We start from the raw sequence: 55844 nt of genomic DNA, 5'->3' as shown, positions 1-55844 counted from the left end.
GCGCTGGAGGATCGAGTGGACCTCCGTCAGTCCGCCTTCCGCGGTCTGCACGACCGAGATGCCGTCCTGGGCGTTGCGTGCGGCCACCGTGAGTCCGCCGACCTGCGAGCGCAGGCCCTCGGAGATCGCGAGACCCGCCGCGTCGTCAGCGGCACGGTTGATGCGAAGACCGCTGGAGAGCTTCTCGAGGCTCTTCGACAGGTCGTTCTGCGTGCTGTTGAGGTTGCGGTAGGTGTTGTTGGCCGCGAGGTTGGTGTTGATCTGCATACCCATGGTGTTCTCCTCCGTGACTGGGTGTTGTTCGTCGGCCCATCCGTGGGCTGACACCGGCTACTGTCGACCGGCTCACGACGCGCGTTAGTGCGACGTCGAAAGTTCTCGGGGCGGTTCAGACCGCCGTGCTGAAGCCCTGGGGCTCGGGGTCGCGCAGGGCGCGGGCGATGCCGACGGCCGCGTTCGTCGCGACGCGCGACAGGTAGGCGCTGCGCCGGGCGGGCGCGGTCTTCGACACGGGTTCGAACCCGGCGTCGGGGTCGTCGGCGTAGTGCGCGGCGAGTCCGTCGCGCAGCAGACGGACGGCCTCGGTGCGCTGCTGCGAGACGGCGCTGTGGGTGATGCCGAGCTCGTCGGCGATCTCGGTGACGGTGCGGTCGCCGAAGTAGACGCCCTCGATGATCAGGCGCATGCGCTCGGGGAGGGCCTCGACGGCGGCCCGCAGGTAGCGGCTGCGCTCGTCGACGAGCAGGTCGTCGCCCGGCAGCGGCAGGTCGCTCGAGAGGTGGTCGGCGATCGTGTCGTCGAGGGTCGAGACCGTGCGGCCGGCGTCGCTCAGCGCGGACTGCGCCGCCTGACGGTCGACCCCGAGGGCCGAGGCGAGCTCGTCGACCGACGGGCGCCTCCCCAGCGACGCGGTCAGCGCCTCCTGGGTGGCCAGGGTCTCCTTGATGCGCTTGCGGGTGCCGCGGCTGGCCCAGTCTCCCGAGCGCATGTCGTCGGCGAAGGCCCCGACGATGCGGGTGCGGGCGTAGGCGCCGAACGGGATCCCGAGGGTCGGGTCGAAGGCGTCGGCCGCCTGCACGAGCGCGATCGCGCCGACGCCGGCGAGGTCGTCGCGCGACAGGTGCGTGGCGCGGGCGCAGACCTCGGAGACGAGGTAGCCGACGAGCGGCAGGTTCTCGACCACCAGGGCGTTGCGTTCGGTGCGGTTCATCGCTTGCTCCCAGCAAGAGGGTCCGTCAGGACAGGTGTGGATCGCGGGCGCGACGAACAGCCCTCTGATCAGGGCTGATGTCGAGACGCACGGTCTGAGCTGCGGGTAAGCGACTGGTGCGGTCGAGACGCGTGTCGGACGCGTCGAGACGGGGGTTCGTGCTTCGGGGTGTCGGGGTCGTGCGGGGGTCGTGCGGGGGTCGTGCGGGGGTCGTGCGGGTGCGTGGTCGGTCTTCGGGGTGACCGGTCGGGCTGGTCGACGACCGTCCCTGCACCGGCAACGCTATCGGCGTCCACTCAGCCTGCGGGGCGCCTGTGTGACCCCAGTCAGGGGGAACAGGTGTCGCGTCTGTGGAGGACAGCACCCGTACCCCCTCCCCCGCAGTGGGGTGCCGGAGCGACTTCCGGTCGACCCCGGCCACCCGCTATGCGATCGGATCCGTCGACCGTCTGGCGCGCCTCGCTAACGGCGGCGGGGGTGGCGTCGATAGTCCTCCTCGTAGGGGACGTCACCGCTCCCCCGCCGAGATCATCGACACCCGACCGAGGAGACCCCATGGGCGCGAACGAACTGTCCGCGCTGCTCTGGCGTGAACGCGAGCTGCTCGAGCTGCTCACCTTCAAGCTGGAGGAGGAGCAGCTGCTGCTGACCGCCGGTCGCACCCGCTGGATCGATCACGCCACGCGCGAGGTCGAGCAGGTGCTCGACCGGCTGCGGACCGCCGGGCTGGAGCGCAGCGTCGAGGTCTCCTCCGTCGCCCAGCAGTGGGGGACGGACGAGGAGGCGCCCCTCCGTGACATCATCGCCGCGGCTCCCGCAGGCCCCTGGGGCGAGATCTTCACCGCCCACCTCCGGGCGATGACCGACCTCACCGCCCGCATCGCGCAGCTGCGCGACGAGAACGAGCGCTTCCTCCGCGCCGCGGCCCGCGCCACCCAGGAGACCCTGGCCGCGACGACCGACGACGCGACCGCCGCAGCGGGCGCCATCTACGACGCGACCGGCTCGACCGCCGCCACCGCCGCCGGGCGCCGGGTCGGCACCCCGGGCGGGACCACCGCCTCCGGCGGGCACCTCTTCGACGGGAGCCTCTGAGCATGGGCAGCACCTTCGGCGGCCTGAACACGGCCTACACCGGTCTCGTGGCGGCCCGCACGGGTCTCGACGTGACCGGTCAGAACATCGCCAACGTCAACACCGACGGCTACACCCGTCAGCGCATCACGACCTCGTCGATCGAGTCGCCGGCCCGGGCCGGCATCTTCAGCGCCGGCGTCGTCGCCGGTCAGGGCGTCTCGATCGACGCCATCGCCCGACTCGGCAACCAGGTCGTCGACGGGCAGGTGCGGAGCGCGGCCGCGACCGCCGGGTACCAGTCGACCCGCGCCTCCGCGATCGCCACCCTCGAGGCGTCGCTCGGCGAGCCCTCGACGAACGGCATCTCGAGTCAGCTGAACGCGTTCTGGTCGGCCTGGGGCGACGTCGCCAACAACCCCGGCGACGCCGGGCCCGCCGCCGTGCTGATCGGTCAGGCCACCTCGCTGGCCGCCGCGCTCTCGGCCGGGCACCGTGCCGTCGACGAGCAGTGGGGCGGGTTGCGCACGCAGAGCGACGGACTCGCCGCCGAGCTCAACTCCGCCGCCTCGCAGGTCGCCGACCTCAACGCCCGCATCCGCACGAACACGCAGCTCGGAGTCGGCTCGAACGAGCTGATCGACGCCCGATCGCTGCTCACCGAGCGCATCGCGACGATCGCCGGCGGCACCGTCCGAGACGTGGGCGACGGCACGGTCGAGGTGCTGATCGGCGGCGACGCCCTGGTCAGCGGCACCTCGGCCCGCACGGTCGCCGTCACCGGCGGTTACAGCATGGCGACGGCGACGGCCGGTGTGGCCGTCGAGTGGGCCGACCGCTCCGGCCGGTCGATCCCGCTGACCGGCGGCAGCCTCGCCGGCACGGTCTCGCTGCTGCAGCCCGCCGCGGGCGGCGTCGGCGGCACGCTGGCCGAGGCCGCCGCCTCGTACGACGCCCTCGCCACCCAGCTCGCGACGCAGGTCAACGCCGTGCACCGGACGGGCTTCACCGCCGACGGCACGGACGGTCACGACTTCTTCGCCCTCACGCCCGGCGGCTCGCCCGCCCGCAGCCTCACGGTGCTGCCGACGGGGCCCGGCACGATCGCCTCGGGCGACGGCGCAGGAGGCGCGCACGACAACACGGTCGCCCTCGCCGTCGCCCAGATCGGCGTCGGAGCCGGCTCGCCCGACCGCACCTGGTCGGCCGTCGTCGCGACGATCGGTGCGACCGCGAAGAGCGAGTCGCAGCAGGCCGCGCTCACCGACCTCGCGGCGAGCTCGGCCAAGAACCGTCAGCTCTCGGGCGCAGGCGTCAGCCTCGACGAGGAGAACGTCAACCTGCTCTCGTACCAGCACGCCTACCAGGGGGCCGCCCGCGTCATGACCGCCATCGACGAGATGCTCGACACCCTCATCAACGGCATGGGCCGGGTCGGGAGGTAACGGACGATGATCAGCCGAGTGACCGATCAGATGAGCAGCCTGCGAGCGCAGCAGCACCTGATGTCGAGCAAGACCCGCGTCGCCGAGAGCCAGGACCGCGCGTCGAGCCTGCAGAGGATCGGCAGGCCCTCCGACGACCCGACCGGTGCCGCCGAGGCCATGCGCGTGAAGAACCTGCAGGCGGCCGCCGCCCAGCAGTCGCGCAACGCCGACGACGGCGACGGCTGGCTGTCGACCGCCGACGGCGCCCTCTCGGCGGCCGACTCGATCATGGCGAAGGTGCGGCAGCTCACCCTCCAGGGCGCCAACACCGGCGCCGCGGGGCCCGCCGCGCTCGAGGCGATCGCGATCGAGCTGGAGGGCCTGAAGAAGGACCTGCTCGGCACGGCCAACACCAGCTACAACGGCCGCAGCGTCTTCGCCGGCACCTCCGACGCCGGCGTCGCCTGGACGGACGACTACACCCACACCGGGTCCGAGGGCGGCACCGTCGTGCGTCGCGTCGGCCCCGAGACCACCGTCCGCGTCGACGCCGACGGCCGGGCGGCCTTCGGCACCGGCGACGACTCGGTGTTCCGCCTGATCGACGACATCGTGACCGACCTCCGCGGCGGGGTCAACGTCAGCGCTCACCTCGCCGAGATCGACACTCGCGTCGGCGACCTCCGCGGCGTACAGTCGTCGGTCGGAGCGAGCCACGCTCAGCTATTGAGAGCCAAGGACACCCTGATGGACACCAAGGTCGGACTCGAGGCCCAGCGATCCGGCATCGAGGACCTCGACCTCGGGCAGGCCGTGCTCGAACTCAAGCTCCAGGAGAACAGCTACCAGGCGGCGCTCGCCGTCACCGCCCGGGTCGTCCAGACCTCGCTGATGGACTTCCTCCGATGAGCGGCATCACGCGGACCCCGGTGCGCTTCGTCGCCCCGCCGTTCGGCCTCGAGCCGAAGGTCGACTTCGTGCTCGACGAGATCGAGGGCGCCGTCGGACTCTTCGCCCTCCGCGCCGTCGACGTCCTCGACGCCGCCGATGACGCCGCCGACGTGCGGCTGTTCGTGCTCGACGCGTCGGTGCACCTGACCGACTACTCGCCGGTCATCACCGACGAGCAGACGGCGCTGCTCGAGCTGACCGACGCGGACGACGCGATGCTCCTCGTCGTGGCGACCCCCGCCTCCTCGGGGATGACGGTGAACCTGCTGGCGCCCGTCGTCGTCAACCGGGTGACCGGGGCGGGTGCTCAGCTGATCCTCGAGGGTCAGGACTGGCCGCTCCGGGCGGAGCTCGGCCCCCGCTGACGAGGCCGCCGATCGGTGTCCTCCAGAGTGCGGACACCCGCGTCACGGTCCGTTAACGATGGAGCGATCGGGCCCTCCGGGGTGCTCGCCATGCTGTCTCATGGGGTGATGCACGAGGCGCGGAAGACCACCCCCCGGGGGCACCGCGCCGTCCGCCCGCGGGTGCTCGCCACAGGTCTCGCCCTCACCGCGGGTCTCCTGCTCGTGGCCGGCTGCACGAGCGAGGTGCCCACCGCCGGGCCCGCGCTCTCCGACGCCTCGTCGTCGTCGGCGCGTTCGAGCGGACCGGCCGACGTCGGGCCCTCGCCGGTGGCCGCCACGACGAGCACCGACGGGGTCACGATCGCCGACGACGCCGAGACGACCGACGTCGCCACCGGACTCGAGGCGCCCTGGTCGGTCGTCCGACTCGACAGCGGCTCGGCGCTCGTCAGCCTCCGCGACAGCGGCCGCGTGGTCGAGCTCACCGCCTCGGGCGAGCTGCGCGACGTGGCGCGGATCGAGGGCGTCGTGCACGAGGGCGAGGGCGGGCTGCTCGGTCTCGCGGTGCTCGGCGGGGCCCCGTCGTACCTCTACGCCTACCTGACCACCGCCGACGACAACCGCATCGTGCGCGCGCCCATCACGGGCACGGCCGGCTCGTACGGGCTGGGCGGCGTCGAGGAGGTGCTGACCGGCATCCCCAAGGCGTCGAACCACGACGGCGGGCGCCTGGCCTTCGGCCCCGACGGCATGCTCTACGCCACGACCGGCGACGCCTCCGACCCGACCGCCGCGCAGGACCCCGACTCGCTCGGCGGCAAGGTGCTGCGCCTCTCGCCGACCGGCGCCGTGCCGTCCGACAACCCGATGCCGGGCTCGCCGGTCTACACGCTGGGGCACCGCAACCCGCAGGGCATCGCGTGGGACGCCTTCGGGTCGCCGTGGGCCGCCGAATTCGGTCAGAACACCTACGACGAGCTGAACTCGCTGTCGCCGGGCTCGAACTACGGTTGGCCCGAGGTGGAGGGCCGCGGCGACGACGGCGACTTCCTCAACCCGGTGCTGCAGTGGTCGACCGACGACGCGAGCCCGAGCGGTCTCACGGCCGTGGGCTCGACGCTGTTCCTGGCGGGGCTCGGCGGCGAGCGGCTGTTCGAGATCCAGGTGCCGGCGACCTCGGCGGCGGTGCCCACCGAGCGGTTCACCGGCGACCGGTCGCTCGGCCGCATCCGCGACGTGCTGCCCGGGCCCGACGGCACCCTCTGGCTCGTGACGAGCAACACCGACGGCCGAGGCTCGCCCGGCGCGGACGACGACCGCATCGTCTCGGTGCCGCTGACCCGCGTGCCCTGACCCGCGCCTCCCCCCGCGCGCGCCCCGCGCGCGCCCCGCGCCCCGCGCCCGCTCCGCGTGCGCCACCCCGTCGAAGTGCCCCAAAACGTTGCTCTCGCGCCCCCGACCCCCCGCTTCGGGGCACCTCGTTCGCCACCGCCCCCGCGCCCGCGCCCGCCGCGCATCGAAGCGCCCCAAAACGTTGCTCCCCCGCCCCCGACCCCCCGCTTTGCGGCACCTCGTTCGCCACCGCCCCGCCCCGCGCCTCCCGCCGCGCATCGAAGCGCCCCAAAACGTTGCTCCCCCGCCTCCGGCCCCCCGCTTTGCGGCACTTCGTTCGGCAGCACTGCTCCCCGCGCATCCCGCGCCCCCGCGCCCGCGCCCGCCGCGCATCGAAGCGCCCCAAAACGTTGCTCCTCCGCCCCCGGCCCCCCGCTTTGCGGCACCTCGTTCGCCACCGCCGCGCCCGCGCCCGCGCCCCCCGCGCATCGAAGCGCCCCAAAACGTTGCTCCCCCGCCCCCGACCCCCCGCTTTGCGGCACCTCGTTCGCCACCGCCCCGCCCCGCGCCTCCCGCGCCCATCCCACCCGCGCTCCCCGCGCGTCGAAGTGCCCCGAAACGTTGCCCCCGCGGCCCCGATGCCCCGCTTCGAGGCACCTCGTCCACCAGCCCGGCGCAGCGCCGCCCCGCCCACCCCGCGCCACCGCTTCGAGGCACCTCGTCCACCACTGCGACGGCGGATGCGTCGCGAATCGGGGCGGCAAGCGGGTGAGCCTGCGCGCCGTGCGGTCCGTTCGCGGGGCGGGCGGTTACCCTCGTACACGATGAGCGAGCACGACCCCCACCTCGGATCCGCACCCGGCAGCGCCCGCCCCCAGAGCGTGCCCCCGGGCCTCGCCGCGCCTGCCGGCTCGAGGCTGGGCGGGGCCGGCGGCTTCGAGCCGATCAGCCTCCGCACGGCGGTCGACGTGCCCGCCGCCGAGGCCCGCCTCGGGGCGCTCGGGCAGAGCCGCAGCACCTCGGCCCTCGGCGAGCGCGCCGATCTGCTGAGGCTGCTCGGTCGTCTCGACGAGGCCCTGGCGATCGCCGAAGAGGCCTTCCGTCTCGCGCACTTCACCGGCGATCGGGCCGACTCGACGGCTGCGCGGATCCGTCGGGCGCACATCTTCCGTGAGCAGGGCAAGCTCGAGCGTGCGCTCAACGACCTGCACACGAGTCTCATCACGGCGTCGACCGAAGAGTGGCGCGAGCTCGAGGCCGCGGCCGCCGAGCTCGAGGGTTACACGCTGCTCGAGCCCGGCCGCCACGACGAGGCGCGGGCGAGTCTCGCCCACGCGCTGACCGCCTACTCGGCGAGCGGCGCCCCGCGCGATCGCGCGGTGGATCTGCAGAACGCCATCGACGACATCCTCCGGGCCTACCTCGCGCAGACCGACGGCCAGTCGGTCGAGCAGCTCGACGACCCCGCTTCCGGAGGCGCGGCCGAGGTCTTCGACGCCGGTCACGACGCTCCCCGCCCCGGCGACACGAACCCCACCGGCGGTCTGCCGTCCGAGTCGCTCGTCGACCCCGCGGCCGCCGCGCGGGCCGCCGCGACGCGCACCGACGACTCCGACGAACGTGCGGCCCGCCACGCCCGGCGCGACGAGGTGCCGCCCGCCCCCGAGAGCGACCGCCCGGTGCGAGCCGACACGAGCCTGTGGGGCAAGATCTCGAGCCTCGCCGCGAACGCCGCCGGTCACCGCGAGGGCGACCGGTTCCGTGACTCGTCCCCTCGGTCGGACCGCGGTGCGACCTCTGGCCGACCCGACGACGAGGACGCCGACACGACCCGACCCGGCGCGACCGGTGTCACCGGAGTCGTCGACGCCCTGCCCAAAGACGACCAGCCGTCGACCTGGCCGTTCCCGCCCCGGTGACCCGCGCCTCCTCGGCGTGCGCGGCACCTCGCGTGCTCGGCGTGACGGGCGTGCCTCGCGCGACCCGCGCCTCCTGATCCGCTCATGGCCGATCTCGATCGGGTGAGGCGCTGGGCCGACGCGCTGATCGCCCTGCATCTCGACCCCGCCGTCTGGAGCTTCGGCTTCGACAACGCCAAGACCCGCGCCGGCCTGTGCAACTACACGCAGAAGCGCATCACGGTGTCGAAGCACCTGGCCGGTCGGTACGACGACGACGAGATCCACCAGGTGCTGCTGCACGAGGTGGCGCACGCCCTCGCCGGGTCGAAGGCGGGGCACGGACCGCGCTGGAAGTCCGTCGCGACCGATCTCGGCTACATCGGCAGCCGTCTGCACGACGGGGCGATCGCGTCGGATCTCGCTCCGTGGGTGGGCCTCTGCTCGGCCGGGCACGAGCACTTCCGGTACCGCGAGCCGAAGCGCCCGCTGTCGTGCGGGCGCTGCTCGCGCAGGTACGACCCCGACCACCTCATCACCTGGACGAAGCGCGAGCCCTGAGCAGCGCGGCAGGGCAGGGCAGAGCGGGAGCCGAGGAGGCGCGTAACCGGTTAGAGTGGTTCGGTGCAGACCGGACAGTGGCTCAGATCAGACACCGACACCCGCTGGTTCTTCGACTCGGGCTCGCTCGGGCTCGACTTCGCCTACCTCGGAGGGTTCCGCGCCGGCTCGCGCTTCGGCCCCGAGTCCGGGCTCGCGCTGCCCGCCGACGGGTCGACCCCGTGGGACGGCCTGCTGCTGCCGCCCGACCTCGACGACTGGATCGGCGAGCGCTTCGAGGGGGTCGCCGGTGCCGCGGGCGATCGCGAGCTCGCCGACGCCCGGGGTCTGCGCGACGCGATCGCCCGACTCGCCGTGGCCGCAGCGGACGGCACCTCGACCGATCCGCAGGACGTCGACACGCTCAACCTCTTCGCCGCGCTGCCCGACGTGCCGCCGTCGCTCGAGGGTGGTCGGCGTCAGGCCGGCGCGGGGCGGCTCCGGCTGGGGCAGGCCATGGCATCGGTCGCCCGCGATGCGGTCGCGCTGTTCACGACCGTCGGGTTCGGCGGCGGGCCGGACTCGCGGATGCGGCGTTGCTCGAACGAGGCGTGCGGGCTGGTCTTCTACGACGAGTCGCGTGCCGGCAGCCGCCGCTGGTGCTCGATGCAGCGCTGCGGCAACCGCGCCAAGGTGCGAGCGCACCGCCAGCGCACCGCCGCCCACTGACCCCCGCCGCAGCGCCCGCCCGCTCGGCCGCCTCGCGCTGCACCCGCCTCGCCGCCTACACCCGCCTCGCGCTGCACCCGCCGCACCGCCAGCACCCCCGCACCGCTCCCCCTAAGACGCCAGCACCCCCGCGCCGCTCCCCCTAAGACGCCAGAAAGTGAACACGACGCCACGTATAAACCTGGCGTCGTGTCCATCTTTTGGCGTCGTGGCGCTGTGGCGACCTGGCGACGTGGCGTCGTGGCGCGTGGCGACCTGGCGTCGCGGCGACGAGTGCGGCCTGACGGGCCCGACCCGCGCCTCCTCGGGTCAGTCGACGATCTGCACGTCGTTGTAGAAGGCGACGTAGCCCGAGTAGTCCGAGCCGACGCGGTCGAACGACGACGGGATGGGGGTGGGGTAGCTCCAGGCGCGGTCCTTCAGCAGGGTGTCGCCCGATCGGACGCTGAAGTACTGGGTGTCGCCCTTCCACGGGCAGTGGTACTGGGTGGGGCTCTTCTCGAGCAGGCTCTCGTCGACGCTCGACGGCGGGAAGTACCAGTTGCCCTCGATCGAGACGAGCTCGTCTTTCGGGGCCTCGGCGACGACGGTTCCGTCGGTGAGCACTGCCTTCATGGTTCCTCCAGCGATTCGGGCGACGGGTGGTCGCGATGCGGCACAGGCTACGCCGCGCCCCCGACAGTCGGCACTGGCGCGGCCCAGGAGGCGCGGCGCAGCTCAGGAGGCGCGGGTCGCCGACACGAGGTCGGCCCGGCCGGTCGCGACGAGCTCTCCCGCCGAGGCCGACGCCGTGAGCAGGTGCGACGTCGCCCGCCGGAGCGACACCGCGGCGGCGCAGGCGACGGCCGCCTCGGGCGACGACGAGTCGATGCCGACCGCGGCGAGCGCGTCGACGACGGCTCCGGCGGCGAGCTGATCCTCGACCGCGGGGCGGAAGCCGTCGGGCTCGACGGCGCCGGCGGCGACGATCGCGACGACGGCGCGGTCGCCCCGGTCGGCCTGCCGCTCGAGCACGCGGCGGGCGACTCCGTCGGCGTCGGCGGGGGTCGTCACGAGCAGCAGCTCGACGGTCTCGGCCTGCACGGGCCCGTCGCCGCGCTCGGTGTCGTCGGCGCCCTCGATCCGGTCAGCCCCTTCGGACCCCTCGGCGACGGCATCGAGCACGGCGGCGACCGTCTCGTCGGTCGAGAGCAGCCCGTGCCCGTCGAGGGCGTCGACGACCACGACGAGGTGGGCGCCGGGTGCGATGCGGCCGGCTCCGGCGATGCCGTGGTCGAGCCTGACCTGGTACTTCTGCTGGCCGTGCGCGTTCATCCCTCCACAGTAGGTCGGGCGAGCGGGGCGGTGGCCGAGCATGACGCGCGATGACGGACCGCCGCGACCCGCGCCTCCTCGGCCCCTCCACCGGCGAGTCCCCTCCACAGGCGAGCCCACCCAGAGCCCCCGCGCCCGCGCCGCCCCTCCACAGGCGGCCCCCTCCACAGCCCGCAGGAGTTGGATCGACGCATGCACGTGCAGCTCAAGATCCGCCTCGCCTGCCCCGTCGACGTCGCGACCGACGCCCTCCGCGACCCCCGCGTGATGGTCGCCGTGACGACGCCCCTGGTGAAGTACCGCTCGGATGCGCCCGAGGGCTTCCCCGAGCGCTGGACGGAGGAGGCGCATCCCGTCTCGGCGAGCATCCTCGGCGTCCTGCCCCTCGGCAGCACGCACGTCGACCTCGACTGGCACGAGCGCGACGGGGCGTGGATCCAGCGCGACACCGGCACGGGCACGAGCGGCCAGTTCGCCCGGATGCGCATCAACCACCGGATGGCGGTCTCGCCCGACGGCCCGGACGGGACGCTGCTGCGCGACCGCATGGAATTCCACGCCGGCGCCCTCGGCCTGCTGCTCTGGCCCGGGCTCTGGGCGACCTGGCAGTGGCGCGCACTCCGCATGAAGGCGCTCGCGCCGACCTGGCGCGGGGCGCCGACGCACCCGAAGCACGCCTAGAAGGCGCTCGACGGGCGGGCGCCGGAGCATCGCGGACCTGAGAAGGAGGCGCGAGCAGTGTCGGAGGCGCTGCGTACGGTGGGTGACGTGACCGACCCCACCCGCGCCTCCTCGTCTTCTGCTGCATCCGACTCCGCGACCCCTGTGGCCGCGGCAGGGAGTGACGTGCCCGGGGCCTCGGTCCCCAGCGCGGCTCGGTCGGCGCTCGACATCGCGTCGTGGCGTCGGACCATCCACCGCCTGTACCGCGACGTGCGCGAGTCGGCCGATCTGGTCGAGGCGCACGACCTCTGGCGACGCACCCGCGACGAGCTGTTCACGACGCACCCGTCGACGCCGCTCCTGCCGGAGGACCGGCCCGGTTTCACGGGACTGCCGACCACTCCGTACGACCCGGCCTGGCGGTTCGAGGTCGTCGTCGAGCCGGTCGAGACGCGACGCATGGTCGTCGAGACGGGCACCGACGGCGATGTGCAGTTCGACCTCGTCGGGGTAGCGGATGTGCCCGGCGTCGGGAGGCTCGACGTGTGGAAGCTCGTGCAGTACGGTGGCGGCTTGTTCGTGCCGGTGAAGGATGCGCTGGCCGGCAAGCCGGGAGGGACGTACGGAGGCGGTCGGTACCTGATCGACTCGGTCAAGGGCGCCGACCTCGGCGCGGGCACCGAGCCCGGCACGATCGTGCTCGACTTCAACTTCGCCTACAACCCGAGCTGCGCCTACGACCCCGCCTGGGCCTGCCCCCTCGCCCAGCCGGGCAACACGGTCGCCGTGGAGATCCCCGTCGGCGAGCGCTACGGGACGGTGCGCTGAGGCGTCGTTCGAACGGAGGCTTGATGCTTCCGAAGTCGCCTGGCTGACGCTCAGGAGTGAAGAACGTCATCCCTGGTGGGGCTCGCTACCCCCCACTTGTATTACTACCAGTCGTTAGACATACTGCCTACCATGTTCACTGCAGATGACGTACACCTGCGGAGAGACCCACTGTCGGCAGACGCGAGACAACCGGTGGCTCGCGATCATCAATGCCGGGATGTGACCACAGCGAGACGCCATTGGAGGTTCTGGAGCACTCTCACACTGGGCGCTTTATACCCGCTAACACTCGCTGGTCTCTTTCGCAGCGCCGTCCTTGGGCCCACCCTCCTGACGTGCAGCATTCTCCTCGTCGTCACTATTCTCTGTCTTCACGCATGCGTGGACTCGCTCCAGTCGCGCAGATCGACTGCCAGACAGCCGCGCTTCTTCATGCGCGTTCTCCATGTGATCGTCGCTCTACTCGCGGTGTGCTACATCGCATTCCATGCTGTCTACATCGTGGCCGGGCCGAATTCGACTCGCGACTGGGTGACCGCATTCCTGACCATCGCCTACCTCTTACTGGCCATAGCTCCCGCGAGTATCAGCTTGATCGCCCTCGATATCGAGGCGCGTCCGTGCGTCTCACGTGAAAACCGGAGATTGATTCTCGGAATACTCGCCGGGGCACTCGTCGCCGTCACCGTCTTATCCGTGACGAGTTGGACTTGGCGCGGGGAGTACTGATGACCCCACCCGAGCTTCTCGATGCCGCTTCGACAAGGCTCGTCGATCTATTTCTAGGCAGCTCATGAGTCCGATTCTGATCACCAGGCTGCTCACCCTCTGCTCTGCACTCATCACATTCGCACTCATCGGGGCGCAGAGCCTCGTACTGTCGATCTGGGCTCTTGAGACAGTATGTGGAGGCGTCCGGCCTGTGCAATTGATCAGGATCGGTCTGGCGACGACCCTGACAGGTTTCATTCTGATAGGGAGCGGACGTTTCGTATCCCGACGTGATCAGAGCCAGAAGGCAGCCTCCGTCACAAGAGGCGTCCGCGCCGGTGCAATGCTGGGATTCGTATTCACCGCACTGCCTGCCTGGTTTCTCGTCTCGGCCATCTGGATACTAGGACTCTGGGGCTCCCAGCAGATGGCGACCATGATCCTGCAGACGACGATCACCCTGGCCGTGACATCGACAGCACTTCTCACCATCGCCCCCGTATGGGCTCAACTCGGGCCCCGAACAGGGTCGCGTCGAAGGTCTGCGGCACCGCATCGCTTCGGTCACACCCAATGGACCATGTTCGCCCTGATGCCCGTCTGCCTGCTCGCAGCATCGATGCTCGCCGAAGCCACCTTCGGGGCGCGCTGCCGTCCGTAGAGGACCCGCGCCTCCTCGGCACCCCCGTCGCGCTTTCCGTGCACCTCCGCTAGGCTGGGGTCACTTGCGAGTCGGCCTGACCGGCTCCCTGCGTCGTAGCACGCCCCTCCCCGCCTCTCCCGTCCTGGCACACACCCAGGCAGACCAGCAGGCGCGCGAAGCTCACTCTGCGGCGAAACGATCGTGCACACCTGCACCGTCGCCACATCTCGAGCCCGGCTACGACAGCCGTTCTCCCGGCACTGCCCCGCCTTCGCGCGAACACGTCAGCACGACGTCGTCGCCCGACACGGTGGTCACGCAGCCTGGCCCGGCTCGACACCGATGCCCCGAAAGGTGCACCACATGTCAACGAACACCCTCGACACCGAGAACACCACCCCCGACGGCTCGACCGTCGACGAGACGGCCGACACCGTCACCTTCAGCTCGCTCGGCGTCCCCGCCCCGATCGTCAAGTCGCTCACGGCAGAGGGCAAGACCACCGCCTTCCCGATCCAGGTCGACACCCTGCCCGACACCCTCGCCGGGCGCGACGTGCTCGGCCGCGGCAAGACCGGCTCGGGCAAGACCCTCGCGTTCTCCATCCCGATGGCCGCGCGCCTCGGCGGCAAGCTGGCCGGCGGTCAGCGTCGCGCCGGTCGCCCCCTCGGCCTGGTGCTCGCCCCCACCCGCGAGCTCGCCACGCAGATCGACGCCGTCCTGGCCCCGCTCGCCGCGGCCTACGGCATGCGCACCACCACCATCTTCGGCGGCGTCTCGCAGAACCGTCAGGTGCAGGCCCTCAAGGCCGGCGTCGACATCATCATCGCCTGCCCCGGCCGCCTCGAAGACCTCATGAAGCAGGGCTTCGTCAAGCTCGACGCCATCGAGATCACCGTGCTCGACGAGGCCGACCACATGGCCGACCTGGGGTTCCTGCCCGGTGTCACGCGCATCCTGAAGGCCACTCCGACCGACGGTCAGCGCCTGCTCTTCAGCGCGACCCTCGACAACGGCGTGGACAAGCTGGTCAAGCAGTTCCTCCACAACGAGGTGCTGCACTCCGTCGACGAGGCCAACTCGCCCGTCGCCAAGATGACCCACCACGTGTTCGAGACCCCCGACCTCGACAGCAAGAACGCCCTCGTGCAGACGCTGGCCGGCGGCAAGGGCCGTCGCATCCTCTTCATGCGCACCAAGCACCACGCCAAGAAGCTCGCCAAGAAGCTGACCGACGCCGGCATCCCCGCCGTCGACCTGCACGGCAACCTGTCGCAGCCGCAGCGCGACCGCAACCTCGCCGCCTTCCAAGACGGCAGCGCCCGCGTGCTCGTCGCCACCGACGTCGCCGCGCGCGGTGTGCACGTCGACGACATCGAGCTCGTCATCCACGTCGACCCGCCCACCGAGCACAAGGCGTACCTGCACCGCTCGGGCCGCACCGCCCGCGCCGGCGCCGAGGGCGACGTCGTCACCCTCGTCATCCCCAGCCAGAAGCGCGACGTCGCCCAGCTGATGAAGAAGGCCGACATCCGCCCGACCATCACCGCCGTCGTGCCGTCCTCGCCCGAGGTCGCCGCGCTGGTCGGCGAGGTCGCCGCGTACGTCAAGCCCGCCCCCCGTGCCGCCGTGCAGCAGCAGCAGGGTGGCGGCGGTCGCTCGCAGGGCGCCAACGCGCAGCGCAAGCGCGCCGCCCGTCAGGACTCGCAGGGCAACCCCATCGCCCGCCAGGACCGCTCGGGTCGCCCCGCGGCGGCATCGGCCGGCGGCTCGCGCGACGGACGCCAAGGAGGCGCGGGTCGCGGCTCCGAGACCGGTCGCGGTCGCGACGGCGCAGCCCGCTCGGGTGGCTCGCGTGACGGCGGACGCCAGGGTGCCGGCCGCGACGGCGGCGCGCGCCGCGACGCCGCCCCCCGCGGTGGCGCCTCGACCTTCTACTCGACCGAGTCCGGCCGTGGCGCCGTGACCCCGGTGCGCGACGGCGGCCGCGATGCCGGCCGCGACGAGACCCGTGGCACCCGCCAGACCGGACGCCGCGCCCAGAGCGACGGCGGCCAGAGCCGCACCAACGCCGTCCGCAACGACCAGGCCGACTTCGCGGCGTCGCAGGGCGGCCCCCGCGAAGGCGGGCAGCGCTCCGGCGGACGCCGCGCCTCCTCGGAGGGCGGTCGCCCCGGCTCGCTGAAGGTCGGCGGCCTCGTCGGCGGCAAGGCCCGCACCGGCGGCGGCCAGCGCGGCGGTCGCTGACCCGCGCCTCCTGACCCCAGGAACTCGCTGAGACCCTCGTGCGCGCACGGGGGTCTCAGCTGTTTCCTGGGGTCTCGGTCATCGGGCGTGCGTGCAGCGTGCGAGACCGGCAGCGGCGAGCCGGTCGAGCATCGGGCGCCCCTTCAGGGCCTCGTCCCAGATCCACCGGGCGAAGCCGCGCACCTCGGGCAGCGCACGGATCCGGTCTTCACGGATCTTCTCGTCGACCACGACCTGCTCGGGTGTGCGGCCCCTGCGTTCGGCCCGCCCCAGGTACTTGACGAGACCGTCGAACTCGCCGACCACCCCGCAGCACGGCCACCAGAAGTCGACCCTGCCGATGAGGCCGCGGGCGTCGCGGAACTCCCTCTGCAGCACCGGTCGCACCAGCCCCGCCTCGAACATGCCCGCGCGGCTGAGCGACTCCCCCGCCGACTCCGACAGCGGGTCGGCGAGGTCGAGAGCCAGTGACGCCACCCGGACGCCCCGCCGGTTCGCCCGGGCATCGAGGTGCGACCTCGCAGCCGAACGGCTGAACGCCCCCGACCGGAGTCCGTGGTCGATCACGACGAGTCCGCCGTGGAGATCGCGGGTGCGCACCACGTCGAGAGCGGCTCTGAGGGGGACGACCGAGGGCATGCCCCAGTTCTCCATCACGTCCGAGGCGTCGAGAGCGGCCGCGTGACGGACGAGGGTCGACGACGAGAGGGTCCGCGACCGTCGCCGATCGACGACGTGGACGCGCTCGGGCCAGCGCCCCAGCAGGGGGAAGCCGCTCAGGGCGAGGGCCGACTCGTGCGAGACCACCACGTCGGACGCCAGCCGACCGACCACGGCGCGGACCCGCAGCGCGTGCCGCTGGCGCTGATCGGCCGCGGTCCAGATCGCTGTCGGCAGGTAGGTGCCGGGGGCGAGCCGCACGAGTTCGCCGCAGGAGGCGCGGCGACGGAGGTCGTGGTCGTCGCGGCCGCCTCGGACCCACGTCGCACGGCGGATGAGGGAGTCGTCGGTGTTCGCCATGGGAGCGAGCCTGCCGGTCCGGCGCGACCCGCGCCTCCTGCAGCTCCGCGCCTGTGGATAGCGGCGCGAGACCCCAGGAAGTGGCTGAGACCCCAGGGCGCGAGCTGGGGTCTGAGCGGCTTCCTGGGGTCTGAGCGGATTCCTGGGGTCGCGGCGGCGGGTTACTGCAGGGCGCCGACGGAGGCGAGGGCGCTGCGCAGCAGAGCGCCGCGCCCGCCCTCCATCTCGGCGGCCACGTCATCGCTCGCCGCCTGGTGCGGCGTCAGCCACGTGAGTTCGAGGGCGTCCTGGCGCGGGTCGCAGGTGCCCGTGACCGGCACGACGTACGCGAGCGACACGGCGTGCTGACGCGCGTCGGTGTAGACCGACGACCCCGGCAGCGGGAAGTACTCGGCGACCTGGAACGGCACGGGCGACAGCGGCAGCTGCGGGAAAGCCATCGGCCCGAGGTCCTTCTCGAGGTGGCGGAAGAGCGCCGTGCGCAGGCTCTCGCCGTACATGACGCGGCCCGAGACGAGCATGCGCGACATCGAGCCCTCCGACGAGGCGCGCAGCAGTACGCCCACCTCGGTGACGACGCCCATGCCGTCGACCCGCACCGGCACCGCCTCGACGTACAGGATCGGCAGCCGCTGACGTATCTGGAAGAGCTCCTCCTCCGAGAGCCAGCCGGGATTGGGGTCAGGGGTCTGCACGGAGCTCATGGGGCATGTCTACCAACCCCGTGTGACGGTCGGGTGACGAAAACGCTACGGGCGAACACGACGACGGTGGCGCTGGATAGGCTCTGGCCATGGTGCAGATCGATCCCTCCGTGGTCACGTGGTCCGTCGACGAGTCCGAGCGCGACGGCCGGCCGCTGCTGGTGCTGCTGCACGGGGTCGGTTCGCACGAGGGCGATCTGATCGGGCTGGCCCCCTATCTGCCGCAGGCCTTCGCGATCGCCTCGCTGCGAGCGCCCCTCCCTCACGGCGACGGCTTCTCGTGGTACCCGCTCGCTCTGCCGGGCTCGCCCGACCCCGCGCCGGTCGACGAGGCGGCGACCGCCGTCCTCGACTGGCTCGACTCGCTGACCGGGTCGTACACGAGCGTCAGCCTGCTCGGCTTCTCGCAGGGCGGCTCGCTCTCGCTGCAGCTGCTGCGTCGCGCGCCCGAGCGCTTCACATTCGCGGCCGTGCTGGCCGGCTTCGTGGTCGCCGACCCCGCCTCGGCAGACGCCGACGCCGCCCTCGCGCGGGTGCGCCCCGCCGTCTTCTACGGTCGCGGCGACGCCGACCAGGTCATCCCGATCGACGCCGTGACCCGCACCGTCGAGTGGCTCGGCGAGCACGCCGACGCCGACGTCGAGGTCTACGCCGAGCTCGCCCACGGCGTCTCGCAAGACGAGCTCGACGACCTGAACGCGTTCATCTCGAGGGTCACGAACCCGGTCACCGCCGAGGGCACGCACGCGCCCGACAGCACCGACCTGGTCGTCTAGAGGGCGGCGGAGACATGGCCGACATCGTCGTCTCGGGCACCGTCACGCACCGTCATCACGCCGAGCGGGGGCTGCTCCGGCTGGCGGTCGAGCTCGAGGGCGACGACCGCGCGGCCGTCGTCGACGAGGGCATCGCGGTGCACAACCGGGTCACCGAGCAGGCGACGGTGCTGCGCCGGCAGGGTGCGGCCACCTGGTGGACGGCGCGCTCGGTGTCGGTCGGTCTCGTGACCGAGCCTGCCTCGCCCGACGGGAGCCGCGCCTCCTCGGTCCGGTATCGCACGCGGTCGACGATCGAGGTGCGGTTCCAGGACTTCGCCGCGCTGGCCGACTGGGTCGGCGAGCTCGCGCACGTCGAGGGCGTGTCGATCGACGGCATCGAGTGGTCGCTCGGTCACGCGCGTCGCGCCGAGGTCGAACAGGACGCCCGTCTCGCCGCGGTCGCCGACGCCGTGGCGCGCGCCTCCGACTACGCCGACGCGCTGGGCCTCGGCAGCCCCGTGCTGCAGGCCGTCTACGAGCCGGGGCTGCGACCGGGCGAAGGAGGCTCAGGAGGCGCGGGTCACCTCGGCTTCGGCTCGTCCCGTTCGCTGATGGCCGCCTCGATGCTCGACGACGGCGGTTCGGTGGTCTACGCCCTGCACCCCGCCGACATCGAGGTCACCGCGACGATCAGCGCCGACTTCACGGCCTGAGCCTCCTGCTCCACACCCCCTCGTACTCGAAGGGGACGAAGCCGACGGCCTCGTTGACGTCGAGCATGGGGCGGTTCTCCTCGGCGTTGAAGGTGAAGACGCCGGGGTGACCAGGTCGTTCGGCGGTGAGCAGGTCGGTCGTCGCGATCTTCAGCAGCCAGCCGAGTCGGTGGCCGCGGTGCTCGCGCAGCACGAGGGTGTCCTGCTGGAACGCCGGTCGCGACCGCTCGGCCGGCGCCTCGAGCTGACTGAACCCCGCCAGCCGCCCGGTCGGCACGTGCTCGACGACGGCGGTGAAACGCGTCCGCGGCCCGGCGAGCGCCTTCTCCTCGGCGTCGCGGAACCGCTCGGGAGTCCAGACGTCCTCCGGCTCGTCGACCCCGCCCGAGGGGGCGTCGGTGCTCATCCGCGTCTCGAGCGCGGCGAGGTCGTCGAGCCACCGCTCGGGTGAGCGTCCGACCCAGGTGTGCAGTCGGTAGTCGTCTCCGGCGGCGGCGCGGGCGCGGTCTCGGATGCCGGCCAGCGCCTCCTCGTCCACCGGCAACGCCAGGCGGCTGCAGCGCACCACCTGCCCGAGCACCCAGCCGGCGCCCTGCAGCAGCTGCACGGCCGCATCGCCTGCGCCGACCGATCCGGCACCGGTGGGGGGCAGGAGGCGCGGCTCGGCCTCGCCGGTCGACCGCACGTAGGCGATCGCCTGGGTCCGGCCCTCGCGGCGCGCGACCTCCTCGACGTGGGCGAGCAGCGCCGAGCCGATCCCCCGGCGCCGGTGCGAGGGGAGCACCATCACGTCGACGTAGGCGGTGCTCGCGCCGTCGCCGTCGAGTCGGCTCTCGTACGACCCGGTCGCGACGATGCGCCCGGCGTCGCGGACGACGTACCAGCGCATGTCCTTGTAGGCGTCGAGCCAGTTCGGCAGCTGCTCGTCGGGCAGCCAGGCCAAGTCGTCCGAGCCGATCGCGTCGGCGCGGATCGCGTTCTCGACGGCGACCGTCTCGACGAAGTCGGCGGCGTCGGGCGCGTCGATCGTCTGCGGGATGGTGATGCGCTCGATGACGATCGGTGCTCGGTCGATGGGCGTCGGGTCGGTCGGGTCGGCGGCTGGGGTCGGGTCGGTCGGGTCGGCGGCGGGCGTCGGGTCGGCGACCGGGGTCGGGTCGGCGGCGGGCGTCGGGTCGGTCGGGGTCATGTCGGGCCTTCCGGCCGCAGGTGCGTGCGGTCGATGCGCGCCGCCCCGTGGGCAGCCGACCAGACTAGCGGGTCCGGTGCGGCGTAGAACAGAGCGATGAGCGACACCCACGACTCCGACCCGCACAGCCGCGACGGCGACCGCGACGCCGACGCAGACGTCGCCACCGACCCGTTCGACCTCGCCCGCTTCGTCACCGCCCAGGAGGCGCACGGCACCTACGACCGCGCCCTCTCCGAGCTGCGCGACGGTCGCAAGACGAGCCACTGGATGTGGTTCGTGTTCCCGCAGATCGCGGGGCTGGGTCGCAGTGCGACGGCGCAGCACTACGCGATCGGGTCGATCGGAGAGGCCCGCGCGTACCTGGCGCACCCCCTGCTCGGGCCGCGGCTGTGCGAGAGCGTGGACGTGCTGCTCGCCCTGCCGACCTCCGACGCCGAGGCGGTGTTCGGCGGTGTCGACGCGCTGAAGGCGCGCTCGTCGCTGACCCTCTTCGCGCAGGCGGAGCCCGCCGAGTCGCGGTTCGGGCGCGCCCTGACGAAGTACTTCGGCGGAGAGCCCGACCAGGCGACCCTCGACCTCCTCTGACGCGCACGCCGCCGCGCCCCCGGCACGGATCGAGGAGGCGCGCGAGGGATAGCCTCGGAGCATGAGCGTTCTGATCGCGGGCTGCGGCGACCTGGGCACCGAGGCGGGTCTGCGGTTCGCCGCCGACGGCCACCGCGTGGTCGGACTCCGCCGCCGCGCCGACCTGCTGCCCGCCCGCATCGAGGGTCGCTCGGTCGACCTCCGTCGCGAGACACCCGTGGTCGACGACGACACCGAGGTCGTCGTCGTCGCTCTGGCGGCCGGCTCGCGCACGCCGGGCGAGTACCGCGCCACCTACGTCGACGGGCTGCGCCACGTGCTCGACGGGATCGCGGCGTCGGCGGCCGACCCGCGCCTCCTCGTCGTCTCGTCGACCGCGGTCTACGACGTCGCCGACGGCGGACTCGTGACGGAGGAGACCCCGGCGCGCGGCGGGACGCCGACCGCCGACGTGCTGCTCGAGGCCGAGCGGCTGCTGCGCGAACGGGCTCCCGAGGCGGTGCTGCTGCGGCTCGGCGGGGTCTACGGGCCCGGTCGCGAGCGACTGATCGAGCAGGTGCGCAGCGGTGCGGCCACGCTGTCCGACCAGCCTGGGGGGTCGCCGCACACGAACCGCATCCACCGCGACGACGCCGCCGCCGCGATCGTGCACCTGACGACGGCGGTCTCGCAGCCCGATGCCGTCTACCTCGGCGTCGACGACGAGTCCGTCCGGCTCGACGACGTGCTGCTGTTCCTCGCGGACGAGCTGGGGGTCGAGGCTCCCCCGAGCGCGCCTCCCACCGGGCGGCGGGCGGGCGGCGACAAGCGGCTCTCGAACGCTCGACTGCGGGCGACGGGGTTCTCGTTCGCGTACCCGACGTTCCGCGAGGGGTACCGGGCCGTGATCGCCGGCGAGGGCGCGCGGCACGCCTGACCCGGCGCGGCTGGTCCTCCTTCATGCGGCGCCCGTCGTCGAGTGGTCGGAAGATGCTCTTGCCGGCGCCCGGAAGAGCATCTTCCGACCACTCGATCGGCGCAGCCCGACGCGCGACCGAGCGCCAGGCGACCCCGGGTACGGTGGACGCGTGCTCCCCGACCACGACGTCCCTGCCGCCCGACGACGGATCCTCCCCGTCATCACCCTGCCGATGGGCGTGCGCCGTGTCGACCGCGCGGCCGCGAACCTGATCAACGGACGCGAGCGGCACCCCCGATCGGATCGGGCCTGGAAGCGCCTCTCGCACTCGGCCGACCACGGCACGCTCTGGCTGACGACCGCCGCCGTGCTGCTGCTCGTCGGCAACCGCCGGGCCGGTTCGCGCGGCGCGCTCTCGCTCGGGATGGCCAGCCTGATCGCCAACGCGGTCGGCAAGAACCTCGTCGGGGGTCCGCGGCCTCTGCTCGACGACGTGCCCATCGGCCGTCAGCTGCGTCGCCAGCCTCGGAGCGCCTCCTTCCCCTCCGGCCACACCGCCAGCGCGATCGCGTTCGTCACCGGGGTGGCGCTCGAGTCGCCCCGCACCGGTCTCGTGCTCGCTCCGCTGGCCGCCGCCGTGTCTTACTCGCGGCTGAAGGTCGGCGCGCACTGGCTGTCCGACGTGGTCGGCGGCGCGCTGCTCGGCGCCGGGGTCGCGGTCGCGGGACGGCTCGTGCTGCCCGTGCCGGCGCACCCCGTCGGCCCGGCCGCTCTGGCCGGCGAACCGATCGGACTGCCCGCGTCGTCGCGCGGCGAAGGCGTGCTCGTCGTCTCGAACGGGGCGTCGGGGGCTGCTCGTCGGCGAGACCCCGTGACCCTGCTGCGCAAGCGGCTTCCGGAGGCGCGGTACAGGTCGCTCGGCGACACCGACCTCGGCGAGATGGTCGCCGCCGAACTGCGGCGGCGGAATCCTCCGCGGGTGCTCGCGGTCGTCGGCGGCGACGGGACGGTCGAGACCGCCGCCCGCGTCGCGCTCGAGCACGATCTGCCGCTGCTCGTCGTGCCCGGCGGCACCTTCGATCACTTCTCCCGCGCGGTCGGCACGGACTCGGTCGAGACGGCCGTCGCCGCCCTCGCCGCCGGCACCGGTGCGCGGGTCGACGTCGCCGCGGTCGACGTCGACGGCGAGCCGCACCACCTCGCGATCAACGCCACGGCCCTCGGCGTCTACGCCGACTACCTCGCCGAGCGTGACCGACTCGAAGGGCGGCTGGGCAAGCGCGTGGCCGGGCTCGTGTCCGGGGTGCAGATCCTGCGACGGGGGCGCACGGTGACCTTCGAGCGGGACGGCGATGCGGTGAGCCGCGGTGGCGCCGGTGCGGCCAGCGTCGGTGCGACGGTCGATGGCGGCGCCGTGCGCCAGGGGGCCGCGCGCACGGCGTGGTCGGTCTTCGTCGGGGTCGGCCGCAACGACGACGACGTCGTCTCGCCCATGCGGCGCCGGGCCCTCGACGACGGCTCGCTCGAGGTCCGCACCCTGTCGTCCGGCTCGAGACTCGGCCGTATCGGGGCGCTGTCGTCGCTCGCGTTCGGCCCGAGGAGCACGGCGACCCTGCGCCTCCTCGGTCTTCTGCCCGAGAAGGAGGCGTTCTCGACCGAGGTCACCTCGCGGTTCGCGGTGACCGTCGCGGGGGCGCTCCGCCCGGCGATCGCGCACGACGGCGAAGGCGACACCTCGCTGCCCGACACCGCCGAGCGCGACGGGTACCGCTACGAGGTGCGCCTGCTGCCCCGGGCGTTGCGCGTGTACCGCCCCCGCGGCTAGCCCAGTAGAAACGGCCCCACACCCCGGAACCGGCCCCACACCCCGCGTTCTCGGGGTGTCACGCCGAATACGAGGTGTGACGGGACTGCCCGCACGGCCGGGCGGCGCTCAGCGGCGCACAGCCGTCTCGGGGTGTCACGCCGGATACGAGGTGTGACGGGGCCTGCCCGGCACGGCCGGGCGGCGCTCAGCGGCGCACGGCCGGGCGCGCTACCAGCGCGGGTGCACGGCCTCGCGGAAGTACTTCTCGTAGATGCGGACGACCTCGGAGTCGAGCCCCTCGTCGAGCGTGACATCGCCGGCCGCGGCGTTGGCGCGCGCCTGCTCGACGTTGCGGGCCCCGGGGATGACGGTGCTGACGCCGGGCTGGTCGACGATCCAGGCGAGGGCCGCCTGGGGCACGGTGACGCCCTCGGGCACCGACTCGGCGAACTCGCGAGCCGCGGCGACGCCCTGCTCGAAGTCGACGCCGCTGAAGGTCTCGCCCTGGTCGAAGGCCTCGCCGTTGCGGTTGTAGCTGCGGTGGTCGTTCTCGGCGAAGGTCGTCTCGGTCGTGTACTTGCCCGAGAGCAGACCGCTGGCCAGCGGGACGCGGGCGATGATGCCGACCCCCGCCTCCTCGGCTCGGGGCAGCACCTCGTCGAGCGGCTTCAGCCGGAACGCGTTGAGGATGATCTGCACGGTCGCGAGATTCGGGCGGGCGATGGCGGTGAGGGCCTGGGCCGTCTCCTCGACGCTGACGCCGTAGGCGGCGATCGCGCCGTTCGCGACCAGCTCGTCGAGCGCGTCGTACACGGCGTCGCTCTCGAAGACGGGCGTGGGCGGGCAGTGCAGCTGCACGAGGTCGAGGGTGTCGACGCCGAGGTTGCGGCGCGAGCGGTCGGTCCATTCGATGAAGTTCTGGCGGACGTAGTTGGCCGGCAGCTGGTCGAGACGGCGGCCCATCTTGGTCGCGACGGTGACGTCGACCTCGGGGTTCGCGGCGCGGAACCGGCCGATGATCTGCTCGCTGCGCCCGTCGCCGTAGACGTCGGCGGTGTCGAAGAAGGTGACCCCCGCCTCGACGGAGGCGCCCAGCACCTCGAGCGCGTCGCTCTCGGTGACGTCACCCCAGTCGGCTCCGAGCTGCCAGGTGCCGAGGCCGATGACGGATACTTCGCGGCCGGTGCGGCCGAGTGTGCGACTGTGCATGCGGCCAGCGTAGGCGGTGCCGCCGACACCGGGCCGAGGAGGCGCGGGTCGGCTCAGCGACGCCGGGTCGCCGCCCGGGCGAGTGCGAACGCGACCGCGATCAGCGCCACGGCGATGACGACGAAGGCCGCCCCCGCCACGACGTGCGCCTGCAGGATCCGCACCAGGCCGACGAGGAGGGCGAGCGCCGAGGCGAAGGCGAGCGCCTTGCTGACGGCCAGCTGCCCGCGGCGGAGAGCCGCGCCTCCTCGGCGGGTCATCCGCGACTCGTCGCTCGACGGCCGGGGCCGGCGGACGGGTCGATGCGGAACGCGGGGGGCATGCGACCACCGTAGCCGGGCCGCCGGCCGCGCCCCGCGACGGTCGGTCGAGGAGTCACGACCCGCCGCGAGGGAGTCGGGGCGCGCGGCGTGTCGTGACTCGTCGAGACCCCGAGGAGGCGCGTGAGACGGAATGTCAGTGGTCCGGAGCAAGATGGCACCGATGAACGACGTGCTCGACCGCTTCTCCCCCGCCACCCGCGAGTGGTTCCGCGGGGCGTTCGCCGCGCCGACCCGCGCGCAAGAGGGCGCCTGGGCGGCCATCAGCCAGGGCGACCACGCACTCGTCATCGCGCCCACGGGGTCGGGCAAGACCCTGGCGTCGTTCCTCTGGTCGATCGACTCGCTGGCGTCGACGCCCCCGCCCGAAGAGAAGCTGCACCGCACCCGCGTCCTCTACATCTCCCCTCTCAAGGCCCTCGGCGTCGACGTCGAGCGCAACCTCCGGTCGCCTCTGGTCGGCATCACGCAGACGGCCCGGCGACTCGGCACCGAGGCACCCGACATCACGGTCGGCGTCCGCTCGGGCGACACCAGCTCGAGCGATCGCGGGCGGCTGGCCCGCACCCCGACCGACATCCTCATCACGACACCCGAGTCGCTCTACCTGATGCTCACCTCGCAGGCGCGCGAGACGCTCAAGGGCGTGCAGACCGTCATCATCGACGAGGTCCACGCGGTCGCGTCGACCAAGCGGGGCGCCCACCTCGCCCTCTCGCTCGAGCGACTCGACGCCCTGCTCGACAAGCCGGCCCAGCGCATCGGCCTCAGCGCGACGGTGCGTCCGCCCGAAGAGGTCGCGAGGTTCCTGGCCGGCCCGGCGCCGGTCACCATCGTCAACCCCCGCGCCGACAAGAAGTTCGACCTGCGGGTCGTCGTGCCGGTCGACGACATGACCGAGCTCGGCACGGCCGCACCGCTCGAGGGCTCGGCGGCGGGCGCGGCGCCTCAGGGGTCGATCTGGCCGCACGTCGAAGAGGGCATCGTCGATCTGATCGCCGAGCACCGGTCGACCATCGTCTTCTCGAACTCGCGCCGACTGGCCGAGCGCCTCACCGCACGACTCAACGACATCTGGATCGAACGCCAGGGCGGCGACCTCGAGACCGCGGTGCGGGCCACCGAAGAGGCACGGGGCCAGCTGGTCGTGGCCGGCGGCGCTGCCGAGCTGACAGTGGGCGGCTCGGCGGGCGACGGTTCGGCAGGTCAGCGAACGGCAGGTGACGGCACGGATGCCGAGGTCGCCGAGGTGGACCCGTTCGCGCCCTCCCCTCCGACTCGCAACCCCGCCGTCGGCGGCGGGGCGCCCGCGCAGCTGATGGGCGGCTCGGGGCAGACCTCGGGCTCCGATCCGCTGCTCGCACGCGCCCACCACGGGTCGGTGTCGAAAGACCAGCGGGCGCTCATCGAAGACGACCTGAAGAGCGGTCGGCTGCGATGCGTGGTCGCGACCAGCTCGCTCGAGCTCGGCATCGACATGGGCGCCGTCGACCTCGTCATCCAGGTCGAGTCGCCGCCGTCGGTCGCGAGCGGTCTGCAGCGCGTCGGGCGCGCCGGGCACCAGGTCGGCGAGACGTCGCGGGGCGTGCTGTTCCCCAAGCACCGCGCCGACCTGATCCACTCCGCCGTCGCCGCAGAGCGCATGGTCGCCGGCCTGATCGAAGAGCTGCGCGTGCCGACCAACCCCCTCGACGTCCTCGCGCAGCAGACGGTCGCCGCCGTCGCGCTCGACGAGCTCGACGCCGACGAGTGGTTCGAGACGGTCCGGCGCAGCGCCCCCTTCGCGACTCTCCCCCGCTCGGCCTACGACGCGACGCTCGACCTGCTCAGTGGCAAGTACCCCTCCGACGAGTTCGCCGAGCTGCGCCCCCGCATCGTGTGGGATCGCGTGCACGGCACCCTCACCGGCCGACCGGGCGCCCAGCGTCTCGCCGTGACGAGCGGCGGCACCATCCCCGACCGGGGTCTCTTCGGCGTGTTCATGGTGGGCGAGAAGGCCGCGCGCGTCGGCGAGCTGGACGAGGAGATGGTCTACGAGTCGCGGGTCGGCGACGTCTTCGCCCTCGGTGCCACGAGCTGGCGCATCGAAGACATCACCCACGACCGCGTGCTCGTGTCGCCCGCCTACGGCCAGCCCGGTCGCGTCCCGTTCTGGAAGGGCGACGGCATCGGCCGCCCGGCCGAGCTCGGCAAGGCGATCGGCGGCTACATCCGCGAGCTCGCCAACTCGAGCGAGGCCGACGCGACGACGCGGGTCGCCGCCGGCGGACTCGACGAGCGCGCCGCCCGCAACCTCATCGCGTTCCTCACCGAGCAGAAGGCCGCCACCTCGTACGTGCCGACCGACACGACGCTCGTCGTCGAGCGGTTCCGCGACGAGCTCGGCGACTGGCGCCTCATCCTCCACTCGCCCTACGGCATGCAGGTGCACGCCCCGTGGGCCCTCGCCGTGTCGGCGCGCATCCGCGACCAGCTCGGGGTCGACGGCGGGGCGATGGCCGCCGACGACGGCATCGTCGTGCGGATCCCCGACACCGACGCCGAGCCTCCGGGGGCCGAGCTCTTCTCGTTCGAGCTCGACGATCTCGACGACATCGTCACCGAGGAGGTCGGCGGGTCGGCGCTGTTCTCGTCGAGGTTCCGCGAGTGCGCCGCCCGCGCCCTGCTGCTGCCGCGGTACAACCCCGGCAAGCGCTCACCGCTCTGGCAGCAGCGTCAGCGCTCGTCGCAGCTGCTCGACGTCGCCCGCAAGTACCCGTCGTTCCCGATCGTGCTCGAGGCGGTGCGCGAGGTGCTGCAAGACGTCTACGACCTCCCCGCGCTGATGAGCCTCACCCGCGACCTCGCCAGCCGCACCGTCCGCATCGTCGAGACCGAGACCGAGGTGCCCTCGCCCTTCGCGCGGTCGCTGCTCTTCGGCTACGTCGCCGCGTTCATGTACGAGGGCGACTCGCCCCTCGCCGAGCGCCGCGCCGCGGCCCTGTCGCTCGACTCGACGCTGCTGCAAGAGCTGCTCGGGCGCGCCGAGCTGCGCGAGCTGCTCGACGCCGACGTCATCGATCAGCACGAGCTCGAGCTGCAGCGACTCGCCCCCGACCGGCGCGCCCGCGACATCGAGGGCGTCGTCGATCTGCTGCGTCTGCTCGGCCCGCTCACCACCGACGAGATCATCGACCGCAGCTGGCTCGCGGCCACGCTCGTCGCCGGCGACGTCGCGGCCCGCGACGACGCGCACCGCTCCCTCGAGACGGCCCTGACCGATCTCGCCTGGTCGAACCGCGTGCTGCGCTTCACCCACTCGGGCGTCGTGCGCTGGGCGGGCATCGAAGACGCCTCGCGCCTCCGGGACGCCCTCGGGGTCGCCCTGCCGATCGGGGTGCCGACCGCGTTCGTCGAGCCCGTCGACGACCCCCTCGGCGATCTCGTCGGCCGGTACGCGCGCACCCACGGGCCCTTCACCTCGGCCATGGTCGCAGAGCGGCTCGGCCTCGGCGGCGCCGTCGTGCTCGACGCCCTCCGCAAGCTCGCGACGCAGCGCCGTGTCGTCGAGGGCGAGTTCCGACCGCGCCAGCAGGGCAGCGAGTGGTGCGATGCCGAGGTGCTACGGCGCCTCCGCGGCAAGTCGCTCGCCGCGCTGCGACACGAGGTCGAGCCGGTGGCGCCCGAGACGCTCGGCAGGTTCCTGCCCGCGTGGCAGCACGTCGCCACCGGGCTGAAGGGCTCGGGGCTGCGCGGGCTCGACGGGGTGCTGCAGGTCGTCGACCAGCTGAGCGGGGTCTCGCTGCCCGCCTCCGCGTGGGAGTCGCTGATCCTCCCCGCCCGCATCACCGACTACAGCCCGGCGATGCTCGACGAGCTCACCGCCACCGGCGACATCATCTGGTCGGGCACCGGCACCCTGCCCGGCAACGACGGCTGGGTCAGCCTGCACCTCGCCGACGGTGCGCAGGTCACCCTGCCCGAGCCGTCGGGTGCCGAGACCGACGACCTCCAGCGCGAGGTGCTGGCGGCGCTCGCGGGCGGCGGCGCCTACTTCTTCCGTCAGCTCTCGGACGCGGTCGGCAGCACCGACGACGACGCCCTCGTCACCGCGATCTGGCAGCTGGTCTGGGCCGGGCAGATCACCAACGACACCTTCGCGCCGCTCCGCACCCAGGTCGGCGGCGGCAAGGCCCCCCGGCCCCGTGCACCCACCCGCTCGCGGTCGTCGTACCGCAGCCGCGGTCGCATCGCGATGCCCCGCCAGGCCGGTCCGCCCACGGTGGGCGGTCGCTGGTCGCTGCTGCCGCTGGCCGAGCCCGACGGCACGATCCGGGCCGCGGCGACGGCCGAGATCCTGCTCGAGCGCCACGGCGTCGTCACGCGCGGCGCCGTCGTGAACGAGGGCGTGCGGGGCGGCTTCTCGACGGCGTACAAGGTGCTCAGCGGCTTCGAAGAGACCGGTCGCGCCCGCCGCGGCTACTTCATCGAGGGGCTCGGGGCGGCGCAGTTCGCCACCGGCCCGACCGTCGACCGCCTCCGCTCGTTCATCCGCGACGAGGGCGACCGCCGAGACGACGACACCCTCGTCGCCGCCGGTCGCCAGCTCGACGTGCCCGTGGTCACGCTCGCGGCGACCGACCCCGCGAACCCGTACGGCGCCGCACTCCCCTGGCCGGGGCAGACACTCGACGGCGCCCCCGCCGACGAGGCGGCCCGCGCGGCGACGAGCGCGGCCGAGGCGGCCTCCGCTGCAGCGGCGACCACGGCGACGGGGGCCGGGGCGCGGGGCGAGGCGGGCTCCGCGGTCGACGCGACCCGCGCCTCCTCGGCCGCCGATCGAACGGCCGTCGACGCAGGAGGCGCGGCGACGAAGAAGAGATCGGGTCACCGCCCCGGGCGCAAGGCCGGCTCGCTGGTCGTGCTGGTCGACGGACGGCTGACCGTCTACGTCGAGCGGGGCGGCAAGACCGTGCTGACCTTCGGCGAGCCCGACGAGCGCGAGCTGGCCCTGGCGGCCGCGTCGCTGGCCTCGACGGTGCGGACGCGTCTGAAGAAGCTCGCCATCGAGCGGGTCGACGGCGAGTTCGTGCTCGGCACCGCCCTCGGCGACGCTCTGCGGGACGCCGGCTTCGCCCCCACCCCCAGCGGCATCCGATTGAGGTCGTGACCGATGCCTGAAGGAGACACCGTCTACCGCGCCGCGACCAACCTCGACGCGGTGCTGCACGGGCAGACGCTGACGGCGAGCGACTTCCGGGTGCCGGCGTTCGCGACCGTCGATCTGACCGGCGAGGTCGTCGACGACGTCATCCCGCGGGGCAAGCACCTGCTGCACCACATCGGCGACCTGACGCTGCACACGCACCTCAAGATGGAGGGTTCGTGGCACGTGTACCGCCACGGCACGAAGTGGCGGCGCCCCGCCTATCAGGCACGGGTCGTGCTCGAGACGGCCGAGTGGGTCGCCGTCGGGTTCGATCTCGGTCTGGTCGAGCTGGTCGCCCGCGACCCCGAAGACAGCGTCGTCGCGTACCTGGGCCCCGACCTGCTCGGCCCCGACTGGAACGCCACGACGGCGCTCGAGAACCTCGAGGCCGACCCCGGGCGCGAGGTCGGTCTCGCCCTGCTCGATCAGCGGGTGCTCGCCGGCGTCGGCAACGTCTATCGCAACGAGCTGTGCTTCCTGCGGGGTGTGCTGCCCACGCGTCCCGTCGGCGAGGTCGAGAACCGGCCCAAGCTGATCGACCTCGCGCACCGCCTGATCCTCGCCAACAGAGACCGCGTCGATCGCACGACGACGGGCAACCTCCGAGGCGTGACCGACTGGGTCTACGGGCGGGCCGGCAAGCCGTGTCTGCGCTGCGGCACGAAGATCCTCCGGGGGACCCTCGGCGAGAGCGAACTCGAGCTGCGTGACACGTACTGGTGCCCGCACTGCCAGAGCTGATGTGCGGGTGCGCGTGAAGCGGACGTGCCGCCGCCGTGTGCGACCGCCGTCGTGTGCGACGCGGCGTGTGTGACGCCGTGTGCGACGCGGCGTGTGACGCCGCGTGACGCACCCGGGCCGCCCGCCCAGCTCGCCTGCCTACGATCGGCCGCAGCCGAACAGCACGTACCCGACGTGCCGCTCACCGCCGAGAGGACGACCATGTCGAACGCCGAATCCCCCACCACCCCCCGCATCGCCGACCAGGTGACCGAGTTCGACGAGGGGTTCACGGCGCAGATCGGGCCCGAGTTCTCGAAGGTGTTCGCCGACGAGCAGAGCGCCCTCCGTGCCGCGGGCACCCCCGACGACGCGGTCGCGGCGGGCGACACGATCGTCGAGGCGACCCTCGTCACGCCCGCCGGCGACGAGGTCTCGCTCGCCGAGACCGTCGGAGAGGGCCCCGCCGTGCTGGTCTTCTACCGCGGAGCCTGGTGCCCCTACTGCAACCTGACGCTCAAGACCTACCAGGCCGAGCTGCTGCCCCGGCTCCGCGAGCGCGGTGTCGCGCTGGTCGCGATCAGCCCCCAGACCCCCGAGGGATCCGAGGCGTCGGTGACCAACGGCTCGCTCGAGTTCCCCGTGCTGTCCGACCCGGGCAACGTGTTCAGCGGTGCGCTGGGCATCCGCACCGAGCCGAGCGCCGACGCGCGTGCCGTGCACGGTCAGCTGGGGTTCGACGTCGCCGACAGCAACGCCGATGCGACGGGTGACATCCCGTTCCCGACGGTGCTGGTCGTCGACCGCGACGGCACCGTGGTCTTCGCCGACGTGCACACCGACTACACGACCCGGACCGAGGTCGACGAGATCGTCGCGGCGCTCGACCTGCTCGAGACGCCCGAGGCCTGACCCGCAGGAGGCGCGGGTCGACCCGGCACGCGCCTCCCGACCCGCAGGCGCGACGGCCCGATCGAGGCACCCGGTGCACCCGGGCCCGCACCCGGGCCCGCACCCGGGCCCCGCACCCGCGCACTCCACTACGCTCAGGGGACTCTTCGCGCCTCGACCCGTTAGGACCACGACGACATGACGTCCCAGGACATCGCCACGCAGGTCGCCGACTTCCAACGGACCTTCAACGCCGAGATCGGGCCCGACCTCGAGGCGATCTTCGAGGCCGAGCAGGCTCACCTCCGCTCGCTCGGGGTGCCGGCCGACGCCGTTCGCGTGGGCGACCAGATCGTCGACGCCGCGCTCCTCACCCCCACCGGTCGTGACATCGCCCTCATCGACGCGATCGGCGCATCTCCCGCGGTCGTGGTCTTCTACCGCGGCGCCTGGTGCCCCTACTGCAACATCACGCTCAAGACCTATCAGGACGACCTGCTTCCGGCGCTCCGCGAGCGCGGCGTCGAGCTCGTGGCCATCAGCCCGCAGACGCCGGCCGGGTCCGAGAAGTCCGTCGCCGCCGGCGACCTCGAGTTCACCGTGCTGTCCGACCCGGGCAACGTGCTCAGCCGCGCGCTCGGCATCGCGACCGAGCCGAGCGTCGGAGCCCGCGGCGCCCAGCGCGAGCTCGGCTTCGACATGGCCGACGACAACGTCGACGGGTCGGCCGAGATCCCGTTCCCGACCGTCCTCGTCATCGACGGCGACGGTCGCGTCGTCTTCGTCGACATCCACACCGACTACACCAGTCGCACCGAGGTCTCCCTCGTGCTCGAGACGCTCGACCTGCTCGAGCTGGGCGTCGTCTGACCCTGCCGGCCGGCGCAGGTCGTCCGAGTCCGCACTCCGGACGCACGGACGCAGGAGGCGCGGGTCGGGCGAACCCGACCCGCGCCTCCTGAGAATCGACGGTCTCGCAGTCGAGGCCCGCCGCTAAGGGCGCTACGGGCGCTCGACCCCCGACGCCGCCGACGTCCCGACCCCGGCATCGGCCGATGCGTCCTCGCCCCGACCGACCCGCGAGTGCCGCCGTCCGTACGCGAAGTACACGATCACGCCGAGCACGAGCCAGGCCGCGAACCGCGCCCAGGTCAGCGTCGTCAGGTTCAGCATCAGCCACACGCAGAGCGCGGCCGACAGGATCGGCAGCACCGGCGACAGCGGCACGCGGAACGCCCGCGGCAGATCGGGGCGCTTGCGACGCAGCACGATCACGCCGATGCTGACCAGCACGAACGCCGAGAGGGTGCCGATGTTGATCATCTCCTCGAGCACTCCCACGTCGGTGAACGCGGCGACGAACGCGACGACCGTTCCGGCGATGACCTGGATGCGCACCGGGGTCTTGCGGGTCGGGCTCGTCTTCGCGAGCCAGCGGGGCAGCAGGCCGTCGCGGCTCATCGAGAACACGATGCGCGACAGGCCGAGCAGCAGCACCATGATGACCGTCGTCAGACCGGCGAGCGCGCCGACCGAGATGACACCGGCGGCCCAGTCGGCGCCCACGAGGCGGAACGCGGTCGCGAGCGAAGGGTCCTCTTCGCCGGCCAGGTCGCGGTACGACACCATGCCGGTCAGCACGATCGAGACGAGCACGTAGAGCACGGTCACGACGGCGAGTCCGAGGAAGATGCCGCGGGGCAGCGTCTTCTGCGGGTTCTTGACCTCTTCGGCGCTGGTCGCGACGACGTCGAACCCGATGAACGCGAAGAAGACGAGCGACGCCGCGGCGAGCAGCCCGAAGACGCCGTACTGCGCGGGGGCCGCGCCGGTCATGAACGAGAACATCGACTGCGACCAGGTGTCGCTCGCGCCGGCGCCGTTCGCGCTCGGCTCGGCGGCGGGCACGAAGGGCGTGTAGTTCGCGGCGCGCACGAAGAAGAAGCCGACGACGATCACGAAGAGCACGATCGCGACCTTGATGATCGTGAACACGGCGCCGACGCGGGCGGTCAGCTGCGTGCCCGCGACGAGCAGCGCGGTGAAGACGGCGACGATCAGGAACGCCGGCCAGCTGACCTCGATGCCGCCCAGCATGAAGGTCGCGGGGATGCCGATGCCGAAGGTCTCGAACGCCGACGCGAGGTACACGCCCCAGTACTTGGCGAGCACGGCCGAGGCGGTGAACATCTCGAGGATGAGGTCCCACCCGATGATCCAGGCGAGGAACTCGCCCATCGTCGCGTAGGTGAACGTGTAGGCGCTGCCGGCGACCGGGATGGTCGAAGCGAACTCGGCGTAGCACATGATCGCGAGCCCGCAGGTGAGCGCGGCGAGGATGAACGACAGCGTGACGGCCGGCCCCGCGTAGTTCGCGGCGGCGTTCGCGCCGACCGAGAAGATGCCCGCGCCGACGGCCACCGCGACGCCCATGAGCGTCAGATCCCAGGTGCCGAGCGTGCGCTTCAGGCCGTTCTCGGCGATGTTCGAGTCGGCGATCGACGACTCGACCGACTTCGTGCGCCACAGGCTGCGGGGCCCGCGGGTGGGCGTGGGGTTCGCCATCTCGTCTCCTCGTTCGACGGTGCCGGCCCCCGCCTGGGGACGACGCGCCAGCATACAAGGAGGCGCGCCCTTCCCTCGTACGATGACGCCATGGGGAATGACACGGGCTGGCTGCGGGGTCGCTGGCACCGCGCCTCCTCGGGGCGCCGCGTCGCGACGGTGTTCGCGGCCCTGCTCGTCGCGACCGCGGTCGTCACGACGCTCGGCGTCGGCACGCAGCCCGTCTACCCCGAGTGGTCGGAGGGCGACGAGCTGCTCGGCGACCTGCGGATCGCACCGGAGGGCGAGCTGTGGAGCACCGATCTCGCGGCGATCCACGGCACACCGCTGCCCGAGGGCTGCCGGGGGATGCGACCGGTCGGCGAGATCGGGGGCGACGCCGTGATCGTGAGTTCCGCGACCGCCTACGACGGGTGCGACGGCTCGGTCGCCCTGCTCGCCCGGGTCGACCCGGCGACCGGCGAGGCCCGGTGGGTGGTCGATCTCGCCTCTCGGCTCGGGGAGTCCGGGCTGTACATGAACATGTTCCGTGACGACGAGGGGCCGCTGGCCACGGTCGTCGGGCAGTCGGCGCCGAGCTCGCGCGCGGTGCGGGTCGATCTCGACAGCGGCGCCGTGCTCGCCGACGTCATCGGGGCCGACGACGAGGCCGGGCCTGCCCAGCAGATGTCCGGAATCGCCTCGGGGCGCATGCTCGTGGCACTGCAGCCCCGCGACCGCGTCTCCGACGGCGGCCTCGACCTCGAGTACAGCGACGGCGAGACGACCCCGTACCGCCTCGTCGACGTTGACGACCCCGACACGGCGATCTGGAGCGGCGTCGTCGGCACCAGCGACACCCCGCTGCTGCTCGGGTCGTACCTGGTCGTCGAGAGCACGGACGGCCCGGTGGTGATCGACGCCGCCAGCGGGGATCAGCACCCCGTGCCCGGTGGCGCCGCGACGATCGAGAACGCCGGGGTCTCGGGCGATCTGCTCGTGGCCACGGTCACGACCCGTGCCGGCGAACGCGAGGCCATGGCCCTCGACCGGTCGGGCGCGCTGGTCTGGTCGACCCCGCTCGAACTGACCGAGACGGTGACGGTGACCGACGACTGCATCGTGCTCGACCAGGCGCCCGCGACGCTCGAATGCCTGTCGGCCGACGACGGCGCCAGTCGGTGGAAGCGGGTGCTCGACCTCGACGACGACTACGCGGCACGGGTCGACGCGTATCAGCAGGTCGTCGGCGGGGGCACGATCGTCGTCAATGCGGGCTCTGCCGAGGCGGGCACGGCCGATCTCGAAGGGATGCATCCGACGACCCTGCTCGGCCTGTCTCCGGCCACGGGCGAGACGACCTTCTCGGCCGAGGTGCCGGCGCTCTCGTATCTCGCCGGTCTGGCGCGGACCGTCGGCTTCTCGAACGCCTACGTCGGCCAGGACTTCTCGCAGACGATGGTGACGGCGTTCGACCTCTCCGACGGGCGGCGGCTCTGGCAGCAGCGGTCGCCGTCGCGGGGCACGCTCGACTTCTGGGCGGGCGCGCTCGTGTCGGTCGACGCCGACGGGGTCGCGCACGGGTTGCGGACGCAGGCCGACGTGGTGCCGCCGACCGCCGACGCGCATTGATGCCACGGCGCCAGGTTGTGGACACGGCGCCAGGTTTAGACCTGGCGTCGTGTCCATCTTCTGGCGCTGTGCGGGCAGCCCTCAGCGCAGCGGAGGCTAGCTCGCGCGGACGAGCGCCGGGAACACGAACACCGCGAACACGAAGAACGCCGCCATCACGCCGAGCAGGATGAACGGACCCTTGCCCAGCACCGTCTGCCCCGCGGCCTCGCGTCGACGCAGCACCCGCCGGCGGTAGACCGCCTGCATGACGATGAGCGCGACGGCCGCGACCGCGAGGATCGAGATGATCAGGACGTCGATGACGTGTCCTTCCGAGGAGGCGCGGTGCGGGTGGTCGAAGCGCGACCAGCCTACCTGCGGTGCGCCCGCCGCCTGCCGAGCCCGCACCTCCTCGTCCGGCGCCCACCCGTACGCTGAAGGCCGAGCCGCACGGCAGCGGCACGGCGACGACGACGAGGCACCGAGGAGGCGCGGGTGGGCGGACAGGGCGACCGTCGCGTCGACGGGGCCCTCCGCGCCCGCTGGCACCGCGCCTCCTTCGGGCGCCGGCTCGTCGTCGCGGCCACGGCGCTCGTCGTCGCGACCGCCGCGGTGATCGGTCTCGGTCTCGCCACGCAGCCCGGCTACCCCGCTGGCGGGGCGTCGGGCGGGCCGATCGACGGGCTCGTGGTCGACGAGCTGCGGCACCGCCCGACTCCCGGCCCGTGGCGACTGACGACCGCGGCGCTCGGTCTGCCCGAGGTCTCCGACGGCTGCCTCACCTACTCGGTGCTCGCCTCCGTCGGCGCCGACGTGCTCGTGTCGACCTCGTCGCAGCTGGCCTACACCGAGACCGGCTGCTACGACGAGCGCGGCCGCTCCGAACGGCTCGTGCGCCTCGACCCGCTGGCCGGCACGGTGCGCTGGTCGGTCGACGTGTCCGAGATCAGCGGGGGCGGCGGCACGCTCGCGGCGTTCGTCGACGAGGCACGGGGCGACGCGATCGTCAGCACGACCGGTCTCTACGGCTACGGGCGGGGCGCCTCGGGCTACGCGCGCGTCGATCTCGCGACCGGCGCCCTCGCCGACGTCACCACCTCGGATGACGCGACGCCGATCGTCGAGGCCGCCGACGACGGGCTCGTGCTCGTCTCCGTCTCGCCGGCACCCGTCTACGGCTACTCGGACGACCCCCTCGCGGGCGCCGCGGCCGAGGCCCTCCTCGGCTCGCAGAGCGGCCCCCGCACCCTGCTCTACCGCCGCGACGACCTCGGCACCCCGGTCTGGTCGGACGAGCAGACCGGGGACATCAGCTCGTCGGTGCTGCTCGACGACGGTCTGCTCGTCGTGAGCGGCGGCACCGGCACCGTGATCGACGGCGCGACCGGCGACGAGCGATCGTGGGCCGACGATCTGTCGCCCTCGGCCCAGGCGTACGGGGTCGGCGACACGGTGTTCGTCGTCGACTTCGGGCGCGGCATGGACTCTCGGGCCGAGGTGTCCGCCTGGTCGCCCGACGGCACGGAGCGCTGGCGGCGCCCCTTCGATCAGGACCGGCTGCCCGTCGTGACCGGCGGCTGCGTCGCGTTCTCCGACCGGACGGGCGTGCACTGCGCCGACCTCGAGACGGGCGACGACCGCTGGGTCGTCGAGCGCACGGGTGAGAGCCGCGGCATCCCCCTCGTCAGCGACTCCCGCCCGGGTCGCTGGGACGACGACGTGTTCGTGCAGACCTTCAGCGCCCGCTCGTGGCGGGGCGCGGGCGGCTCCGGGCTGGGCGACCCCGCAGGCGACCGGGCTCTGCTGCTGCTCGACGCCGAGACGGGCTCCGAGCGGATGCGGGCGTACGTGCCCCCGGACTCGTCGGTGGTCGCCGTCTCACGCTCGGTCGCCTACGTCGCCGGCAGCGACAGCTCGGACGCGATCGCCGGTCACCGCGTGTTCTCGACCGTGGTCGGTGTCGATCTCTCCGGCGGTCGCACGCTCTGGAGGCTCGACTCCGACGCCGACCTGCAGTTCTGGGGCGGGGCGCTCGTCGAGATCGGCGACGACGGCTCGATCCGCCGCCTGGTCGACGACGTGCGCGTCACCGACACCGTCGCCCGCTGACCCGCCGACCCCGCTGACCCGCCGGCTCGCCGAGGAGGCGCGGGTCGCGTCAGCCGCGCAGTCGCGGGTCGCGTCAGCCGCGCAGGTCGCCGACCCAGCCGGCCAGGAACTCCGCCCCGGCCTCGTCGTGGATGAGGTCGGTGGCGCTCGTCAGCACCGGGTACGGGGTCACGGGCACGCCGTCGGCCGGGCGCACGTCGACGTGGGCGACGTCGTGTCCGTTGGCGTGCAGCCAGTCGGCCATGGCGTAGTCGCTGCGGGAGTCGCCGACGGTGCGCCAGCTGATCGGCAGCGGGCCGTCGAGGGCGAGCAGCTCGAGGGCGCGCTCGGCACCCCGGTCTTTGCCGAGCAGCACGGACTCGATGTCGGTCGAGATGATGGTCGGGTCGATGCGCCACTGCACGGCGCCGTCGGCGTCGGGGCGGACGTCGTCGAGACGGCGGACGCCGAAGCCCCGGGCGACCAGCGCCTCCATCGCCTTGCGGTCGAGATCGGCCTGGCGCGCGAGGTAGGCGGCCGACGAGACCGAGGTGAGCTGCTCGATCGAGACCATGGCGCGCTTGGTGCGGTCGAAGAAGACGAGGTCGGCGAACTCGGCGGCGACCAGGGAGTCCATCTCGGCCGAGAAGTCGGCGGGCATGGCGAGCGACTCGTCGACGACGACCTCGCTCATGCCGTCGGGGCCGTGCTCGGGGCCGATCGAGAACCACGAGGCGCCCTTCTCGCAGACGCCGTGCACGCGGGCGCCGCGGGGCAGACCGGCTGCCATCAGCGGCACGACGACCTCGTCGCGGATGAACGCGTCGGAGCGGCCCGTGTTGAACACGAGCGGGATGCCGGCCTTGGCCAGGGCGACGAGATCGCGCGTGATGGCGGGGATCGCGATGCTGCGGGTGATCGGGCTGGCGATCGGCCCGTCGACGTCGAGGAGCAGCCCGAGGGCGGGGCGGGGGGTGGCAGACGAGTTCACCCCGTCATCTTCGCAGCAGAACCTCCCCCCGTCGGCTGAAACGTCCGGCGGCTGTGGATGGGATGATGGACGACCAGAACTGAAGGAGACCCTGTGGCCTCGCTCCCCCAGACCGTGATCGACGCACTCGAGGCGTTCGCCGCACCCGACCAGCGCGGCACCGTCCACGACCTCGCCCAGGTCGCCGCCGACGAGGCCGACGAGCGTCTCGCCGCCGTGCTCGAGTCGGCCGACTGGGTCGACATGAACGCCAAGCACCCGGTGGGCCCCGACCGCAGCGACCCCGAGGGCATGCGGCGACTGCTGCAGGCGATGGGCGCCGAGAGCCGATGCGCCGTCGTGACGTCGCGCGGATCCGAAGACGACCGCGATCTCGGAGGCGCGCTCGATCAGGTGCTGCAGCATCAAGACCACGGCGCGATCGTCGTGTGCCGACCCGGGCCGCTCGCGTTCCTGGTGACCGCGACCGACGAGCACTGGCTGCTCAGCGATCGCGAGATGCCGATGCTGACCGGGCAGATCCCCGTCATCCGCACCTGAGCAGACCCGACCCGCATCGCCCCGAACCGCATCGCCCTCCTGGAGGCACACGCACGTGAAGACCGCTCTCGTCACCGGATCGACCCGCGGCATCGGGCTCGTCGTCGCCCGTGAGCTCGGGCGCGACCATCACGTGATCGTGCACGGCCGCTCGCAGGAGGCGGTGGCAGCGATCGTCGAGTCGCTCCCGTCCGCGACCGCCTGGGTCGCCGACCTCGCGGGCGACTCATTCGAGGCGCCGACCCTCGAGTCGCTCGACGTGGTCGTGCACGCGGCCGGTGTGATCGGCGGCGCCGAGGTCGAGCGTACCGCCCTCGACGACTGGCGCCGCGTCTTCGAGGTCAACGTCTTCGCCGTGGCCGACCTGACCCGGCAGCTGCTGCCGGCGCTGCGCACCGCGCAGGGCACGGTCGTCACGATCAACAGCGGCTCGGGTCTGACCGCCGGCCCCGGCGGCAGCACCTACGCGGCGAGCAAGTTCGCTCTGCGGGCGCTGACCGACTCGCTGCGCGAGGAGGAGCGTCCGAACGGCGTGCGGGTCAGCTCGGTCCACCCCGGGAGGGTCGACACCGACATGCAGCACGAGCTCGTCGAGAAGGAGGGCGGCGAGTACGACGCCGCGCTCTACCTCGAGCCCCAGTCGGTCGCCGACGCCGTCCGCCTGGTGGTCGATCTGCCGCACGGGGCCACCGTCGAGTCGCTCTCGCTCCGCCCCACGCGCAAGCGCTGACGCGCGCTGCGCCCCGCGCGCCCCGCGCCGAACACCCCCTTCGCCGCGCGACACCCCGATAGATGCGGGTGCAGCGCCGGAAACGGGGTGCAGCGCGGCGGTCGGCCCGCGTCGGCGGCCGCGCGCTCCTCGCCGAACACCCCTTTTCCCGCGCAACACCCCGATGAATGCGGGTGCAGCGCCGAGAACGGGGTGTCAGGCTGCACGAGGAGGCGCGCGAGGGCGCCGAGCGCACCTCCCGACTAGCGTGCAGGCATGACGAACGCGCCGACCGAGTCCGCGACCCTGTTGATCCTCGGCGCGAGCGGTGATCTCGCTGCGCGCCTCCTGATGCCCGGCCTGGGCGGGCTGCTGACGCACGAGTCCGAGCGGCGGGTGCAGCTGGTCGGCGCCGGCACCGAGGAGTTCGACGAGAGCGCGTGGCGCGCGCACGTCGCCGAGGCGTTCGAGAGCGTCGAGGCGTCGGGCCCGGCGGTCGAGGCGCTGCTCGAGTCGACGATCTACCGGACGGTCGACGTGACCGATGCCGAGCAGATGCGGGCGCTCCTCGGCGAGTGCACCGCGCCTCCTTCGATCTACTTCGCTCTGCCGCCCGCGATCACCGCGAAGTGCTGCGCGGCCCTGGCCGAGCTCGACCTGCCCGAGGGCACGGCGCTGGCGCTCGAGAAGCCGTTCGGCACCGACCTGGCGACGGCCGAGAAGCTGAACCGCGAGGTGCTGGCGCTGGTGCCCGAAGACCAGGTGCACCGGGTCGACCACTTCCTGGGACGGTCGACGGTGCTGAACCTGCTCGGGCTGCGCTTCGCGAACCGGCTGATCGAGCCGATGCTGAACAACACGCACGTCGAGAGCATCGAGATCGTCTACGACGAGGAGCTCGGTCTCGAGAACCGGGCCCGCTACTACGACCACGCGGGGGCGCTGGTCGACATGATCCAGAGTCACCTGCTGCAGGTGATGGCGGTGCTGACGATGAACGCCCCGGCGACGTTGACGGCGGCCGATCTGCGCGACGAGAAGGGCCTGGTGCTGCGGGCGACGCGGCTGTGGGAGGGCGATCCGGTGGCGAACAGCCGGCGTGCGCGGTACGAGGCGGGCACGGTCGACGGGCGCGAGCTGCCGGCCTACGCCTCGGAGGAGGGCGTCGACCCCTCGCTCGAGACCGAGACGCTGGCGGAGGTCGTGGTCGAGGTGGCGAACTGGCGCTGGGCCGGGGTGCCGATCCTGCTCCGGTCGGGCAAGGCGCTGGCCTCGAGGAGGCGCGAGATCGTGATCACGTTCCGCCCGCCCGCGCACGTCCCCGCCGAGTTCGTCGGCGGTGGCACGCCCGACCGCCTCCGCATCGCCATCAGCCCCGACGAGATGTCGCTCGAGCTGAACGTCAACGGCCCGGGTGACGCGTACGACCTCGGTCGGGCGGCGCTGCACGCGGAGTTCGGCAGTTCGGATCTGACGGCCTACGGCGAGGTGCTGAGCGGGATCCTCGACGACGACCCGACCCTGTCGGTGCGCGGCGACACGGCGGAGCAGTGCTGGCGCATCGTCGACCCGGTGATCGCGGCGTGGAACGCGGGCGACGTCGAGCTCGACACGTACCCGGCCGGGTCGGCGGGGCCCGAGGCGTGGCCCGCGGGGGCGCGGCAGAACGAGCCCGCGGTGCGCGCGGAGAAGACGGAGCCCGCGGCGCGGCGGCCGGAGTAGGCGCGGGGGGGGGTGAGAGCCATGCGCTCAGCGCTCCAACCCTGACCCGGCCTCGTTTGATAAAGTTATCAGCAGTCGACCTAGCCTCTGATAACTTTATCTTCATGCGGTCGCCCCTCACGAACCCCTTCCAGGCTGGATCCGACATCGTCCCCGACGTCTGGGCAGGTCGCTTCGAACAGCTCAGCGACTGGAGAGACGTCCTGCGACCCCGGAGGAATGCGGGTCTGTACGAGACCGGCCGGACGATCCTCGGCGAGCCGGGCACCGGCAAATCGAGCCTGGTACGCCGCATCGCCCGCGACGCCGCAGAGCTCGGCGACTGGGTGACCCCGCAGGTGCGCATGCCGGTCGGGGCGGACCCTCTGAAGCTGGTCGCCTCCGCAGTGCTGCGCCTGGCCGACACAGCGGGTCTGCGCGCCTCCTCTCGACAGCATGTGCTGCAGCTCCTGGCTCGGGTCGAGCAGGTCGCGATCTCGGGGTTCTCGGTCACGGTGCGAGGCGGCGAGGGTGCGGAGCCGTCCACCGCCTTGTTCGAGCTGCTGGTCGAGCTCGGACGAGCGGCGATCGAGCAGGGCGTCGTCGTGATGATCCACATCGACGAGGTGCAGAACATCGCCGACGAGGCGGCCCTGTCGCAGCTGCTGATCGCGCTCGGCGACGCCCTGTCGTACGAGGTCGAGGTGACGGCCCCGGGCGGGGTCGTAGTGACACGGTTCCTGCCCATCGCGGTCTACCTGACGGGATTGCCCGACTTCGAGGACATGGCCGGGGCGCGCAAGGGGGCGACCTTCGCCCGGCGGTTCCGCACCACGACCCTGGCCGCACTCGACGAAGGGGCCCTGCTTCAGGCCCTGCAGCCGTTCGTCGTCGAAGGCTGGGAGACTGCGGCCGCCGACGGCGGTGTCGAGATCGTGCGGATGAGCCGAGAGGCGACGAAGGCGATCGCCGAGCTGTGCTGCGGAGAGCCGTTCCTCTTCCAGCTCGCGGGCCAGCGTGCCTGGAACGCGAGCGACGGCGCGACGATCTCGGAAGACGACGTCGTCTCCGGGTGGCGAGGCGCCGAGAGCGAAGCGTCAGCCCACGTCGAACGCATCCTGAACCGTCTGCCATCCGGCGAACAGGAGTTCATCAACGCGATGGCGGCCTTGCCCCGCGACGACCGGAAGCTCACCGTGATCGCGCAGCGCATGGGGGCGACGAGCGCGCCACAGGTGGGTGCCGTGTCGCGAAGGCTGGACACCGTCCGGGGCATCATCGATCGAGGCAAGCCCTACTCGTTCCGCAACCGCGCGGTCGAGGCGTACCTGACGACCGACTGGCCGCGGGTGGGGTGAGGCCGCGACGGCGCCCCCGAGGCGTAGCGTCGACGACGGCCCGCAGCGGAGCGCGCCCGACAAGGAGAACCCCATGGAATTCAGGTACCTCGGCAACTCAGGACTCAAGGTCTCCGAGCTCACGTTCGGCAACTGGCTGACGCACGGCTCGCAGGTCGAGAACGACACCGCGACCGCGTGCGTCCGCGCCTCGCTCGACGTCGGCATCTCGACGTTCGACACGGCCGACGTCTACGCGAACACGCAGGCCGAGGTGGTGCTCGGCGAGGCGCTGAAGGGCGAGCGGCGCGAGTCGGTCGAGATCTTCACGAAGGTCTACGGCCCGACCGGCCCCAAGGGTCACAACGACACCGGCCTCAGCCGCAAGCACATCACCGAGTCGATCAACGCGTCGCTGAAGCGGCTGCAGACCGACTACGTCGACCTCTATCAGGCGCACCGGTACGACGTCGAGACGCCGCTGGAGGAGACGATGGAGACCTTCGCCGACCTCGTGCGTCAGGGCAAGGTGCTCTACATCGGCGTCTCGGAGTGGAACGCCGAGCAGCTGCGCGAGGCGCACCGGCTGGCCCGTGAGCTGAAGATCCAGCTCGTCTCGAACCAGCCCGAGTACTCGCTGCTGTGGAGGGTCATCGAGGAGGAGGTGGTCCCGACCTCGAAGGAGCTCGGCATCTCGCAGATCGTCTGGTCGCCCATCGCGCAGGGCGTGCTGACGGGCAAGTACACGAAGGGCGCCGCTCTGCCCGAGGGCAGTCGAGCGACCGACCAGAAGGGCGGGGCGGCGATGATCGAGCGCTGGATGCGCGACGACGTGCTCGACGCGGTCGCCCAGCTGAAGCCGATCGCCGACGAGCTCGGTCTGACGCAGGCGCAGCTGTCGCTCGCCTGGGTGCTGTCGAACGAGAACGTGGCGTCGGCGATCATCGGGGCGTCGCGCCCCGAGCAGGTCGAGTCGAACGCGAAGGCGTCGGGCGTGAAGCTCGAGTCCGACGTGCTCGCGAAGATCGAGTCGATCTTCGCCGGGCTCGCCGAGACCGACCCCCGCAAGACCCAGATGCCCGCCGGCCGCGAGGCGTGACCGCGCGCTGACCGACCGACGACGCGGTGTCCGGGGCCCACGGGCCCTGGACGCCGCGTCGTCGTGTGCCGTGCGACAGGGCGCGCCAATCCCGACGGGTGCCCTTGAGAAGGCGGAACCGCCGGCGCTTCACCGATACATTCTGATGATGACCGGGATCCAAGTCGCTGCGCTCTTCTTCTCCCCTGCCTTCGCGATCTTCGGTGTCTGCTTCATCGTGTTCCATCAGCACATCTCGGACATGGCTCGACTGTTCCGAAAGGAGCGGGGGGCATACGTCGGTGCGCAGACCCAATCCCCCGGGCTGATGATCGTCGTCGGCCTCTTCATGCTGATGGTCTCGGTCGCCATCGTGCTGTACGCATTCACCGGCATATTGGGCGACCACAGCCAGATCTGATGCCGCCGGAAGGGACTGGGCGCAGCGCCACCGGGCTCGCACTCCCGCCGCCCGCTAGCCTGGCGGCAGTGACATCCTCATTCTCTCTGTGACGCCGAGGCTCATCAGCAGCACCGGTTCGCTCTCCTCGACGAGGGCGGTGATTTCGTGCGCCCGGATCGGGAATTCCTCCGGGAGTTCCCCCCCTCCTCGCCCCCTATCGAAATTCACTTTCCAGAGAGCTTCTCCTCATGGCGTCCATCGACCTTCCCGACCCCTCATCTCACAGCCGCGCAGATCTCCGAGCGAACTGCGGCGACTGCTTCGCACTCTGCTGCACGGCGTTCGGCTTTCAACGCTCCGCTGACTTCGCGATCGACAAGCCAGCGGGGACCGCTTGTAGAAACCTGTCCGACGACTTCGCGTGCACCATCCACGATTCGCTTCCCCAGCGAGGCTTCCGCGGCTGCACGGTCTTCGACTGTTTCGGCGCCGGTCAGTTCGTATCCCAGCAGTTGTTCGACGACGTGAGTTGGCGAGAGAGCCCAGCGACGGCGCCCGAGATGTTCGCTGCTTTCGCGCTGGCCCGTCAACTGCACGAGATGCTGTGGCACCTCACCGAGGCCAGCGCGAGAGCGATGTCGCCTGATTCCGCAGCGCCCGCAGACGACCTCCGTGACAGGATCGCCGCCTCCCTCGCTGCTGATGCGGAGTCGGTACTGGCCACCGATGTGTCAGAACTCCATGAACAGGTTCGACAGGTTCTCATCGACGTGAGCGCAGAGGTGCGAGGCGGATACCAGAACGAGGACGAGGGTGGGGCCTCGGACTTCATGGCCGGGTCGGATCATGCGGGGGCGGACCTGCGAGCCATGACGCTCGGCGGTGCGGATCTGCGCGGGGCGTGTCTCATCGCCGCCGACCTCCGCGGCATGGATCTCTCACACGTGGACCTCCTCGGAGCCGACCTCCGCGATGCGCGGCTCGAAGGCGCGGACCTGTCCGCGGCGCTCTTCGTCACGCAGTCGCAGATCGCTGCGGCCCGGGGCGACGCCCGAACGGCGCTCCCTCAGGACATCGCACGGCCGCGTCACTGGCACCGACCGTGACTCGCGCCGGTCTCTCGTCGCGGGCACTTCTCCGGGACGGGTCGCCGCGAATCCCTGAGGCGACTGCCCGGCCACGGGCTACGCCTTACGGCGGAACCATTCGAGGAGGAGCTGGGCACGGGAGGAGTCCTCGCGGATCCCGAAGCGCCCGACGGGTGTCTCGAAGAGGGACTCGTAACCGGGGGCTGAGCGCAGATCGGCGTCGACCGGGTCGGGGAGGCCCATCGACCACTGCGGGAATCTGCGCTGCTCGATGGACTCGTCGAGGAGCGTCTTGAGATCCGTGTGGCGGGGATCGGCGGAGATCACCGCGTATCTCTCGCGGACATCCGAGTCGGCGCCTTCGAGGACCTGCATGAAGCGGCCCTTCTTGTAGAGGAGCATCCCGGTGAGGCCGTGGCGCTCGTTGTTCTCGCGGCTCTGCAGCAGCAGGGCTGCGATCTGCGTCGCATCGAACGGCGTCGACGCCGTGCTCAGGTAGGTCAGGGAGGTGATCACGGTCGCATCGCTTTCTTCTCGTGACGACGGACGACCAGCACGGTGACGTCGTCCTCGGGACGGAGGGCTCCAATGGCATCCGACAGCGCTGCGAACAGGCTCGCGTCGTCGGCGGATCGTCGGACGAGGGCCGCGAGCTCCTCGAGGGCGCCCAGCGTGCCGTCGTACAGGTCGAGCGCGCCGTCCGAGCAGGTGAACAGGACCTCGCCGGGGTTGAGAGTGGTCTCGTGGGCCGTCCATCCGCCGCCCTGGGCGATTCCGATCGGGAGGTCCGTCGAGGCCAACCGCTCCGAGGTCCCGTCGGTGCGGATGACGACCGACAGGCCGTGTCCCGCGTCGGCGAATCGGAGCAGACCGGTTCGAGTGTCGAGGGCCGCGTGGAAGAGGGTGGCGAAGGTCCCCGTCGCCGAGAGGTCGGCGAGCACCTGCTCGTTGACCGCGGAGACGGCGGCAGCGGGATCCCAGCCGGGTCGAGCCTGGAATGCGGCTCGTACCGTCGCGGCGATGAGGGCGGCGGAGTAGCCCTTGCCCATCACGTCGGTGAGGGTGACGTCGATCCGCTCGCGCGACGAGACGGAGGTGAAGAAGTCGCCTGCGACCTCGGAGTACGGACGCGTGAATCCGGCGACCGTGAACCCGTCTTCGTGCGTGAACGGCGCGGGGAGCATCTGCTGCTGGGTGCGCCGGGCGTGATCGGCGGCGTGCACCTGGCGCAGCTCGCGTTCGACCCAGGCGCCGAGCTCGTCGAGGAGATCCTGATCCTCGATGGTGAGGTCGCGTGCGGCCGTGTCGACGAGGCAGATCGTCCCGACCTGGGCGCCGTCGGCCACGCTCAGGGGTCGACCTGCGTAGAAGCGGATGTGGGGGTCGCCCGTGACGGATCCTCGGTGAGCGAACCGCGCATCCTCGAGGGCGTCGGGGACCACGAGGATGTCGGGCTGCTGCACGACGACGTCGCAGAACGAGTCCGCCCGCGGTCCGAACGGCGCCGCGCCCGGTGACTGCGGGGACTTCGTGAACTGGTGGTCCTGGTCGATGAAGTTGATCTCGGCGATCGGCACCCCGAAGAGCTGCTTGGCCATGCGCGTGATCCGGTCGAAGCGCTCCTCCGCACCGGTGCCCATGATCCCCAGGTCGTCCAGCGCCGCCAGCCGGAGACGCTCCCGTGCTTCGGAACGATCCATCGTCGTCTCGCTCACCGCGCCTCCTCGTCCTCCGCCGCTCGAACTATCCGACACCTGCAGCCCGGCCGCTGCAGATCACGCTACGCGGCTGAGGTGGGAACAGGCACCCCGCTTACGGGGTGTCGATGCTTCACGCGGCAGACCATCCGGCGGGGCGGAATTCGCGCTGCACCTCCGCGATGTCGTAGACCTCGAGCTCGAGGAGGTCCGCCAGGGTCTCGCCCTCGGCGTGCCACACCTGCTCCCGCTCCAGCGTGTCCCAGCCCGTCTCGGGCACGAGATGGTCGAAGAAGGTGTCGGTCCACGCGAGTAGTCGGGCGGCGAGTTCAGCGGAGAGGCCGTAGTCGTCGGGCTCCATCCCGTATTTGTCCGTGCCGCTCTCCCAGAGCGGATAGGCGTGACCCCAGTCGACGAACAGACGGATGCTGCGCAGCTCTCCGTCGCGAGCCTTGCGGGCACGCTCGATGGCCCGCCACGACGAGATGCCCTCGGGCACCAGGAGCTCGACCTGCGTGACAGGGTCGACCACGACTCTTCTCGAATCCATGCCACCAGGGTCGCACCCTCTCGTCGAGTCATGACTGCAAACGGAGCCGGGGCGGGGCGAGGCGGGCGGGCCGGGCCGGGCCGGGCCGGGCCGACGCTCGCGAGCTATTACGCGACGATGCGTAATAGCTGTGGCACCATGGCACCTCCTGGGCCAGGGTCTCGGACCTCGGGAGCACGGGTTCCCGCCACGTGCGCCGGGTCCGCCCCACGCACGACGGGCCCAGCCCACGCGCGGTGGGTCCGGCGGGTTCGTGTCACTCGGGGCGGGTCAGCGCTGACCCGCCGCCGATGACGGGAACCCGCCGAACCCGCCACGCACGCACGCACGCACACGCACGCGCACACGCACACGAATGCACGAACCCGCAGCGCTCACCCGCGCGGCAGCACCACGCCCGTCTCGCGCTCGAGCGCCGCGAGCACCGCGTCCTGGAAGCCCTCGTCGCCGACCGACTCGTGCGGCCGCTGCTGCTCGTCGTGGAACCAGTACGCCCCGCTGACCTCGCCCAGCTCGCCCAGGGCCAGCAGCCGCTGCGTGCGGTGACCGAGCTCGAAGCCGTCGGGCGCCCCCGCGCCTCCCATCTTCGTGGCCACCCAGCCCGGGTCGACCGCATTGCTGCGCAGATCGGGCAGGAGGCGCGCGACAGCCGCCGAGAACGCCGTCACGAACAGCTTGCTGTCGGAGTACGACCCCGTCTCGCGCGACCCCGCCCAGTCGACGGTGTCGAGCACCGACGCGCTGCCGCTCTTGTGCATGCCGCTGCTGAGGTACACGTGCCGGGTCGGCGCTGTCAGCAGGGCGGTGAGCAGGTAGGGCGCGACGACGTTGACGGGCATCATCGCCGCACCGCGGATGAGCCCGGCGTTGTGGATGACCGCGTCGAGCGGGGAGTCGAGGGCGTTCAGCTCGTCGGCGAGCGCCGTGACCGCGTCTCGGTCGCCGAGGTCGGCGACGACGAGTCGGGCGCCGCGGTCGACGAGCGGCTGCAGCACCTCCCCGCGGGAGTCGCTGCGCGCGTGGACGACGACGTGGTGCCCCTGCTCGAGCAGGGCTTCGGCGGCGCCGCGGCCGAGGCCGTCGGTCGAGCCGGTGACGAGGATGTGTGCCATCCCTCGACTCTGGACCCCGCGCCTCCTGGGGGCCTGGGTCCGGGGCTGCGGCGGGTTCCCGTCATCGGGGGCGGGTCAGCGCTGACCCGCCGCGGAGGACGGGAACCCGCCGAACCCGGCCCGCGCCTCCCGCCGAACCCGGCCCGCGCCTCCCGTTTGGCGGGATGGTCCTCGCGAGGGATGCGAGCCACCGCCGTGCTGCCCGAGACTCGGCTCATGCCCTCCGACACGACCGATCCCGCCGACGTCGACCACGCCGCCGCGACAGACGGCAGGAGGCGCGGGTCGAGCCGCCGCCGCACCGTCGCCCTGGTCGTCGGCCTGGCTCTGGCCGTGCCCGCTCTCGGCATCGGCGCTCCGGCCTGGCTGCTCGTGCCCGATCCGGTCGTCACGACGGTCGTCGACGCTCAGGGGCATGAGACCGAGCTCGACTGGAGCGAGCACCCCGGCCGGTTCGGTCTGCCCGTCGACGAGGTGCTGGCCGGCCCCTCTCTCGAGGAGGGCGTCGCAGAGGGCGAGGCGATGGTCGACGAGATGGAGGCGGCGCTGACGGAGCGGTTCTCGGTGAGGTGGGTCGCGCCTCCTGCAGGTCTATCCGACGACGACGTGGCATTCCCGACCGACAACGGGTGGGGTGGGCCGTCGCTGCTCGAGGTCGTGAACCTGCCGACCGAGCAGACCTCGTCGGTGCCGCGGTCGTGGGCCGAGAAGGAGGCGGCGGTCGCGATCATCGGCGAGGTCGCCGCCCGGCACGGCTGGTCCGAGCCCTGGTTCGACGACGAGCGCTGGCCGCAGCCCGCCGCCGACCGCCTGGCGCAGACCGGCGGGACGACGCTGGCCGAGCAGGTGATCGTGTCGGGTGGTCTCGAGGGGCCGACGGGTCAGTGGCTCTCGTTCACCTTCCAGGACCTCTCGAAGGACGACGCCGAGGGGACCTTCGCCGCTCGCTTCGACGACGTGGCGGATGCGGGGTGGGAGCCCGAGTCGATCACGCTGTCGTACGGGGCGAACGGGCTGCTGCCCGAGGCGCGCCGTGCCGAGTTCGAGCGCCGCGCCGAGCCGTTCGCAGGGCAGGCGCTGCCGGAGGCGCAGGAGGACTGAGGAGGCGCGGNGCGCCGAACGCACCCGAGCACACCGCGAGCGCGCTCGCGAGGATGGCACCCGGGAGGAACGCGGGTTGGAGGACGGCGCCGGCGATCAGGCAGCCGAGAGCGATGACGAGCAGCACGCACCGGCTCGCGTCGCCACGGACGAGCGACGCTCCGAGCAGGGCTGCGCACGCGAGGGCGAACGCGACGACGGATGCGGCCGCCACGCCGATCCAGACGGTCTCCGCACCGAAGGTCGTGCCCGACGACAGGTAGCGAGCGCACCACACCGCGATGCCCCCGGTGAGCAGCACCGGCATCACCGCGAGGGCCGCGCTGCACCTCGCCCGAATGGTCGGGGACGACCCGCCGCTCGCGAAGACGACGACGCAGGCGACCGTCGACAGGGCGATGACGAGTGCCGTGGCGACGGCCCCGGGCACGATCAGCCCGATGCCGTCCGGTCGGAATCCGCGTGACTCCGCCAGGACGTCGGCTGCGAGTAAGACGGGCCCACCCGCGGTCGCGATCGCGCCGAGAGACCCGAGCGTCAGCAGCACCACGCGGACACGGGATGCTGCGGTCGGCGACATGACGACAGTCCATCAGCAGGAGGCGCGCCCCGCATCCCCCGCGAGGACCCGATTCGGCGCGGTCACCGGCCCTGGCCGCTCACGGGTGCCGACGCAGCTCCGCGAGGATCGCCCCATGCGGGCGCGGCCGCGGCCCCGGCCCATGCCCACGCCCCGGCCGACCACCTGTCCGCGTATGCGTCTCGACCACGTCGAACCGCGCCTCCTCGAGCTCGGCGGTCAGCGCGTCGACCGACCACCGGTACGCGGTGACGACGGCATGGTCGAACGCCTCCACCTCGTCGCCGACGAAGAACCCCACCAGGAGCCGGCCGCCGGGCCGGAGCACCCGCGCGAACTCGTCGAGCGCACCGCCGAGGGCCGCCGGCTCGTGGTGGATGAGCGAGTACCACGCCAGCACTCCCCCGTAGCTGTCCGCCGGGTCGGTCAGGGCGTCGATGCTCCCGATCGCGAAGGGCACAGAAGGGTAGGAGGCGCGTGCATGGTCGACGAAGGCCCCGACCGCATCGACACCGCGGGCAGCGACGCCGCGGCCCGCCAGATGAGCCGTCCACTGACCGGGCCCGCACCCCGCGTCGAGCACCGGGCCGTCGACCCCCTCGGCCCACGTCGTCACGAGCTGCACATCGGACGGATGCGCCGCCGACATCGACCCCAGCTGCTCGATGTACTCGGCGGCACGCTGTGAGTACGACCTCTCGACGTCCCCTGTCATGCCCGAAGCCTAGGAGAATGAGGCGCCGAGCTCCCCACCCGGCCACCGGATCGCAATAGCGTGGTGGCATGAGCGACGAAATGTGGGAAGACCGAGTGGCCGCGCTGTGGGCTGACGAGACGATCGACGACCAGCAGCGGATCGATCGCATGCGCACCCTCGCCGACGAGGCACCGCACCCCGCCCTGGGCGAGTTCGAGCTCGGGGGCGCCTTCGACACCGGCGGGCACGAGGTCGAGGCCGACGTGCACTACGCCGCCGCCACCGCAGCCGGGCTCGACGCCGTCGACCCCGACCGGGCCGCCCGGATGGTCGTGCAGCACGCGTCGACCCTCCGCAACATCGGCCGCACCGATGAGGCCATCGCGATGCTCCGAGACGCACCCGAGCACCCGGCCACCGGAGCGGCCCCCAAGGTCTTCCTCGCCCTCGCGCTGCACAGCGCCGGCCGCCCCGACGAAGCACTCCGCGTGGCGATCGAGGCCGTCGAACCGACCCTCCCCCGCTACCACCGCTCCGTCAAGGCCTACGCCGCCGCCCTCACCGAGGACGAGCGGTGATCGCACGACTGAAGCTGCCCGTGTCCGTCCGCGCCCGCGACGCGAGCGTGCTCGTGAGACGGGCGACCCGCGACGACCTCGAGGCGATCATGGGGCTGCTGTCGGACGATCCGATCAGCGCCGGGCGCGGCGACGTCGCGAGCGACGGAGACCGGGGCGCCTACGCATCCGCGCTCGATCGGATCGTCGACGACCCGAGCAACGAGCTCGTCGTGGCGGTGGACGCCGCCGGCGTCGTCGTGGGCACGCTGCAGCTGACGGTCATCCCCGGCATGGCACGACGCGGCAGCTCGCGACTGCTGGTCGAGGCGGTGCGCGTGGCCAGCACGCAGCGGTCGTCGGGCATCGGAGGCGCGATGATGCGCTGGGTGACCGAGCAGGCGGCCATCGAACTCTCCACACCCCTGGTGCAGCTCACCTCGGACTCCGCCCGCACCGACGCGCACCGCTTCTACACGCGCCTCGGCTTCGTCGATTCGCACGTCGGGTTCAAGTACGCGGTGCCGCTGCCCGCGCACGCCCCGCGATAGAGGCCGATCGGGGGCGTCGTGAGCGACTCGCGGTCGGGAGTCGCGCCTCCTCGTGTCAGGCTCTCGGCATGGTTCAGATCAGAGCGTTCGCCGAGGCGGACACCGAGGCCGTGGTCGCCCTCTGGCAGGAGGCGCGGCTCGTCAGGCCGTGGAACGACCCGTACCGGGACATCCAGCGCAAGACGACGACCCAGCCCGAGATGTTCCTCGTCGCCGACGACGCCGGCTCGGTGGTCGGCACCGCCATGGTCGGTTACGACGGGCACCGGGGGTGGATCCACTACCTCGCCGTCGCGGCCTCCCAGCGCGGCACCGGGCTGGGGAAGGCGCTGGTCGGCGAGGCCGAGGCGATGCTGGCCGCGCTCGGCTGCCCCAAGGTGCAGCTGCAGGTGCGACCCGACAACACCGACGTCATCGCGTTCTACGAGAGCCTCGGCTACGCGACCTATGAGGCGGTCAGCATGGGGAAGCGGTCGGAGAGCGACGAGGCCGTCACGCCCTGATCATCATCCGGCCCCCTGGACTTCCGAACGTGTTCGGAATACTCTGGGGAGATGAGCCAGACGATCTACAGCCTCTCGCGCACCCGTCGCTCCTCCGACCTGAGCAAGCACTCGGCGGAGGTCTTCGCCGAAGCGGAGGATCACCCTGTGACGGTGACACGTCGCGATGGTGAGGCGCTCGTGCTGATGTCGCAGCGCGAGGCCGTCGGCCGAACGCGGCTCCTCGACATCGCGGCGCAGTTGATCACGGTCACGCTCGACACGGAAGGCTCCCTGAGTGAGCGGATGTCGCGATCCTTCCCGTGGATGCTCGCACTGTCACCCGCCGACCGCGAGACATGCGCGCGCGATCTCATCGACGCCGCGCGCGCCTCGTTCTCGACCGACCAGTCTCATCTCGTCACCGTCGAGTTGACCGCCTGGAAGGAGACGGCCACGGCCGTGGCGGCAGGGCTCGGCCGCGAAGATCTCCAGTGGCTCGACGACGGGGTCGTCCACTCCGTCGAGCGGCCCTAGGTTTGGCGGGCCGCAAGAGGGGCGACCTGGTTCCACGACCTGCGAAGAAGATCGAGTACGAGATCCGGTTCGCGACGGTGGATGCCGTCAGGGGCTGGAGGGATCTGACCTCGACGGTTCGCAACGCCATGGCTGAGACATGGGACTTCCTCACGCGCACTCCCCTCGTGACGACTCCGACCAATTACCGGCTTCGAGGCGAACTCGGATCGATCGAGCGGAGCGGCATCACGTACGACCGCTGGCAGCACAAGCCGACAGCCCAAGGGACTGCGCGCATCTGGTACTTCGTCGACGGGCAGACCGTCTACCTCGAACAGGTCCACACGAACCACCCGAATGAGACCAAGTGACGATCGGCTGGTCCTCTCCGCCAGCCTTCTCGCCCGGCGCCTTCGTGGCCTCGGACGAGACCCCAGCACGTCGCCCAGACCCCGGTGCGCGCAGAGGGGTCTCGGCGAACTGCTGGGGTCTCGGCGGCTGGTCGGCGGCTGGTCGGCGGCTCGGGCGGACACCTGCGTGACTACGGTGAGGCATGACGTTCTTTCCTGCGGTCGTGCCGTCCGACGACGACGAGGTCCCGGCGGAGTCGTACCGGCCTCCCGAGTGGGCCGCGCCTCCTACCGGCTGGCTTCCTTCGCGCATCGGGGTGTCGGCGCTGCTCGCCTCGACCGACGATGTCGCCATCACGATCAGAGGCCTCGCCGTGTACCCGACGGGCGTCGCGCTGGACGTCGACTGGTCGCTCCGCAGCCGGGGCCAGACACCTCGCGAGTGGGCTGACCTGTCCGACCGCTTCGAAGGCGGACGCTGGCGGCCGGGCAGAGCCGACCCGGCTCGAAGCATCCGGTTCGGCGTCGCCCTCGCCGACGGGACGAAGGCCCTGACCGAAGTCGGTCACGGCCACCATCACTTCGGTGACGATGCCGTGGTTCCCGACCCGCCCCTCCTGACCCTGAACGAACACGGCGGCACGGGCGACGACGAGCTCTTCACCACGTCGGCCTCGCTGTGGCTCTGGCCGCTGCCATCCGCCGGCGCGCTCGATCTCGTCGTGAGCTGGCCCGAGTTCGACGTCGCCGAAGCGCGGCACACCCTCGACGCCGTCGACTTCGCGATCGAGGCGGCGAGAGCCCGTCCGCTCTGGCCGACTCTCACCGACTGAGGGCAGCCGCGCGAGACCCCAGCGGTTCGCCGAGACCCCAGTGCGCGCAGAGGGGTCTCGGCGAGGAGTTGGGGTCTCGGCGCGTTGGCCGCAGGCTCAGCCGAGGCTGACGAACTGCGCGACGTCGTCGGTCGGGAGCTCGTCGACGACGGCGGTGACGCGCATGCTCGCGACCGTCACCGCGCCTCCTCGGCTCGACAGGAACGCCGTGTCGGACGCGTCGCGCCCGGTCGCGATCCGCACCAGCGACTGCCGCGGGGCCAGCGCCGTCGCGTCGACCACGTGCCACCGCCCGTCGACCCACGCCTCGGCGACGGCGTGGAAGTCCATCGGCGACAGCCCCGGCGCGTAGACCGACACGAGCCGCGCCGGCACATCGAGCGCCCGCAGCAGCGCGACGACGAGGTGCGCGTAGTCGCGGCAGACCCCCCGACGGTCGAGCAGCGTCTGCACGGCGCCGTCGGTCGGTGCGCTGGCCCCGGGAACGTACGCCAGGTGCGAGCCCACCCACGAGCTGACCGCCGCGAGCAGATCGCGACCGTCCAGCCCGGCGAACTCGGCCCGCGCCGTCGGGAACAGCGTGTCCGACTCGCAGTACCGGCTCGGCCGGCGGTACCGCACGAGATCGATCTCGTCGAGTTCAGGAGGCGCGAGACGGCCCTCGACGACGGCCCGGTAGTCGACGGTCACCCGCCCGGCCTCGACCTCGCACAGGTGCAGTCGCGTGCCGTGCCGGTCGTCGATCTCGCGCACCTCGATCGGCTCGCCGTTCTGCGTCACCGCCAGCGACTCGTCGACCA

The 55844-nt window shown here is 72.2% G+C and carries 55 protein-coding genes (2 of these 55 cut by a window edge); 37 read left to right on the top strand and 18 right to left on the bottom strand.

From position 1 onward, the window contains the following. Both IFT51_RS10205 and IFT51_RS10200 read right to left on the bottom strand, forming a co-directional pair. Positions 1 to 273, bottom strand: partial view of a flagellin gene (locus tag IFT51_RS10205; protein ID WP_192060991.1) — the 5' portion only. The gene continues 552 nt to the left of window position 1, outside the view; 273 of the gene's 825 nt are visible here — the first part of the coding sequence; its start codon is at positions 271 to 273; the stop codon falls past the left edge of the window. 115 nt (positions 274 to 388) lie between these two features. Next, the gene (locus tag IFT51_RS10200; protein ID WP_192060990.1) at positions 389 to 1210 is read right to left on the bottom strand and encodes a sigma-70 family RNA polymerase sigma factor; all 822 of its coding nucleotides are present in this window, start codon (positions 1208 to 1210) and stop codon (positions 389 to 391) included. Positions 1211 to 1765: 555 nt separating this feature from the next. Here IFT51_RS10200 and IFT51_RS10195 point away from each other — a divergent pair. From IFT51_RS10195 to IFT51_RS10160, 8 genes are all read left to right on the top strand, one after another. After that, complete coding sequence (locus IFT51_RS10195) at positions 1766 to 2305, top strand: flagellar protein FlgN (protein ID WP_192060989.1); 540 nt, start codon at positions 1766 to 1768, stop codon at positions 2303 to 2305. A 2-nt stretch (positions 2306 to 2307) separates the two neighbouring features. After that, positions 2308 to 3729 carry a flagellar hook-associated protein FlgK gene (flgK, locus tag IFT51_RS10190; RefSeq protein ID WP_192060988.1) on the top strand — a complete coding sequence of 474 codons (1422 nt, stop codon included), beginning with the start codon at positions 2308 to 2310 and terminating at the stop codon, positions 3727 to 3729. An 18-nt stretch (positions 3730 to 3747) separates the two neighbouring features. Continuing rightward, positions 3748 to 4620, top strand: a complete 873-nt coding sequence (locus IFT51_RS10185; protein ID WP_371740754.1) for a flagellin — start codon at positions 3748 to 3750, stop codon at positions 4618 to 4620. Beyond that, positions 4617 to 5027, top strand: a complete 411-nt coding sequence (locus IFT51_RS10180) for a flagellar assembly protein FliW (protein ID WP_192060986.1) — start codon at positions 4617 to 4619, stop codon at positions 5025 to 5027. The genes IFT51_RS10185 and IFT51_RS10180 overlap by 4 nt, the downstream gene beginning before the upstream one ends. A 90-nt stretch (positions 5028 to 5117) precedes the next feature. After that, positions 5118 to 6362 carry a sorbosone dehydrogenase family protein gene (locus IFT51_RS10175; RefSeq protein ID WP_243215986.1) on the top strand — a complete coding sequence of 415 codons (1245 nt, stop codon included), beginning with the start codon at positions 5118 to 5120 and terminating at the stop codon, positions 6360 to 6362. A gap of 803 nt (positions 6363 to 7165) precedes the next feature. After that, the gene (locus tag IFT51_RS10170; protein ID WP_192060985.1) at positions 7166 to 8260 is read left to right on the top strand and encodes a M48 family metallopeptidase; all 1095 of its coding nucleotides are present in this window, start codon (positions 7166 to 7168) and stop codon (positions 8258 to 8260) included. 84 nt (positions 8261 to 8344) lie between these two features. Further along, positions 8345 to 8800, top strand: a complete 456-nt coding sequence (locus IFT51_RS10165) for a SprT-like domain-containing protein (RefSeq protein ID WP_192060984.1) — start codon at positions 8345 to 8347, stop codon at positions 8798 to 8800. Positions 8801 to 8863: 63 nt separating this feature from the next. Further along, entirely contained in the window at positions 8864 to 9508 is a 645-nt protein-coding gene (locus tag IFT51_RS10160) for a CGNR zinc finger domain-containing protein (RefSeq protein ID WP_192060983.1), read from the top strand. A 309-nt stretch (positions 9509 to 9817) separates the two neighbouring features. Here the strand turns inward: IFT51_RS10160 and IFT51_RS10155 are convergent, their stop codons facing one another. Next, positions 9818 to 10123: a DUF427 domain-containing protein gene (locus IFT51_RS10155; RefSeq protein WP_192060982.1), complete on the bottom strand. Its 306-nt coding sequence runs from the start codon at positions 10121 to 10123 to the stop codon at positions 9818 to 9820. A 102-nt stretch (positions 10124 to 10225) separates the two neighbouring features. Further along, complete coding sequence (locus IFT51_RS10150) at positions 10226 to 10822, bottom strand: hypothetical protein (RefSeq protein ID WP_192060981.1); 597 nt, start codon at positions 10820 to 10822, stop codon at positions 10226 to 10228. 192 nt (positions 10823 to 11014) lie between these two features. Here IFT51_RS10150 and IFT51_RS10145 point away from each other — a divergent pair, with 192 nt between their 5' ends. The 4 genes from IFT51_RS10145 (at position 11015) to IFT51_RS10130 (ending at position 15917) form a co-directional block, all read left to right on the top strand. Then, the gene (locus IFT51_RS10145; protein ID WP_192060980.1) at positions 11015 to 11503 is read left to right on the top strand and encodes a hypothetical protein; all 489 of its coding nucleotides are present in this window, start codon (positions 11015 to 11017) and stop codon (positions 11501 to 11503) included. A 165-nt stretch (positions 11504 to 11668) separates the two neighbouring features. Next, positions 11669 to 12313, top strand: a complete 645-nt coding sequence (locus IFT51_RS10140) for a DUF1684 domain-containing protein (RefSeq protein WP_192061125.1) — start codon at positions 11669 to 11671, stop codon at positions 12311 to 12313. Between the two features lie 796 nt (positions 12314 to 13109). Further along, entirely contained in the window at positions 13110 to 13688 is a 579-nt protein-coding gene (locus IFT51_RS10135) for a hypothetical protein (protein WP_192060979.1), read from the top strand. Positions 13689 to 14033: 345 nt separating this feature from the next. Further along, positions 14034 to 15917, top strand: coding sequence for a DEAD/DEAH box helicase (locus IFT51_RS10130; RefSeq protein WP_192060978.1), 1884 nt, complete (start codon positions 14034 to 14036; stop codon positions 15915 to 15917). 78 nt (positions 15918 to 15995) lie between these two features. Here the strand turns inward: IFT51_RS10130 and IFT51_RS10125 are convergent, their stop codons facing one another. Both IFT51_RS10125 and IFT51_RS10120 read right to left on the bottom strand, forming a co-directional pair. Continuing rightward, positions 15996 to 16937, bottom strand: a complete 942-nt coding sequence (locus IFT51_RS10125; RefSeq protein WP_192060977.1) for a hypothetical protein — start codon at positions 16935 to 16937, stop codon at positions 15996 to 15998. 161 nt (positions 16938 to 17098) lie between these two features. Then, positions 17099 to 17641 carry an NUDIX hydrolase family protein gene (locus IFT51_RS10120; protein WP_192060976.1) on the bottom strand — a complete coding sequence of 181 codons (543 nt, stop codon included), beginning with the start codon at positions 17639 to 17641 and terminating at the stop codon, positions 17099 to 17101. 89 nt (positions 17642 to 17730) lie between these two features. Between IFT51_RS10120 and IFT51_RS10115 the strand changes: the two genes are divergently transcribed. Together IFT51_RS10115 and IFT51_RS10110 are read left to right on the top strand one after the other, a co-directional pair. Beyond that, positions 17731 to 18417, top strand: coding sequence for an alpha/beta hydrolase (locus IFT51_RS10115; RefSeq protein ID WP_192060975.1), 687 nt, complete (start codon positions 17731 to 17733; stop codon positions 18415 to 18417). Positions 18418 to 18431: 14 nt separating this feature from the next. Beyond that, a complete protein-coding gene (locus tag IFT51_RS10110; RefSeq protein WP_192060974.1) occupies positions 18432 to 19112 on the top strand; it encodes an SIMPL domain-containing protein in 681 nt (226 codons plus the stop codon). Here the strand turns inward: IFT51_RS10110 and IFT51_RS10105 are convergent. Further along, positions 19102 to 20301: a GNAT family N-acetyltransferase gene (locus IFT51_RS10105; protein WP_192060973.1), complete on the bottom strand. Its 1200-nt coding sequence runs from the start codon at positions 20299 to 20301 to the stop codon at positions 19102 to 19104. The two genes, IFT51_RS10110 and IFT51_RS10105, sit on opposite strands and share 11 nt — an antisense overlap. A 96-nt stretch (positions 20302 to 20397) precedes the next feature. On the opposite strand from IFT51_RS10105, the gene IFT51_RS10100 reads away from it, so the two are divergent. The 3 genes from IFT51_RS10100 (at position 20398) to IFT51_RS10090 (ending at position 23612) form a co-directional block, all read left to right on the top strand. Next, a complete protein-coding gene (locus tag IFT51_RS10100; protein WP_192060972.1) occupies positions 20398 to 20889 on the top strand; it encodes a DUF1810 domain-containing protein in 492 nt (163 codons plus the stop codon). A 61-nt stretch (positions 20890 to 20950) separates the two neighbouring features. Continuing rightward, a complete protein-coding gene (locus tag IFT51_RS10095) occupies positions 20951 to 21805 on the top strand; it encodes an NAD-dependent epimerase/dehydratase family protein (RefSeq protein WP_192060971.1) in 855 nt (284 codons plus the stop codon). Between the two features lie 151 nt (positions 21806 to 21956). Further along, on the top strand, positions 21957 to 23612 hold the full coding sequence (locus IFT51_RS10090; RefSeq protein ID WP_192060970.1) for a bifunctional phosphatase PAP2/diacylglycerol kinase family protein: 1656 nt from the start codon (positions 21957 to 21959) through the stop codon (positions 23610 to 23612). Between the two features lie 210 nt (positions 23613 to 23822). Here IFT51_RS10090 and IFT51_RS10085 read toward each other — a convergent pair whose 3' ends face one another. Both IFT51_RS10085 and IFT51_RS10080 read right to left on the bottom strand, forming a co-directional pair. Next, positions 23823 to 24803, bottom strand: coding sequence for an aldo/keto reductase (locus IFT51_RS10085; RefSeq protein ID WP_192060969.1), 981 nt, complete (start codon positions 24801 to 24803; stop codon positions 23823 to 23825). 53 nt (positions 24804 to 24856) lie between these two features. After that, positions 24857 to 25063, bottom strand: coding sequence for a hypothetical protein (locus IFT51_RS10080; protein ID WP_192060968.1), 207 nt, complete (start codon positions 25061 to 25063; stop codon positions 24857 to 24859). 223 nt (positions 25064 to 25286) lie between these two features. Between IFT51_RS10080 and IFT51_RS10075 the strand changes: the two genes are divergently transcribed. The 4 genes from IFT51_RS10075 (at position 25287) to IFT51_RS10060 (ending at position 32792) form a co-directional block, all read left to right on the top strand. Continuing rightward, positions 25287 to 30272, top strand: coding sequence for a DEAD/DEAH box helicase (locus tag IFT51_RS10075; RefSeq protein ID WP_192060967.1), 4986 nt, complete (start codon positions 25287 to 25289; stop codon positions 30270 to 30272). Between the two features lie 3 nt (positions 30273 to 30275). Further along, entirely contained in the window at positions 30276 to 31052 is a 777-nt protein-coding gene (locus tag IFT51_RS10070) for an Fpg/Nei family DNA glycosylase (protein WP_192060966.1), read from the top strand. Between the two features lie 201 nt (positions 31053 to 31253). After that, positions 31254 to 31943, top strand: a complete 690-nt coding sequence (locus IFT51_RS10065) for a peroxiredoxin-like family protein (protein ID WP_192060965.1) — start codon at positions 31254 to 31256, stop codon at positions 31941 to 31943. A gap of 177 nt (positions 31944 to 32120) precedes the next feature. Next, positions 32121 to 32792, top strand: a complete 672-nt coding sequence (locus IFT51_RS10060; RefSeq protein ID WP_192060964.1) for a peroxiredoxin-like family protein — start codon at positions 32121 to 32123, stop codon at positions 32790 to 32792. Positions 32793 to 32924: 132 nt separating this feature from the next. Here IFT51_RS10060 and IFT51_RS10055 read toward each other — a convergent pair whose 3' ends face one another. Then, on the bottom strand, positions 32925 to 34487 hold the full coding sequence (locus IFT51_RS10055) for an APC family permease (RefSeq protein ID WP_192060963.1): 1563 nt from the start codon (positions 34485 to 34487) through the stop codon (positions 32925 to 32927). Positions 34488 to 34577: 90 nt separating this feature from the next. Here IFT51_RS10055 and IFT51_RS10050 point away from each other — a divergent pair, with 90 nt between their 5' ends. Beyond that, on the top strand, positions 34578 to 36098 hold the full coding sequence (locus IFT51_RS10050) for a PQQ-binding-like beta-propeller repeat protein (protein WP_192060962.1): 1521 nt from the start codon (positions 34578 to 34580) through the stop codon (positions 36096 to 36098). Positions 36099 to 36194: 96 nt separating this feature from the next. On the opposite strand, the gene IFT51_RS10045 is transcribed toward IFT51_RS10050, so the two are convergent. Next, positions 36195 to 36488: a hypothetical protein gene (locus tag IFT51_RS10045; RefSeq protein ID WP_192060961.1), complete on the bottom strand. Its 294-nt coding sequence runs from the start codon at positions 36486 to 36488 to the stop codon at positions 36195 to 36197. Between the two features lie 87 nt (positions 36489 to 36575). On the opposite strand from IFT51_RS10045, the gene IFT51_RS10040 reads away from it, so the two are divergent. After that, on the top strand, positions 36576 to 38189 hold the full coding sequence (locus tag IFT51_RS10040; protein WP_192060960.1) for a PQQ-binding-like beta-propeller repeat protein: 1614 nt from the start codon (positions 36576 to 36578) through the stop codon (positions 38187 to 38189). A 73-nt stretch (positions 38190 to 38262) separates the two neighbouring features. On the opposite strand, the gene IFT51_RS10035 is transcribed toward IFT51_RS10040, so the two are convergent. After that, positions 38263 to 39159: a hypothetical protein gene (locus IFT51_RS10035; RefSeq protein ID WP_192060959.1), complete on the bottom strand. Its 897-nt coding sequence runs from the start codon at positions 39157 to 39159 to the stop codon at positions 38263 to 38265. Between the two features lie 93 nt (positions 39160 to 39252). Here IFT51_RS10035 and IFT51_RS10030 point away from each other — a divergent pair, with 93 nt between their 5' ends. The 7 genes from IFT51_RS10030 (at position 39253) to IFT51_RS10000 (ending at position 46033) form a co-directional block, all read left to right on the top strand. Further along, entirely contained in the window at positions 39253 to 39699 is a 447-nt protein-coding gene (locus tag IFT51_RS10030) for a hypothetical protein (protein WP_192060958.1), read from the top strand. Between the two features lie 55 nt (positions 39700 to 39754). After that, positions 39755 to 40429: an SDR family oxidoreductase gene (locus IFT51_RS10025; protein ID WP_192060957.1), complete on the top strand. Its 675-nt coding sequence runs from the start codon at positions 39755 to 39757 to the stop codon at positions 40427 to 40429. A 255-nt stretch (positions 40430 to 40684) separates the two neighbouring features. Then, a complete protein-coding gene (locus IFT51_RS10020; RefSeq protein ID WP_192060956.1) occupies positions 40685 to 42130 on the top strand; it encodes a glucose-6-phosphate dehydrogenase in 1446 nt (481 codons plus the stop codon). 104 nt (positions 42131 to 42234) lie between these two features. Continuing rightward, the gene (locus tag IFT51_RS10015; protein ID WP_192060955.1) at positions 42235 to 43467 is read left to right on the top strand and encodes an ATP-binding protein; all 1233 of its coding nucleotides are present in this window, start codon (positions 42235 to 42237) and stop codon (positions 43465 to 43467) included. A gap of 73 nt (positions 43468 to 43540) precedes the next feature. Beyond that, complete coding sequence (locus tag IFT51_RS10010) at positions 43541 to 44545, top strand: aldo/keto reductase family protein (RefSeq protein WP_192060954.1); 1005 nt, start codon at positions 43541 to 43543, stop codon at positions 44543 to 44545. A 148-nt stretch (positions 44546 to 44693) separates the two neighbouring features. Then, positions 44694 to 44945 carry a hypothetical protein gene (locus IFT51_RS10005; protein WP_192060953.1) on the top strand — a complete coding sequence of 84 codons (252 nt, stop codon included), beginning with the start codon at positions 44694 to 44696 and terminating at the stop codon, positions 44943 to 44945. A 230-nt stretch (positions 44946 to 45175) separates the two neighbouring features. Then, positions 45176 to 46033 carry a pentapeptide repeat-containing protein gene (locus tag IFT51_RS10000; protein ID WP_192060952.1) on the top strand — a complete coding sequence of 286 codons (858 nt, stop codon included), beginning with the start codon at positions 45176 to 45178 and terminating at the stop codon, positions 46031 to 46033. 78 nt (positions 46034 to 46111) lie between these two features. Here IFT51_RS10000 and IFT51_RS09995 read toward each other — a convergent pair whose 3' ends face one another. From IFT51_RS09995 to IFT51_RS09980, 4 genes are all read right to left on the bottom strand, one after another. Further along, on the bottom strand, positions 46112 to 46531 hold the full coding sequence (locus IFT51_RS09995; protein WP_243215329.1) for a BLUF domain-containing protein: 420 nt from the start codon (positions 46529 to 46531) through the stop codon (positions 46112 to 46114). Next, positions 46528 to 47730, bottom strand: a complete 1203-nt coding sequence (locus IFT51_RS09990; protein WP_192060951.1) for a GAF domain-containing SpoIIE family protein phosphatase — start codon at positions 47728 to 47730, stop codon at positions 46528 to 46530. Before IFT51_RS09990 ends, IFT51_RS09995 begins: the two co-directional genes overlap by 4 nt. A 115-nt stretch (positions 47731 to 47845) precedes the next feature. Then, a complete protein-coding gene (locus tag IFT51_RS09985; protein ID WP_192060950.1) occupies positions 47846 to 48262 on the bottom strand; it encodes a hypothetical protein in 417 nt (138 codons plus the stop codon). A 374-nt stretch (positions 48263 to 48636) separates the two neighbouring features. Then, entirely contained in the window at positions 48637 to 49374 is a 738-nt protein-coding gene (locus IFT51_RS09980) for an SDR family NAD(P)-dependent oxidoreductase (protein WP_192060949.1), read from the bottom strand. Between the two features lie 216 nt (positions 49375 to 49590). Between IFT51_RS09980 and IFT51_RS09975 the strand changes: the two genes are divergently transcribed. Continuing rightward, complete coding sequence (locus IFT51_RS09975) at positions 49591 to 50475, top strand: hypothetical protein (RefSeq protein WP_192060948.1); 885 nt, start codon at positions 49591 to 49593, stop codon at positions 50473 to 50475. A 659-nt stretch (positions 50476 to 51134) separates the two neighbouring features. Here IFT51_RS09975 and IFT51_RS09965 read toward each other — a convergent pair. Continuing rightward, on the bottom strand, positions 51135 to 51770 hold the full coding sequence (locus IFT51_RS09965; protein WP_192060946.1) for a class I SAM-dependent methyltransferase: 636 nt from the start codon (positions 51768 to 51770) through the stop codon (positions 51135 to 51137). A gap of 68 nt (positions 51771 to 51838) precedes the next feature. Between IFT51_RS09965 and IFT51_RS09960 the strand changes: the two genes are divergently transcribed. The 6 genes from IFT51_RS09960 (at position 51839) to IFT51_RS09935 (ending at position 55044) form a co-directional block, all read left to right on the top strand. Then, positions 51839 to 52330 carry a tetratricopeptide repeat protein gene (locus tag IFT51_RS09960; protein ID WP_192060945.1) on the top strand — a complete coding sequence of 164 codons (492 nt, stop codon included), beginning with the start codon at positions 51839 to 51841 and terminating at the stop codon, positions 52328 to 52330. Then, a complete protein-coding gene (locus IFT51_RS09955) occupies positions 52327 to 52860 on the top strand; it encodes a GNAT family N-acetyltransferase (protein WP_192060944.1) in 534 nt (177 codons plus the stop codon). Before IFT51_RS09960 ends, IFT51_RS09955 begins: the two co-directional genes overlap by 4 nt. Before the next feature lie 68 nt (positions 52861 to 52928). Next, a complete protein-coding gene (locus tag IFT51_RS09950) occupies positions 52929 to 53363 on the top strand; it encodes a GNAT family acetyltransferase (RefSeq protein WP_192060943.1) in 435 nt (144 codons plus the stop codon). Between the two features lie 51 nt (positions 53364 to 53414). Then, positions 53415 to 53879, top strand: coding sequence for a prevent-host-death protein (locus IFT51_RS09945; protein WP_192060942.1), 465 nt, complete (start codon positions 53415 to 53417; stop codon positions 53877 to 53879). 2 nt (positions 53880 to 53881) lie between these two features. Next, positions 53882 to 54232 (top strand): hypothetical protein, encoded by a 351-nt coding sequence (locus IFT51_RS15615; protein ID WP_192060941.1) that lies wholly within the window; start codon positions 53882 to 53884, stop codon positions 54230 to 54232. 182 nt (positions 54233 to 54414) lie between these two features. Then, positions 54415 to 55044, top strand: a complete 630-nt coding sequence (locus IFT51_RS09935; protein WP_192060940.1) for a hypothetical protein — start codon at positions 54415 to 54417, stop codon at positions 55042 to 55044. 96 nt (positions 55045 to 55140) lie between these two features. Here IFT51_RS09935 and IFT51_RS09930 read toward each other — a convergent pair whose 3' ends face one another. After that, positions 55141 to 55844, bottom strand: the 3' portion of a protein-coding gene (locus IFT51_RS09930; protein WP_192060939.1) for a transglutaminase family protein. The gene runs 94 nt beyond the window's last position; 704 of the gene's 798 nt are visible here — the last part of the coding sequence; the start codon falls outside the window, past its right edge — the gene reads right to left on this strand; the stop codon is at positions 55141 to 55143.

Source organism: Frigoribacterium sp. CFBP 13712 (assembly GCF_014842255.1).
Lineage (GTDB): Bacteria > Actinomycetota > Actinomycetes > Actinomycetales > Microbacteriaceae > Frigoribacterium.
The sequence above is the reverse complement of the archived record's forward strand: the minus strand, read 5'-3'. Positions and strand labels throughout refer to the sequence as shown.

Excerpts from the sequence above, each read along its gene's own strand:
- IFT51_RS10110 (WP_192060974.1), top strand. The coding sequence starts at position 18,432 with ATGGCCGACATCGTCGTCTCGGGCACCGTCACGCACCGTCATCACGCC.
- IFT51_RS10065 (WP_192060965.1), top strand. The coding sequence starts at position 31,254 with ATGTCGAACGCCGAATCCCCCACCACCCCCCGCATCGCCGACCAGGTG.
- IFT51_RS09950 (WP_192060943.1), top strand. The coding sequence starts at position 52,929 with ATGGTTCAGATCAGAGCGTTCGCCGAGGCGGACACCGAGGCCGTGGTC.
- IFT51_RS09975 (WP_192060948.1), top strand. The coding sequence starts at position 49,591 with ATGCCCTCCGACACGACCGATCCCGCCGACGTCGACCACGCCGCCGCG.
- IFT51_RS10150 (WP_192060981.1), bottom strand. The coding sequence starts at position 10,822 with ATGAACGCGCACGGCCAGCAGAAGTACCAGGTCAGGCTCGACCACGGC.
- IFT51_RS10075 (WP_192060967.1), top strand. The coding sequence starts at position 25,287 with ATGAACGACGTGCTCGACCGCTTCTCCCCCGCCACCCGCGAGTGGTTC.
- IFT51_RS10125 (WP_192060977.1), bottom strand. The coding sequence starts at position 16,937 with ATGGCGAACACCGACGACTCCCTCATCCGCCGTGCGACGTGGGTCCGA.
- IFT51_RS10120 (WP_192060976.1), bottom strand. The coding sequence starts at position 17,641 with ATGAGCTCCGTGCAGACCCCTGACCCCAATCCCGGCTGGCTCTCGGAG.
- IFT51_RS10015 (WP_192060955.1), top strand. The coding sequence starts at position 42,235 with ATGCGGTCGCCCCTCACGAACCCCTTCCAGGCTGGATCCGACATCGTC.
- IFT51_RS10200 (WP_192060990.1), bottom strand. The coding sequence starts at position 1,210 with ATGAACCGCACCGAACGCAACGCCCTGGTGGTCGAGAACCTGCCGCTC.
- IFT51_RS10180 (WP_192060986.1), top strand. The coding sequence starts at position 4,617 with ATGAGCGGCATCACGCGGACCCCGGTGCGCTTCGTCGCCCCGCCGTTC.
- IFT51_RS10050 (WP_192060962.1), top strand. The coding sequence starts at position 34,578 with ATGGGGAATGACACGGGCTGGCTGCGGGGTCGCTGGCACCGCGCCTCC.
- IFT51_RS10055 (WP_192060963.1), bottom strand. The coding sequence starts at position 34,487 with ATGGCGAACCCCACGCCCACCCGCGGGCCCCGCAGCCTGTGGCGCACG.
- IFT51_RS10135 (WP_192060979.1), top strand. The coding sequence starts at position 13,110 with ATGAGTCCGATTCTGATCACCAGGCTGCTCACCCTCTGCTCTGCACTC.
- IFT51_RS10005 (WP_192060953.1), top strand. The coding sequence starts at position 44,694 with ATGACCGGGATCCAAGTCGCTGCGCTCTTCTTCTCCCCTGCCTTCGCG.
- IFT51_RS09960 (WP_192060945.1), top strand. The coding sequence starts at position 51,839 with ATGAGCGACGAAATGTGGGAAGACCGAGTGGCCGCGCTGTGGGCTGAC.
- IFT51_RS10170 (WP_192060985.1), top strand. The coding sequence starts at position 7,166 with ATGAGCGAGCACGACCCCCACCTCGGATCCGCACCCGGCAGCGCCCGC.
- IFT51_RS10175 (WP_243215986.1), top strand. The coding sequence starts at position 5,118 with ATGCTGTCTCATGGGGTGATGCACGAGGCGCGGAAGACCACCCCCCGG.
- IFT51_RS10145 (WP_192060980.1), top strand. The coding sequence starts at position 11,015 with ATGCACGTGCAGCTCAAGATCCGCCTCGCCTGCCCCGTCGACGTCGCG.
- IFT51_RS09935 (WP_192060940.1), top strand. The coding sequence starts at position 54,415 with ATGACGTTCTTTCCTGCGGTCGTGCCGTCCGACGACGACGAGGTCCCG.
- IFT51_RS10060 (WP_192060964.1), top strand. The coding sequence starts at position 32,121 with ATGACGTCCCAGGACATCGCCACGCAGGTCGCCGACTTCCAACGGACC.
- IFT51_RS10165 (WP_192060984.1), top strand. The coding sequence starts at position 8,345 with ATGGCCGATCTCGATCGGGTGAGGCGCTGGGCCGACGCGCTGATCGCC.
- IFT51_RS10070 (WP_192060966.1), top strand. The coding sequence starts at position 30,276 with ATGCCTGAAGGAGACACCGTCTACCGCGCCGCGACCAACCTCGACGCG.
- IFT51_RS10010 (WP_192060954.1), top strand. The coding sequence starts at position 43,541 with ATGGAATTCAGGTACCTCGGCAACTCAGGACTCAAGGTCTCCGAGCTC.
- IFT51_RS09965 (WP_192060946.1), bottom strand. The coding sequence starts at position 51,770 with ATGACAGGGGACGTCGAGAGGTCGTACTCACAGCGTGCCGCCGAGTAC.
- IFT51_RS10115 (WP_192060975.1), top strand. The coding sequence starts at position 17,731 with ATGGTGCAGATCGATCCCTCCGTGGTCACGTGGTCCGTCGACGAGTCC.
- IFT51_RS10155 (WP_192060982.1), bottom strand. The coding sequence starts at position 10,123 with ATGAAGGCAGTGCTCACCGACGGAACCGTCGTCGCCGAGGCCCCGAAA.
- flgK (WP_192060988.1), top strand. The coding sequence starts at position 2,308 with ATGGGCAGCACCTTCGGCGGCCTGAACACGGCCTACACCGGTCTCGTG.
- IFT51_RS10105 (WP_192060973.1), bottom strand. The coding sequence starts at position 20,301 with ATGACCCCGACCGACCCGACGCCCGCCGCCGACCCGACCCCGGTCGCC.
- IFT51_RS09985 (WP_192060950.1), bottom strand. The coding sequence starts at position 48,262 with ATGGATTCGAGAAGAGTCGTGGTCGACCCTGTCACGCAGGTCGAGCTC.
- IFT51_RS10085 (WP_192060969.1), bottom strand. The coding sequence starts at position 24,803 with ATGCACAGTCGCACACTCGGCCGCACCGGCCGCGAAGTATCCGTCATC.
- IFT51_RS09945 (WP_192060942.1), top strand. The coding sequence starts at position 53,415 with ATGAGCCAGACGATCTACAGCCTCTCGCGCACCCGTCGCTCCTCCGAC.
- IFT51_RS10130 (WP_192060978.1), top strand. The coding sequence starts at position 14,034 with ATGTCAACGAACACCCTCGACACCGAGAACACCACCCCCGACGGCTCG.
- IFT51_RS10095 (WP_192060971.1), top strand. The coding sequence starts at position 20,951 with ATGAGCGTTCTGATCGCGGGCTGCGGCGACCTGGGCACCGAGGCGGGT.
- IFT51_RS09980 (WP_192060949.1), bottom strand. The coding sequence starts at position 49,374 with ATGGCACACATCCTCGTCACCGGCTCGACCGACGGCCTCGGCCGCGGC.
- IFT51_RS10195 (WP_192060989.1), top strand. The coding sequence starts at position 1,766 with ATGGGCGCGAACGAACTGTCCGCGCTGCTCTGGCGTGAACGCGAGCTG.
- IFT51_RS10000 (WP_192060952.1), top strand. The coding sequence starts at position 45,176 with ATGGCGTCCATCGACCTTCCCGACCCCTCATCTCACAGCCGCGCAGAT.
- IFT51_RS10080 (WP_192060968.1), bottom strand. The coding sequence starts at position 25,063 with ATGACCCGCCGAGGAGGCGCGGCTCTCCGCCGCGGGCAGCTGGCCGTC.
- IFT51_RS10100 (WP_192060972.1), top strand. The coding sequence starts at position 20,398 with ATGAGCGACACCCACGACTCCGACCCGCACAGCCGCGACGGCGACCGC.
- IFT51_RS10020 (WP_192060956.1), top strand. The coding sequence starts at position 40,685 with ATGACGAACGCGCCGACCGAGTCCGCGACCCTGTTGATCCTCGGCGCG.